This window comes from Marinobacter lacisalsi (assembly GCF_042651045.1).
GTDB lineage: Bacteria > Pseudomonadota > Gammaproteobacteria > Pseudomonadales > Oleiphilaceae > Marinobacter > Marinobacter lacisalsi.
This window is the reverse complement of record NZ_JBHSDI010000001.1, coordinates 682,336-740,006: the sequence shown is the minus strand read 5'-3', so window position 1 is coordinate 740,006 and position 57,671 is coordinate 682,336. Positions and strand designations below refer to the sequence as shown.

General features: G+C 61.4%; 41 protein-coding genes (2 of these 41 only partly in view). 9 read left to right on the top strand and 32 right to left on the bottom strand.

The annotated features are described in order from the left end of the window. The 18 genes from ACFOZ5_RS03335 to tagH form a co-directional block, all read right to left on the bottom strand. Positions 1-1,338 carry the 5' portion of a type VI secretion system Vgr family protein gene (locus ACFOZ5_RS03335; protein ID WP_379885395.1) on the bottom strand. 465 nt of this gene lie to the left of the window's left edge, so 1,338 of the gene's 1,803 nt are visible here — the first part of the coding sequence; the start codon lies at positions 1,336-1,338; the stop codon falls past the left edge of the window. Positions 1,339-1,417: 79 nt separating this feature from the next. Continuing rightward, entirely contained in the window at positions 1,418-1,897 is a 480-nt protein-coding gene (locus ACFOZ5_RS03330) for an Hcp family type VI secretion system effector (RefSeq protein WP_379885394.1), read from the bottom strand. Positions 1,898-1,958: 61 nt separating this feature from the next. Beyond that, the gene (gene tssH, locus ACFOZ5_RS03325; protein ID WP_379885428.1) at positions 1,959-4,583 is read right to left on the bottom strand and encodes a type VI secretion system ATPase TssH; all 2,625 of its coding nucleotides are present in this window, start codon (positions 4,581-4,583) and stop codon (positions 1,959-1,961) included. A 14-nt stretch (positions 4,584-4,597) separates the two neighbouring features. Next, positions 4,598-5,566: a type VI secretion system baseplate subunit TssG gene (tssG, locus tag ACFOZ5_RS03320; protein WP_379885393.1), complete on the bottom strand. Its 969-nt coding sequence runs from the start codon at positions 5,564-5,566 to the stop codon at positions 4,598-4,600. Further along, positions 5,563-7,377, bottom strand: coding sequence for a type VI secretion system baseplate subunit TssF (gene tssF, locus ACFOZ5_RS03315; protein ID WP_379885392.1), 1,815 nt, complete (start codon positions 7,375-7,377; stop codon positions 5,563-5,565). Before tssF ends, tssG begins: the two co-directional genes overlap by 4 nt. Continuing rightward, positions 7,377-7,826 carry a type VI secretion system baseplate subunit TssE gene (gene tssE / locus ACFOZ5_RS03310; protein ID WP_379885391.1) on the bottom strand — a complete coding sequence of 150 codons (450 nt, stop codon included), beginning with the start codon at positions 7,824-7,826 and terminating at the stop codon, positions 7,377-7,379. The genes tssF and tssE overlap by 1 nt, the downstream gene beginning before the upstream one ends. Beyond that, positions 7,823-8,647, bottom strand: coding sequence for a type VI secretion system accessory protein TagJ (locus tag ACFOZ5_RS03305; protein WP_379885390.1), 825 nt, complete (start codon positions 8,645-8,647; stop codon positions 7,823-7,825). Before ACFOZ5_RS03305 ends, tssE begins: the two co-directional genes overlap by 4 nt. A gap of 95 nt (positions 8,648-8,742) precedes the next feature. Beyond that, positions 8,743-10,281, bottom strand: a complete 1,539-nt coding sequence (tssC, locus tag ACFOZ5_RS03300; RefSeq protein WP_379885389.1) for a type VI secretion system contractile sheath large subunit — start codon at positions 10,279-10,281, stop codon at positions 8,743-8,745. Between the two features lie 36 nt (positions 10,282-10,317). Then, a complete protein-coding gene (gene tssC, locus ACFOZ5_RS03295) occupies positions 10,318-11,817 on the bottom strand; it encodes a type VI secretion system contractile sheath large subunit (RefSeq protein ID WP_379885388.1) in 1,500 nt (499 codons plus the stop codon). Continuing rightward, positions 11,814-12,323, bottom strand: coding sequence for a type VI secretion system contractile sheath small subunit (gene tssB / locus ACFOZ5_RS03290; RefSeq protein WP_379885387.1), 510 nt, complete (start codon positions 12,321-12,323; stop codon positions 11,814-11,816). The genes tssC (ACFOZ5_RS03295) and tssB overlap by 4 nt, the downstream gene beginning before the upstream one ends. A 111-nt stretch (positions 12,324-12,434) precedes the next feature. After that, positions 12,435-13,580: a type VI secretion system protein TssA gene (gene tssA / locus ACFOZ5_RS03285; protein ID WP_379885386.1), complete on the bottom strand. Its 1,146-nt coding sequence runs from the start codon at positions 13,578-13,580 to the stop codon at positions 12,435-12,437. Between the two features lie 49 nt (positions 13,581-13,629). Then, a complete protein-coding gene (locus tag ACFOZ5_RS03280; protein WP_379885385.1) occupies positions 13,630-14,415 on the bottom strand; it encodes a PP2C family protein-serine/threonine phosphatase in 786 nt (261 codons plus the stop codon). Between the two features lie 7 nt (positions 14,416-14,422). After that, positions 14,423-15,094, bottom strand: a complete 672-nt coding sequence (gene tagF / locus ACFOZ5_RS03275; protein ID WP_379885384.1) for a type VI secretion system-associated protein TagF — start codon at positions 15,092-15,094, stop codon at positions 14,423-14,425. A gap of 20 nt (positions 15,095-15,114) precedes the next feature. Further along, positions 15,115-18,642, bottom strand: a complete 3,528-nt coding sequence (gene tssM, locus ACFOZ5_RS03270) for a type VI secretion system membrane subunit TssM (RefSeq protein WP_379885383.1) — start codon at positions 18,640-18,642, stop codon at positions 15,115-15,117. A 16-nt stretch (positions 18,643-18,658) separates the two neighbouring features. Next, positions 18,659-19,969 carry a type VI secretion system protein TssL, long form gene (tssL, locus tag ACFOZ5_RS03265; RefSeq protein WP_379885382.1) on the bottom strand — a complete coding sequence of 437 codons (1,311 nt, stop codon included), beginning with the start codon at positions 19,967-19,969 and terminating at the stop codon, positions 18,659-18,661. Positions 19,970-20,010: 41 nt separating this feature from the next. Further along, entirely contained in the window at positions 20,011-21,333 is a 1,323-nt protein-coding gene (gene tssK, locus ACFOZ5_RS03260; RefSeq protein WP_379885381.1) for a type VI secretion system baseplate subunit TssK, read from the bottom strand. A 54-nt stretch (positions 21,334-21,387) separates the two neighbouring features. After that, positions 21,388-21,849 carry a type VI secretion system lipoprotein TssJ gene (gene tssJ / locus ACFOZ5_RS03255; RefSeq protein ID WP_379885380.1) on the bottom strand — a complete coding sequence of 154 codons (462 nt, stop codon included), beginning with the start codon at positions 21,847-21,849 and terminating at the stop codon, positions 21,388-21,390. Between the two features lie 7 nt (positions 21,850-21,856). Then, positions 21,857-23,017 carry a type VI secretion system-associated FHA domain protein TagH gene (tagH, locus tag ACFOZ5_RS03250; RefSeq protein ID WP_379885379.1) on the bottom strand — a complete coding sequence of 387 codons (1,161 nt, stop codon included), beginning with the start codon at positions 23,015-23,017 and terminating at the stop codon, positions 21,857-21,859. A 560-nt stretch (positions 23,018-23,577) separates the two neighbouring features. On the opposite strand from tagH, the gene ACFOZ5_RS03245 reads away from it, so the two are divergent. After that, a complete protein-coding gene (locus ACFOZ5_RS03245; protein WP_379885378.1) occupies positions 23,578-25,560 on the top strand; it encodes a serine/threonine-protein kinase in 1,983 nt (660 codons plus the stop codon). A gap of 46 nt (positions 25,561-25,606) precedes the next feature. Here the strand turns inward: ACFOZ5_RS03245 and ACFOZ5_RS03240 are convergent, their stop codons facing one another. Beyond that, entirely contained in the window at positions 25,607-27,712 is a 2,106-nt protein-coding gene (locus ACFOZ5_RS03240) for a tRNA(Met) cytidine acetyltransferase TmcA (protein ID WP_379885377.1), read from the bottom strand. Next, positions 27,712-28,095, bottom strand: a complete 384-nt coding sequence (locus ACFOZ5_RS03235; protein ID WP_449288616.1) for a DUF2237 family protein — start codon at positions 28,093-28,095, stop codon at positions 27,712-27,714. The genes ACFOZ5_RS03240 and ACFOZ5_RS03235 overlap by 1 nt, the downstream gene beginning before the upstream one ends. 79 nt (positions 28,096-28,174) lie before the next feature. Here ACFOZ5_RS03235 and ACFOZ5_RS03230 point away from each other — a divergent pair, with 79 nt between their 5' ends. The 3 genes from ACFOZ5_RS03230 (at position 28,175) to ACFOZ5_RS03220 (ending at position 32,295) form a co-directional block, all read left to right on the top strand. After that, positions 28,175-30,451, top strand: a complete 2,277-nt coding sequence (locus ACFOZ5_RS03230) for an ATP-dependent helicase (protein ID WP_379885425.1) — start codon at positions 28,175-28,177, stop codon at positions 30,449-30,451. A gap of 9 nt (positions 30,452-30,460) precedes the next feature. Next, on the top strand, positions 30,461-30,976 hold the full coding sequence (locus ACFOZ5_RS03225) for a DUF4124 domain-containing protein (protein ID WP_379885376.1): 516 nt from the start codon (positions 30,461-30,463) through the stop codon (positions 30,974-30,976). Between the two features lie 194 nt (positions 30,977-31,170). Then, the gene (locus ACFOZ5_RS03220) at positions 31,171-32,295 is read left to right on the top strand and encodes an OmpA family protein (RefSeq protein ID WP_379885375.1); all 1,125 of its coding nucleotides are present in this window, start codon (positions 31,171-31,173) and stop codon (positions 32,293-32,295) included. A 51-nt stretch (positions 32,296-32,346) separates the two neighbouring features. Here ACFOZ5_RS03220 and ACFOZ5_RS03215 read toward each other — a convergent pair whose 3' ends face one another. Together ACFOZ5_RS03215 and ACFOZ5_RS03210 are read right to left on the bottom strand one after the other, a co-directional pair. After that, positions 32,347-33,558 (bottom strand): methyltransferase, encoded by a 1,212-nt coding sequence (locus tag ACFOZ5_RS03215; protein ID WP_379885374.1) that lies wholly within the window; start codon positions 33,556-33,558, stop codon positions 32,347-32,349. Positions 33,559-33,562: 4 nt separating this feature from the next. Further along, entirely contained in the window at positions 33,563-34,399 is an 837-nt protein-coding gene (locus ACFOZ5_RS03210) for a polyphosphate kinase 2 family protein (protein WP_379885373.1), read from the bottom strand. A 116-nt stretch (positions 34,400-34,515) separates the two neighbouring features. Between ACFOZ5_RS03210 and ACFOZ5_RS03205 the strand changes: the two genes are divergently transcribed. Beyond that, positions 34,516-35,325, top strand: a complete 810-nt coding sequence (locus tag ACFOZ5_RS03205; RefSeq protein ID WP_379885372.1) for a TatD family hydrolase — start codon at positions 34,516-34,518, stop codon at positions 35,323-35,325. A 17-nt stretch (positions 35,326-35,342) separates the two neighbouring features. Beyond that, positions 35,343-36,551 carry an HD-GYP domain-containing protein gene (locus tag ACFOZ5_RS03200; RefSeq protein WP_379885371.1) on the top strand — a complete coding sequence of 403 codons (1,209 nt, stop codon included), beginning with the start codon at positions 35,343-35,345 and terminating at the stop codon, positions 36,549-36,551. Positions 36,552-36,676: 125 nt separating this feature from the next. Here the strand turns inward: ACFOZ5_RS03200 and ACFOZ5_RS03195 are convergent, their stop codons facing one another. The 5 genes from ACFOZ5_RS03195 to ACFOZ5_RS03175 form a co-directional block, all read right to left on the bottom strand. Continuing rightward, on the bottom strand, positions 36,677-38,185 hold the full coding sequence (locus tag ACFOZ5_RS03195) for a methyl-accepting chemotaxis protein (protein ID WP_379885423.1): 1,509 nt from the start codon (positions 38,183-38,185) through the stop codon (positions 36,677-36,679). 162 nt (positions 38,186-38,347) lie between these two features. Continuing rightward, positions 38,348-39,556 (bottom strand): EAL and HDOD domain-containing protein, encoded by a 1,209-nt coding sequence (locus ACFOZ5_RS03190; protein WP_379885370.1) that lies wholly within the window; start codon positions 39,554-39,556, stop codon positions 38,348-38,350. Continuing rightward, positions 39,557-39,958 carry a response regulator gene (locus ACFOZ5_RS03185; RefSeq protein WP_379885369.1) on the bottom strand — a complete coding sequence of 134 codons (402 nt, stop codon included), beginning with the start codon at positions 39,956-39,958 and terminating at the stop codon, positions 39,557-39,559. Positions 39,959-39,962: 4 nt separating this feature from the next. Then, the gene (locus ACFOZ5_RS03180) at positions 39,963-41,093 is read right to left on the bottom strand and encodes a response regulator (RefSeq protein WP_379885368.1); all 1,131 of its coding nucleotides are present in this window, start codon (positions 41,091-41,093) and stop codon (positions 39,963-39,965) included. Then, complete coding sequence (locus tag ACFOZ5_RS03175) at positions 41,090-42,790, bottom strand: diguanylate cyclase (protein WP_379885367.1); 1,701 nt, start codon at positions 42,788-42,790, stop codon at positions 41,090-41,092. The genes ACFOZ5_RS03180 and ACFOZ5_RS03175 overlap by 4 nt, the downstream gene beginning before the upstream one ends. Positions 42,791-42,888: 98 nt before the next feature. Between ACFOZ5_RS03175 and ACFOZ5_RS03170 the strand changes: the two genes are divergently transcribed. Both ACFOZ5_RS03170 and ACFOZ5_RS03165 read left to right on the top strand, forming a co-directional pair. Then, positions 42,889-44,682 carry an ATP-binding protein gene (locus ACFOZ5_RS03170; protein ID WP_379885366.1) on the top strand — a complete coding sequence of 598 codons (1,794 nt, stop codon included), beginning with the start codon at positions 42,889-42,891 and terminating at the stop codon, positions 44,680-44,682. Further along, positions 44,666-47,497 carry a PAS domain-containing protein gene (locus ACFOZ5_RS03165; protein WP_379885365.1) on the top strand — a complete coding sequence of 944 codons (2,832 nt, stop codon included), beginning with the start codon at positions 44,666-44,668 and terminating at the stop codon, positions 47,495-47,497. The genes ACFOZ5_RS03170 and ACFOZ5_RS03165 overlap by 17 nt, the downstream gene beginning before the upstream one ends. Positions 47,498-47,521: 24 nt before the next feature. On the opposite strand, the gene ACFOZ5_RS03160 is transcribed toward ACFOZ5_RS03165, so the two are convergent. The 4 genes from ACFOZ5_RS03160 to acnA form a co-directional block, all read right to left on the bottom strand. Continuing rightward, positions 47,522-48,436 carry a lysine exporter LysO family protein gene (locus tag ACFOZ5_RS03160; protein WP_379885364.1) on the bottom strand — a complete coding sequence of 305 codons (915 nt, stop codon included), beginning with the start codon at positions 48,434-48,436 and terminating at the stop codon, positions 47,522-47,524. 36 nt (positions 48,437-48,472) lie between these two features. Next, positions 48,473-48,844 (bottom strand): PA4575 family protein, encoded by a 372-nt coding sequence (locus ACFOZ5_RS03155; protein WP_379885363.1) that lies wholly within the window; start codon positions 48,842-48,844, stop codon positions 48,473-48,475. A 7-nt stretch (positions 48,845-48,851) separates the two neighbouring features. After that, positions 48,852-49,172: a DUF2288 domain-containing protein gene (locus ACFOZ5_RS03150; protein WP_379885362.1), complete on the bottom strand. Its 321-nt coding sequence runs from the start codon at positions 49,170-49,172 to the stop codon at positions 48,852-48,854. A 105-nt stretch (positions 49,173-49,277) separates the two neighbouring features. After that, positions 49,278-52,040 carry an aconitate hydratase AcnA gene (gene acnA / locus ACFOZ5_RS03145; protein WP_379885361.1) on the bottom strand — a complete coding sequence of 921 codons (2,763 nt, stop codon included), beginning with the start codon at positions 52,038-52,040 and terminating at the stop codon, positions 49,278-49,280. A 294-nt stretch (positions 52,041-52,334) separates the two neighbouring features. On the opposite strand from acnA, the gene ACFOZ5_RS03140 reads away from it, so the two are divergent. Further along, entirely contained in the window at positions 52,335-57,320 is a 4,986-nt protein-coding gene (locus ACFOZ5_RS03140; protein ID WP_379885360.1) for a diguanylate cyclase, read from the top strand. A 252-nt stretch (positions 57,321-57,572) separates the two neighbouring features. Here the strand turns inward: ACFOZ5_RS03140 and ACFOZ5_RS03135 are convergent, their stop codons facing one another. Beyond that, positions 57,573-57,671, bottom strand: the final stretch of a protein-coding gene (locus tag ACFOZ5_RS03135) for a TonB-dependent receptor family protein (RefSeq protein ID WP_379885359.1). 1,977 nt of this gene lie beyond the right edge of the window; only the last 99 of its 2,076 coding nucleotides appear in the window; its start codon lies off the right edge, out of view; the stop codon is at positions 57,573-57,575.

Sequence of the window (57,671 nt, the reverse complement as noted above, 5' to 3'; positions counted from 1 at the left end):
CGGGTCGCCGTTGACGAACTCCACCAGCACTTCCTGCCCTTCCCGGGGGATAAACTGGGCGCCCCAGCGCTCACCCGCCCAGGACTGGGCCACGCGGATCCAGCAGGAGCTCTTCTGGTCTCTCTTACCTTCCCGATCCCAGTGGAACTGCACCTTGACCCGGCCGTGTTCGTCCACATGGATCTCTTCACCCGCGGCACAGGTAACGGTGGCGGTCTGCAGGCCAGGCATGACCGGCTTGGCTATGCGCGCCGGTACATAGGGCTGGTTGGCGGGGCGGCACAGGAATTCGTTGTGGTAGGCCACCGAGTCCATCGCCGGCTGGTTGTCGGCATTCAGGGGCACTTCCGCCTTGATGAGGATGTCGGTAATCAGGAACTCATTGGGGTCCTGGGGACCATCCTCGTGGGACTGGAAGCCGAAGGTCAGGCCGGCACCGAAGGACCGGTAGGTTGAGATGGCGTCCAGGGTTTCCGCCTCCATGGCCAGGGCCTGCAGATGTTTCTTGGTGAAGTTGGCCTTGTCCTTCAGGGGGCGGTCTTCGCCGTGGTATTCAAACAGCTCCCGCTGACCGAAGAGATCCCCGGGTACCTTCTCCTGGCTGGTGGTCGTAATCCGGTCATCGGGGCGGGTAAAGTCAAAGCCATGCTCCATCATCTGGTCGGACATGGCGCGGTACCCCCGCTCCCAGCGGGAGATACGGGCGGCACCGATATTGCGCGAGGTAAACACCACCTGGTTCTCCAGTGTCGGCTGGAACGCCGTGTCACTGTCGGTAATGACCATGGTGTGAGCGCTGTCGGTGTGCTCGAAAAAGAAGGTCAGGCCTTCGTTGGCAAGCACACGACTGATAAATTCCCAGTCAGTCTCGTTGTACTGAACGTAGTAACGGTGCGTATAGAGTGCGCCGTTGAGTACCTTGCGGTGGGCAACGTCGTGTTCACCCAGCAGGATTTCGACAATGTCCAGGGCAGTCTTGTCCTGGAATATGCGGCAGTTGGTGCGGCTGGTGGCGGACCAGGCACGGGGGACAATCCGCGCTTTGTAGCGCTGTCCGTCCTTGTTGTGCATGGGCTTGCCAAGCTCGCTGATGTCGAGAAAATGGCCGTGGAAATAGCGTTCCCGGGATCCCAGCTTGTCGGTCATGGCGAGACTGATAACCACTTCTTCGCCGATGTGTTGCTTCATGTTTCTGATCCGCTGATTGGCGGTGAAACCAACCTCTATCTGGAACAGTCGTGACATGCCCTCGCTGACCGTTAGCCTCTCGAGGATCAGCTCATCCTCGCCCAGCGAACTGTGAATCTTGAGAAAATGATGCTGAGTTTCCTTGCTCATGAACGTCCACGCCATCCTGAATGAATCGGGGGAAGGAGGGCACCCGAAGGTGCCCTCCCGGAGACAGTAAACCCTGTGATCAGAGCTTCTGACCCTTGACACCACTGTAGCCGTATACCTTCGGCTGAGTAACGTCGTTCTTGTCGTTGGCCGGGTTGGCCGTCATGGTCAGCTCGGTGTAGGAAATGGTGATGCACTCGGTGGGGCGATCACCCTGTACAGACAGGCTGTAGTTGGAAATCATGGCATCGGTCAGTTCGATCTTCATGATCTCTTCAATCTCATCACCCTGCTTGGTGATGTAGAAAACTGCCTTACGGCCCTTACCGATGGTGGCTTCACGGAACAGGTCAGGAGACGCGTTGTCCTGCAGCTTGGTGATAGTGATATCGCCCAGGCGGGTTGCAGAGGCTTCGCGGTCCATCGCGGTACCAGTGTAGGCCGTGATTTCACGATGAACGTTAAAGTCCATGGAAAGCACGGTGATCATGTCTTTGTACTGGCTAGCAGTGGCTTCGCCTTTAACGCCGTCATAATCCAGATAGGTATTCGCTTGCATGTGTATCTCCTTAGGTTTTTTGTACGTCCTGTAACAAGGACATGGTCATCCTGGCCGTCGCTCAAGCGCCGTCCATGGATTCTGTCTGGCGTTCGGATTCCGCCTGTGTACTGACAACAACCTGAAGGTCGCCATCGGTCACAGTGATATCCACCGCCGAAATCGGTGTTTCATCCGCCAGGCATTCCAGGATTTTCCTGGACGCGGCGGGCAGCACATCCCGGTGCAGGATCTGCTGGATATTGCGGGCGCCGGAACTGGCCTCGGTGCAGCGTTCCACCACGGCATCCACCACGCCATCGTCGTAGCCCAGTGCGACATCGTGATGACGCAGCAGGCGCTGATTGATGCGCTCCAGCTGCAGGCGGGTAATCTCCGCCAGCTGTCCACGCCCCAGGGGCCGGTAAGGCAACACAGTGGTGCGCCCCAGGAAGGCCGGCTTGAAGATGTCCAGCAGCTGGTCCCAGATGGCCACTTTCAGGGTCTTGGGATCTTCCGGCGCGGTCATTTCGTCGGCGTACAGGTCGGCAATCTGCTCGGACCCAGCGTTGGAGGTCATCAGGATCACGGTGTTGCGGAAGTCCACGTCCTGGCCCTCGCCGTCCCGCAGGGACCCCTTGTCGAACACCTGGTAGAAGATGTCCTGCACGCCCGGGTGGGCCTTTTCCATCTCGTCCAGCAGGATCACGCTGTACGGCTTGCGGCGGACCGCCTCGGTGAGCACACCGCCCTCGCCGTAACCGACATAACCGGGGGGCGAGCCCACCAGTTGGGAGACCTTGTGCTCCTCCTTGAACTCGGACATGTTGATGACCGTGAGGTTGGACTCACTGCCATAGACCTGCTCGGCCAGGGCCAGGGCGGTCTCGGTCTTGCCTACGCCACTGGGGCCCACCAGCAGGAACACGCCCAGGGGCTTCTTCTCGTCGGCCAGGTCGGCCCGGGCCACGCGAATGGTTTCAGCGATATCGTCCAGGGCATGGTCCTGGCCCTTCACCCGGGTTTTCAGGTTCTGGTCGAGCTGCAGGATGCCGGCCACTTCATCCGCCTGCATGCGCCCCATCGGGATACCGGTCCAGTCGGACAGCACCTCGGACACCAGCTGGCTGTCCACCTGCCAATGCACCATGGGCTGCTCGCGCTCGGCCAGCTGGGAGCGCAGTTCGTTCAGTTCGGCACACAGCTCGTCGTTCGCTTCCTCGCTGAGCCTTTCCCCCAGCTCGGAGGCCGAGGCCACCAGGGTCTGTTCGGTCTGCCAGATTTTCTCCAGGCGCTCGACCTTTTCCTCGGCCTGCTGGCGGCGGTTGGCCAGTTCTTCCAGGCGGCGGCTGTGGTCGGCACCGGTGCGGCTTTCCCGGGCGAGGATCTCGTCCTCCAGCTCCAGGGCCGCCAGTTCGGCACGGGCCTTCTCCAGCAGTGTCGGCATGCTGGCCTGACTCATGGCCACGCGGGCACAACAGGTATCCAGCAAGGCCACGGCCTTGTCCGGTAGCTGGCGACCAGCCAGGAAGCGCATGGACATGCGTACCGCGGTGCCCACCGCCTCGTCGGTGATAATGACACCGTGGTGCTTCTCCAGGGTGGGGGCCAGGCCCCGCAGGATCTGGATGGCAATGTCCTCGGAGGGCTCGTCCACCTTGACGACCTGGAAGCGACGGGTCAGGGCAGCGTCCTTTTCGAAGAACTTCTTGTACTCGGCCCAGGTGGTGGCGGCAATAGTGCGCAACTCACCACGGGCCAGGGCCGGCTTGAGCAGGTTGGCGGCATCGTTCTGTCCGGCCTGGCCGCCGGCGCCGACCATGTTGTGGGCCTCGTCGATAAACAGGATAACCGGATCAATGGAGTTCTTTACTTCTTCGATCACGCCCTTGAGCCGGTTCTCAAACTCACCTTTCACGCCTGCGCCGGCTTGCAGCAGGGCCAGGTCGAGGGTCAGCAGCCGGGCCTTCTTCAGGGCCTCGGGCACGGAACCATCGGCGATGCGCTGGGCCAGGCCCTCGACCACCGCGGTCTTGCCGACACCGGCTTCACCGGTGAGGATCGGATTGTTCTGGCGGCGACGGGTGAGGATGTCGATCATCTGCCGGATTTCATCGTCACGACCCAGCACCGGATCCAGCTTGCCCTCACGGGCCTGGGCAGTGAGATCGATGGTAAACTGGGACAGATGCTCTTCCTTGCCCCGGCCTGCCGGACGGCGGGGTTCGGGCGCCTCACTGCCACCGAGTTGCTCCCGCAGCTGGGCCCAGCTGGACAGCAGTTGCTGTGGGTCCAGGCGCTCCAGTTCGCGGGCGTGGCGGGTTGCCAGGGCGGCCATGGCCGGGTCGTTCAGCAGGGTGTATAGCAGGGTGGCGCCGCGCATCGCGGGTTCACCAAATTCGATGGAGGTATCCAGCCAGCACTGGCGCAGCAGGTCCACCAGTCGTGGCGACAGACTCGGGGTGGCGCCACTGCCCGTGCGGAAGCTCTCCAGGCCCTCGTTCAATTCGTCTTCCAGGCGATCCAGGCTCAGGCCGAAATGCTCCAGAACCACCACCAGGTCCTGATCCCGCGACTTCAGCAGGGCCTTCAGCAGGTGTTCGGTTTCCACGGTGTGGTGGGTCCGCTGGAAACATTGCCCGACAGCGCCTTCCAGGGCCTGACGGGTGCTGTCATTCATTTTCTCTACCAGTGACTTCAGAGTCATTGAGGACATCGCGCTTATTCCTTTCCTTGGCTTGGCTTGAAGCTGACTTCCACCTGCTGGTCAGAGGTCGGCCCTGCGGCTATGAAACTGTCGGCCCCCAGGCGGCCATGCTGGCCGAGGCAGGCGCCGGTCAGGTCCCGGGCCCTGGCTACCAGCAGGTAGCGCACCCGGGTCTGGCCACCCACCAGACGGTGAGCCATGCGGGCGATCGCGGCACTGCAACGCCCTTTGGGTAATACATCCTTTACCTGCTGACGGTTGCCGGGGTAGAACACCACGTCGGCGCCCCGGTCCGCCATCCAGGCGCGGCTGCCCAGCATGGCATCCCCGAGCCGGGCGTACTGCCCTTCCGGATCCCGCCGCGTTGGCAACCGGCTCTGGTCTTCCGATGCCACCCGTACCCAGCCGCCCTGCAGCGTACGAACCGCTACCGGCATGCCCGATACGTCCGACAGCACCGACCGCAGGGTGGCCGCGGAACGGGCCCCCCGCGACATGGCACCTCCGTACCAGATTTCCCACTGCTGTTCACTGCCGGTCAGGGCCTTGAGAATGTTGGTGAAGTCATCCTCACCCTGGCGCTCCTGATGGACCGCCGGCTGGGTCTTTTCCCAACTGCGGTAGTACAGCGACAGCAACCGGTGGTTGAACAGGTCAAAAAAGTCCCGCATCGCCGGTGACTTCTGCTTCAGTTGTGCCAGCACCATTTCCGAGTAATGGGCGGGCATGGCACCACGGGCACCGGTCAACCCCATGGTGTCTACGGTCAACTCCGCCTGCTGCAGGCCATTGGACAGGCGGTTCACCTTGCGCTCCACCACGTCCTGGCCGGCAAAGCCCATGTGCTGGCTTGACCGGAACCGTACCAGCTCCCGCTCTGGCCAGCCGTCGTGGCCCACACGATGGTAGCTGGCCTTCTCACCCGGCAACTGGCGCTCAGTACGCCAGACCTCGCGAAAGAAGGTTCCCAGGGGCCGCTTCATACCAGCTCCCTTTCGCCGGCCCGTGCCGGCCAGGTGTGGTAGTCACGGCTGTGGCCGCTGAGGCGGATGCGCAGCCGGGTAAAGCTGTTGAGCTGGGCGAACTGGGCCAGGAACCGGTCCAGTACCGCGGAGAACAGATAGATGCTGGTGCCAGCGTAACGGGGCCGGGAGAAGGTAACCCGGAACTCGGTGCCCTGGGTCAGCCCGCTGCGCACGCCCTTGCCTACCCTTGCAGCCACCCGGCGTACCTCGACCTTTTCGATGCCTTCCACCATGGCCCGGGATTCCGGGGTCTGGCGGAAGTCGTACAGCTGCAGTACGGCCTTCAGGCGCTCGCAGGCATCGTCACCGGTGAAGTACTCCAGGTTCAGGTGACGGATAAACTGCCACCGGCTCGCGCCCTCCAGTTCCGGTCGCACGGTGGAGGTGGGGGCCAGCAGGGCTACCGCCTTGTCGATCAGGGGTTCGGACACCGCCTTGAAGGTCGGGTCGCCACCACCGAAGGGCAGACGGTCCGGCACGTTGCGGTTGCAGCACTGGGCCTTGATAACCAGGGCCTCGTCATCGGGAATCGCGTCCAGGTCGCGGTTCTCGTAACGGTTGTCCACCAGGCTGAGGATGGTTTCCGTGCCTGGTTCCATCTGGCCGCCAACCCAGTCCGCCGGGCGCCGCTGCAGATGCCAGAACAGGTCCAGGTCCGTCTGCCAGCGGGGATGCCCCAGGCCATAGTAGGGGGCCATTTCGCGTATCTTGCCGCTGTTCACCAGGGACACGGAGGCCACGTTGACTACTTCAAAGGCATCCGCCTTGCGGTAGCGGGAGACCAGTCGGTGCTCGTGGCGGGTATCGTCCAGTGGCGAGGGTTCCAGGGTTTCCTCGAACAGGTTGACCACCGGCACACACCACAGCCGCATGTGCTCGGCCTGGAAGCTCTTCTCCAGCTCGGAGGAGGTTTCCGACAGGTAGAAGGTAACGTCGATTTCCTTCGACTCCGGCCAGCAACCGGTCATCTGGTCAAGCTGGGTGAACAGGAACTTTTCCGGGAACAGGAAGAATTCCGTCAGCAGCCGGTAACCTTCCATGCTGCGCTTGCTGTAGGGCACCAGGGCTTCGCACTCGTCAAAGCCCACCGGGCGAATGCGGTTGGCCGGCAGGAAGGTCAGCTGCCGCCGATCGCTCACCGGCGAAACGGCAACGCCCAGCCCGGTGCGATGGATCAGGTCGTAGAGTTCATTGCTCAGGTGGGCCTGACCGTGGAGGAAGAACCTCAGCCACGGCAGGTCGATTTCGCTGAACGGCGTCGGGGCCGACAGGCGCAGAGTGATCACGCTCTGGGCGCCTTCCGTGCCCAACGGTCGGGGCGCATCAAAGGGCGCGTTCTGGAAGTCGGCACTTTCTACCGTAACAGGCGCAATGTAGTGCTCGCCGGGGGCACGGAACTCGCAGTCCGGCATCTTTTCCACCCGGGTTTCGAACGCCTGGCCTTCGGTGAGCGGCGAACAGTGGGTCTGGGCCCGGGAGGCCGTCAGCTGCAATACCGTCATCGACGGGATAGGCGCCTGGTAATCCGGGTACAGGCTGCCCATCAGGATATCGGTCAGTTCCGGAAAGTGTCCGTCCAGACGCTGGCGAATCTGGGACGTCAGGAAAGCCACGCCCTCAAGCAGTCGTGACACATGGGGATCTTCAACGGCTTCATCACTCACCCGCAACCGGCCTGCCACTTTCGGGTAGGCACGGGCAAACTCGGCTCCCTGACGGCGCAGGTAGGCCAGTTCGCGGTTGTAATACTGAAGAAGCTCTTCACTCATCAGGCACACTCCTGAAGGGTCACCGCCAGGGTGACCGGCTCCACTTCCGAATCAAATGACACCGGCTCGGGCACCGGGTCCACCAGCAGCACGGCATCGATACGCAGCCGTAACTGTCGGTCCAGCGGGGCATCCGCGTCCGGCATGGTGACCTGTATCCGGGTCAGCCGTGGCTCGAACCGGCTGATGGTGTCGCGAACCTCGTCGCAGAGCCACTGGCGCCCGTCGTCCGTGCCCAGATCCATCACTGTGAAATCCGGCAGGCCATAGCCCAGCACCGAGGTCTGCAATTCCCTGCCCCCCTGCTCCAGCGGCAGCCAGGAGCGGCGGGCATTGAGCAGGCACTCCAGATCCCGCCGCACGGCCTGACGGATACGGGCAAGGGTCGGACGGCTGTCGTCCCCTTCCGCCAGCCGGTCAAGCAGACTCATCTGGAGTTTGGTGTTCATCCGTTGGCCTCTGCGTCGGCGGTTTCAGTGGCTGCCGGCTCGTCGCAGCATTCCAGCCGCCTGACACTTTCCAGGGTGACGGCGTCATCACCCAGCAGGAACATCTTCAGACCAAGGCCGGTAACCAGGCCGCCCTCGTGTTCCTCCCAGTCGGTTTCCCGACCCAGTTTCTGGCCCGACGTCTGACTGCGCAGGTAGGTCAGGGGTACGAAGACTTCGCCCTGGCGGCCATCCTTGAGTGTGACGCTGGCGCGACGCCAGATCAGCTCAACGGGGGAGGAGGCGGCGTGGAATTCCACTTCCTGGATATCGCTCCACAACCACAGATAGTAGTGACCGTCGGTACCCAGCCCCTCGAAGAAACCGGCGAGGCTGTCATCACAATCGCGGAAGTCCCCTTCCTGCTCACCAACGCGGTAGCGGGTATCGGTGCGGCCTGCCTCGAGCGTACTGGCTGCCTCGGACGCCGCCTGGGGGTTGCCCTCCAACAGGTTCAGGTTGACCGCCAGCAGGGCTTCCAGTTGTTCACCCTCGGTGGCCACCACGTCGTCAGCCAGCTTGCCTTCGGCCAGGGCCAGACGGGCGTGCTGAGCCCGCATCAGCTGGCGCATGTTGGCGGCACCGGCAAGCCAGTCGGGCTGGTGTTTGGCTAGTGACATCAGCATGTCGTCGGCGCGCTCGAGCTGGCCATCCAGGCACAGCAGTTCGATCAGGCAGGCACGCACGTCAGTGGCTGAAGGATCTTTGCGGAGTGTGTTCTGGGCGTGGGTAATGGCCTCTTCCAGTTGGCCTGAAGACAGCAGTTCCCTGATCGCATCCATTCTCTGTTTCCTTCTTCCGTGGCCGGTTGCCGGCCAGTAGGTTGTCCTTTCATCCAGCGTCCTGGCTGCATGGCTTGCCGGAGCAAGCCAACGCATTATATTCGATTAACAGGTGTTAACTCGGTGATCAGTTTCATACCTGTGACCAGCTGATCAATCTGGAAATGAGGCTGCAGGCGAATCACCGAATAGAACTTGCCCGGATCGCCCACACGGGCCTTGACCGAGACCTGGGCATCCCGCAACGGGAAGCGTGCCCGCATCTCATCCGAAGCCCCTTCGCTGGCCATGGTGTAGGAACGCAGCCACTTGCGCAGCTGCTCTTCGCAATCCTCCGGCGATCGGTATCCGCCGACCCGATCACGCCCCATCACCTTCAGGTAATGGGCAAAACGGGACACGCACAAGGTGTAGTGCAACATTGCGGAAAGCCGTGCGCTCATATCCGCTGCTGGCTTGCCATAGGTGGCCGGCTCCTGCACCGAAGGCACCGAGTGGAACGTCAGCATCTCGGTGTTGGCCAATGGCGCCAGGGGCACGAAACCCTCGTCCGCCAGGGCCCGCTCCATCCGGTCAGTGATCTGCCAGTCCACCGCGTTACGGCTGGGGAAAAGCGCCCCGGTTTCCGTGCTTTTCTGTATCGACGGCAGATTGTCCACCACGCCGTGGGCCACCCGTTCCGGGCGGTAGCCACGAATATGGGCAAACCACCCGGATTCACAGAACGCACGGATAGCCACGGTGCCAAAGCCGAAACAGGCCGGCCCCCAGAGGTAGTCCCGGGCCACGTTGCTGCCGGATTCCCGGAAACGGAAACCCTCGATGCCCTGCCCCGGACCCAGATGCGGTGGCCGCATCATCATCCGTGGCATGGTGATCCCCAGGAAACGGGCGTCTTCCTCCTGCCGGAGCGCCCGCCACTTCACCAGTTCCGGCTGGCTGAAATGACTTTCCAGCTCGCTGACGGCGGTCAGATCGGCGAAGTGATCGACACCGAAGAAGCTGGGGTCGGCATTGACGATCACCGGGGCAAAAGCAGCAGCCCCCACCCGTGACAGCTCCTTGAGGATATCCATGTTGGACTGGCCACCTTCGGTACGGTGGCTGATGGTGTAGGCACCCAGCAAGAGCCCGAAGGGCTCGCCACCGGGATTGCCGAATTCCTCGGAATAGATCTTGGCAAACAGCCGGGAATGATCAAATTCGATGGACCGGGTCAGGTCCTTGCGCAGCAGTTTCCAGCTCAGGTCCAGAAAGCGGACCTTCACCAGGCCTTCGTTATCGCTTTCCAGTGCCTGGTCGGTCAGCAGCAGCAAACCGCGCCAGTTGGCCTCCAGGGCCTGAAACTCCGGGTGGTGCAGGATGGCGTTGAGCTGTTCGTTGAGCAGCCGGTCCAGACGAACCAGCATGCCGGCCAGCAGTGCGGTGATATCCGACCGCCCCCACTGCTTTTCCGGGTCTGTGCGGCCCAGCAACAGCAACAGCGCCTGCAGGTCGTCAGCCTCGGCCACCAGCCGCTCGGCAAAGCCGCGGTCGGGTATGACCGTGGCCTTCGCCGGGGGCTGGCGATCGAGGTAGTCCTTGTCAACGAAGCTCAGCGCTGCGCCCATAAAGCATCCCTGCTTATCGTTCATTCCTGATCCTCTGGACGGGTTTCATCCCGCGTGGGATCAGCTGCCCATTTCCGGAATCTTGGCCACGAGGCGAAGCGACGTGGTCAGCTCTTCCATCTGCAGCCAGGGCCGCAGCCAGGCAATGGCATTGTAGGCACCGGGACGACCCGGGATCTCCCGTACCTGCACCCGGGCATCCGCCAGCGGGAACTTGGCACGGATTTCCTGGCCACCGCCTTCGGAGGCATTCACGTAGTTCAGGATCCAGCGGTTCAGCCAGTTCTCCACGTCTTCCGCCTCCATGAAGGAGCCGATCTTGTCCCGGGCCATAACCTTCAGGTAATGCGCAAAACGGGACGTGGCCATCATGTACGGCAGACGCGCGGAGATAGCCGCGTTGGCGGTGGCATCCGGGTTGTCATAGATTTTCGGACGCTGGCAGGACTGGGCACCGAAGAACACCGCATAGTCCGTGTTCTTGTAGTGACACAAGGGCAGGAAGCCCATCTTGCTCAGTTCCGCCTCACGACGATCGGTAATGCCGATCTCGGTGGGGCACTTCAGGTCCGGGTCGCCATCGTCACTCTGGAAGATGTGGGCCGGCAGGCCTTCCACCTTGCCACCACCCTCGGCACCACGGATCGCCGTGCAGAAGCCGTACTTGGCGAAGGCATTGGTCATGCGACTGCCCATGACATAGGCCGCATTCATCCAGCAGTAATCTTCATGATCCGGTGTGACCGCCATGCCGCTTTCCGGATCCAGCTCGAACTCCTCATAACCGAATTCTTCGACCGGACGGGTGGCCTCACCGTATGGCAGGCGCGCCAGCACGCGGGGCATGGTCAGGGTCACGAAGCGGGAATCCTCGCTCTCGCGGAAGGAGCGCCACTTGGTGTATTCCAGGGACTCGAAGACCTTTTCCAGGTCCCGGGGCTTGGACAGTTCGGTCCAGTCGTCGAAGCCGAACAGGCCAGAGCCGCCGGCGGACACGAACGGACAGAAGCCGGCTGCCGCCACGTTGGACATCAGGCTCAGGGTCTCGATGTCGTTGGGATGGTTGGTGAACTGGTAGTCACCGATCATGGCGCCGTATGGCTCGCCACCAGCGGTACCAAACTCGGATTCGTAGATTTTCTTGAAGACCTGACTCTGGTCGAATTCCACCGCCTTGGACAGATCCTTATGCAGCTCTTTCTTGCTCATGTTGAGCATGCGGATCTTCAGGGTGGCGCTGGTTTCGGAGTTGGACACCAGATGGTGCAGGCCACGCCAGGAACCTTCCAGTTGCTGGAACTCCTCCTGGTGCATGATCTCGGACAGCTGCGTGGAAATCAGCCGGTCAATCTGGGCAATGGCCTGACGGAAGGTGATGGTCAGGTTCTTGTTCCAGGTCACCGTGCCTTTCATGGCTTCGTCAGCCAGGGTACGGATCAGCTCACGGGCACGGTCGCTTTCGGTCTGTTTGGTGGCGCCAATGGCCTGGTCAAGCAGGCTCAGTGACGCTTCTTCGGCTAACGCGGCTTCGTTTTCCGCCGCCTGGGTTTCGGCACTCATTCCCTGTCCCCTTCTGTCTCACCAAGATCGGCATTCAGCTTCTGCAGATCATCGGAGTTGTTCAGAACGCGCTCCAGCAGCTCTTCCAGCTCTTCGGAGCGATCTACCTTGGTCATCAGGTCCCGCAGCTTGTTACGGGTTTCCATCAGCTCCCGCAGCGGCTCCACCTGGTTGACTACCGCCGCAGGCTGGAAGTCATCCATGGAGTTGAACGCCAGCTCTACGGCCATCTGGGAGTCGTCGTCTGACAGCTTGTTGTCCACCTTCAGCCTCAGCTTGGGGCTCATCCGGCGCATGACATCATCGAAGTTATCACGGTCAATCTGGATAAACCGACGGTCTTTCAGCGGCTTGGGACTGTCACTGTTGTTGCCCGAGAAATCCCCCATGACGCCAACGACAAAGGGCAGCTCTTTCTTGACCATTGCCCCTTCGGTTTCAACATCATAGGTAATGTGTACCCGGGGCTTCCGGACCCTGGATAGTTTGTCGTGAATGCTGTCCATGTCTCTGTCTCCTGTAGCGCTTCACTGGTTGGGGAGCGTCTGAATAGATCCTGCCTGTTTCTGATCCCAGAGCCTGTCAGGATCTATTCAGAGGCTCCTGAGGTGCCGCTTTTACTCCCGCGGCTCGGGGGCCGGCACACCGGTTAGACGGTAGAAGCCACTACGGGCACCACCATCGTCAATCAATTCCTGCATCAGTTCCGGCAACGACAGTTCGCTCCAGCGCACGGCCTGGCGAATGGCATAAGACACCGGGGAATGGGGTTCCGTCTTGAGAAAAAAGTCCGACAGCCGGCGAAGGTCAGCCAGGGCCTCGGCCCGACTGTCGATAGCCACCTGCACCGGATCCACCTTCTGACGTGGTGCTGTATCGGCACCTGCTTCCTCACCGGTTTCGGCATCATCGATCGGGCCAGGTTCCACGATGGCCTCGGGGGCATGCTTCCGGGTCCATTCATCAATGCGCGCGCCGGCGTGATGGGAGAGCACCGCAAGGCAGCGGTCCAGGGCCTGGCGGATATTGGTGGTGGGCTGGGGCTCGCCCATGACCTCGTCCATAACGTCCGACAACTCGCTGAACGCCTGCTGGGCCCGATGGATGGCTTCCCGGGTGGAGGCCAGCTCGTCGACCGGCGTGCTGGCGACCGCTGCCTGCAGATCCTCCGGCGAAGCGGCACCACCTTTGATACGGTTGCGGGCACGATCCTCGTCCAGACGACCGACTTCGGCGGCCTGCTCGGCGTGCCAGGCGGCGTAGGAACCGCCATTATCGGACTGAAACAGGGGAACCGACAGAATAGGCTGGATCAGGGTGCCCTCGGCTTCCAGGCCGTTCAGCCCCACAAGTGGCGCAATCCGGGTGTCCGGGCCTTCCTCGTCCGGGGTCGGATAGAGGTTGTCCCAGTGATTCAGCAGCAGCTCCCGGGCCAGCATGAAGCCATCGGCCAGACCCACAAATCCGTGCTCACGGCACAGAGCCTCGGTCAGCCAGGCCACGTACTCCAGATCCTTGGTGCGCTCGGTCAGCAGAACCGGGATTTCCCGCGCCATCTCTCGCCATTGGGGGACCTGAACGACTTCATCATCCGCCAGTACCTGACGCTCGAGCGCGCGGGCCTGACTGCGAAGGTCCTTCAGGGCGAAATAGGGCGATGTGGGAGACGCATCCTCGCGGGTGTCATCGCCACAGGGAAGGTCCTGGGAGATGTCTGCCAGCAATGCGGGTATGTCCAGGAGATGGGCGGTCTGATCCGTCATGAGGCTTCCTGCCGTCGTACTGTTGGTCCATCAATCGTATTCCATCACGTTACAGTAACCGGAGTCTCATCGGGATCGTCTCATCGTCCCCTCCGGTCACGTCGCTTGGACTATAGCAACGTTCAGGCACTTTAACAATAATACAGGTGATGTTGTCATTGCATTTCTTTATCAGCAGTGAATGCATCATCGCCAGGCTGACATCATGGATCGGGCCGCCGTTCAGGAACTCCCTGATTTCAGCGCTTCCCAGCTCCTTGCTGACACCATCACTGCAGAGCATGAATTGGTCGCCCGGCTCCACCTGGCCGCAACGGTAATCCAGGGTCAGGGCGTCATCGACCCCCAGGGCCCGGGTAATGACATGGGCCAGCGGGTGTCGTTCCGCTTCATGCTCGTCCAGCACACCCTGCTCCACCATATCCGCCACCTGACTGTGGTCTCGTGAAAGCTGGGTTACTTCATTACCCCTAGACCGGTAACAACGACTGTCTCCGGCCCAGAACAGGTGGTACATATCCCCTTCGATCAACAGGGCCACTACCGTGGACCCCAGGGTCTGGCCTGCCAGCTCTTCGCGACCGAATTGCCGGATACGCTGGTTGGCCTGCTGGATTGCCTGCTCCAGCTCAACTTTGCCCAGCATACCGTCATGTCGCCGCCGGGCACTGGTAACCGTGTCACAGATTAGCTGACTGGCCACGTCACCGGCGCGATAGCCACCCATGCCGTCTGCCACCAGCCAGAGACCGCTGTCGGTGAACTCAACGAAGGCATCTTCGTTATGTTCACGGACCGCTCCCCGATGGGTAAACGCCACGGATTCCGTCTGCATGCTGTCGCTACTCCTCAAGTTCTGCCTGTTGCCAACCATGATTCTGCCATTTTCCCACCATCATCGCTGCAAACTGGCCCACTTTGGGCAACCCGTCGGTCAGTAGCGTCGCCGGCTCTACAAACGCCGACCCCTGAGTCCACCAGACGGCCTGCCCGTTCTGGCGCCGCAGCAGGGCGTCCAGCCATTCGGATTCCCGTGCCGCCCCTGGAATCATCACGTTGCCCTCTGTCATGGGCCAGGCCAGACGGGTACTGTCGGACGTGGGCAGGGGCACATCGGCCAGCTTCTGACGCCAGGGGTCTTCTTCCCAGTTGTCATCCAGTACCGCCAGAATACTGTCTTCCATGGCCGCAGCCCAGTCCGGGTGGCGCCAGGCATCCATGGCTATGCCGCTATAGTCCGCCACGGCAATAAAGGGAAAATGGCGACCCACCCGATCCACGGAGGGGATCATGGTGCCCACCACGCCGGTTTCCGCCATGCCTCCGGGGCCGGCACAGAAATGCCAGATCGGCGCGGTCAGATAGGCATCCATCCAGTCATCCCCCAACTGATCGCGGCTGACAGCCAGACTGGCCTGACACCACTCGAAAAACAGGTCGCGGATTTCCGGGTGCACGTTATGGGTGAGGAAGTCTCCCCGCCCCGGCACCTTTCCCATATATCCCCAACTCATGATGGCTTTCCTCTTCTGGTTCAGAGCCGCGACGGCAGACGGAAGTCGTGCAGCACCGACAGGTCGAACGGATGCTTGACCGAATCCGGCGTCATTTCCAGCGTGGCCAGATAACCATCGGACAGGATATCGACATTACGGGTACGGCCGGAACCCGATAGCCCGCCATAGGCCCCCAGGAAACGGAACAGCGCCCAATCACCGTCGAAGTTCGCCTGGATGGCGGTATCCGTGCCCGTGCCCCGGGTCATGGTGACCCTGACGCCGGCCCCCGAGGACAAAGGCCAGTCAAAGGCCATGGTGCGGGGTGGCCCGTGCCGGTAGTTGAGGGTGCGGTCGCCGATTCGCAGCTGCAGGGAGGCCACCCGGCCGTCCAGGTAGGCGGGCTTCAGGGTGAAGGACGCTTTCAGCTCCTGGGTACCGCTGATGAAGAAAGCCTCCCGGATGCGACGGGCCTGCAGGAACACCTGAAGACTGGACTGACGGATACCCGCCGCCGGCGACAGGGTCCATGGCGAGGTACTGGTATCCACATGTTCCGCCACGTGTTCCTGGAAGTAGGAGTCCAGCACGCCACCATAGCCAAAGAAGGCCGCAAAGTCGGCCAGGGCCACTTCCGAGTCGGCCTCCCGGGCCAACGGATACTGGCCGGCAATCGCCTGCTGGTATTCCCGATACACATTGCTGCGCCAGACATCGTTGACCCGGCGGGTGGATGACACCTTCACCAGGCGGCGAGCATCGCCGGGAACCTCACCCAGCCAGGTCTGCAGCTGAGGTGACTGGCTATTGCCCACAGCGGCGTGGAGGGTTTTGACCGCATTTTCGAAATCGGAACGGGACACGGTAGCAAAGGCATCCGACATGCCCTGGTCCTGTTCGGCCAGGTAGCGTGCCATGGTTCTAGCGCGATCCTTGATCGTGCCCAGGGTTTCCTCGCTAACCTCGTGAAGCGGTCGGAAGGCGCGATCCACCGGCGTCAGTTCATGCTCGGCCATCATGCTTTCCGGCATGATCCGGCTCATGCGATCGAACGCCCGGCTACGACGGCGCATCCCCTCCTGTGCCATCTCACTGGCGTTATCCAACGCTTCGCCGGCGGCTGGATCCTGCGAATCTTCCACAGACAGCCGCGTATTGAAGCGGATGGCTTCCACCAGACGGCCCACTGGATCTTCCGGCCCGGCCAGCAGGCTCATCAGGTAACGTCCCTCACGGGTACTATCAAAACGCCGTACCTGCAGGTCTGACAGCAGTTGCTCCCAGACATGGATGTAGTCGCGAAAATAACGGTCCTCAACCAGCTGCTTGATACGACCTTCATTGAGGTTCCGGAAATCCTCCGTTTCCTCGCCGTATACCCAGGAGTCCTCCAGCAGGTGGCCGACGATCTGGTCACGCTCCGGCTCGAACACACCGCGGTAGCCATTGGTGGTGTACAGGCCCGGCACGCCATCGCGCATGGGGGCGCCGGAGCGGCGTTCGAAGACTTCCTCGGCGACCGTACCGAGCACCTTGTTCACCGTGAATTCGGGCAGGCCGGCACTCAGGGCATCCGCACGGATACGCTGGTAAGCCCGCTCATCCAAGGGCATGGCGGTCAGCTCACCCCGGGCCCGGGATACCAGTTCACGGTCTGCCGGAATGTTGTGGTTCAGGGCCAGGTACTGCCCCAGGTGTTTATCCAGAGCCTCCCGGGACGGCCGGTTGACCTCGCCGGGAATCTGCCGCGCAAGCATGAAATCAAACCAGGCCGCCACCTGCTCCTGCTCGAAATGTTCACGATTACTGACCATGAGATAGGTTTTCAGGCTTTCGTACAGGTATTCCAGATTGCCCAGGTTGCCGGAAATCTCGCTTTCCATGGACTCCCGGAAGATCTCGGCAAAGCGATACTGAAGCAGGCGCCCGTAGGCCCCTTCTGCCGCCTGTGCCAGGGAGCCGTTCTGGAAGAAGCCCAGCGGATAGTTGCCGCCCTCCGGCAATGGTGTCCCCATCACCCCGGGCATGCCGGCGGCGGTATTCAGGGTATCGTTGAGTACCAGCCAGTTGCCGTCACTGGTCCTGAGGCGGCCCATGTCATCCTGAAGCTGACTCATGTCATCCCGGTAACTGGCGATCAGGTCCCGGTTCCACTGGTACTCCATGTACCAGGACGCGCCGATACCGGCGGTAACCAGCACCATGGCAGCCACGGCCACCTGGCGCAGGCGACGGTAGCGCCGGTCCTTGGCACCGTCTGCCATGGCCAGGCCGTATTCCGAGAAGATGATGCTGTCGAACAGACGATGCAGGAAGAACCCGTCGCTGGGCAGCCCACTGCCGGGTCGGGCATTGCCGGGCACGTTCAGCCTCAGCTGCCGGTCCACCAGTGAGGACACCTTGTCGCTGGTGCGACCGTCCTGTTCCGAGGATACCAGGTAGATACCCCTCAGCAGGGGCACCTCTTCGTAGGCCGACGGGAAAAACACTTCCTTCATCAGGTTCCATAACGGTGCTTTCAGCAATGCCACCTGCTTGGGGAACTGGTAGATACGACGGCGGGTTTCCGGCGTGCGTTCCTGCTGCAAACGGTGCAGCAGGAAGTGACTCAGGCGCTCCAGCAGGCCGTCAAACTCCTGCTCGAATATGGCCGGAAGCTGCTCGGCATCCCGCACCGAATGCAGGTCGAAGGTAATGCCGAAAACCTCCTCCCGCTCCTGCTCCGAGAGCATGGCGAAGGTATCCGAAAAGCCTTCCAGCAGATCGAACTTGGTAAGCAGCACATAGACCGGGAACACCACCCCCAGACGGTTACGAAGTTCCTGCACCCGCTGCTTCAGGGCCCGGGCATGAAGCTGGCGCTCGGTGGGCGTCTGCTCCAGCAAGTCGGCTACACTGACCGACAGGATCACCCCGTTGATGGGCTGGCGGGACCGATACTTGCGCAGCAGCCCCAGGAAGGACTTCCAGCCCTTGGCGTCGCGCTTGTCACCGGATTCCTGGGTGGTGTAGCGACCGGCGGTGTCGATGATCACGGCGCGGTTGGTGAACCACCAGTCACAGTACCGGGTGCCACCAACACCCTTCACCGAATCCAGCCCCATTTCGCTTTTCAGGGGGAATTCCAGGCCGGAGTTGAGCAGCGCTGTGGACTTGCCAGAGCCGGGCGCGCCGATAATCATGTACCAGGGCAGCTCGTAGACGGAACGGAAACGGCCCGGCTTCCACTGCTTCATCAGGGCCAGGGCCTTGCGCAGGTTGTTGCGCTGGGTTTCCATTTCCTCCTTGAGCAGCTCGTCCTGGTCGTTGCCAGCCATCATCTCGGTGACAACCTTTTCGTTGTCCTTGCGCTGACGACGGGCCCGCCACAGGCTTACTGCCAGGAAGACAATCACCAGGCTCAACAGGAACACCAGCCGCGCAGCGACCGAGGCCAGCGGCTTGTAGTCAGCGATGGCCAGTAGCGGGCCGCCGAACCAGATCAGCAGCACCAGGGCCAGCAGGCCAAGAAACAGGAATACCCTGCGCCAGGTAAAAAAACCGGTTATCCGGCGAATCCATGCCATAACTCAGACCTCTTCCTTAAGTTTCCGGTACCAGGAGGATTTCCACGCGACGATTGCGGGCGCGGTTCTCAGCGGTATCGTTCTTGAACAGGGGCTCGGCTTCGCCCCTGCCCTCCGGCCATAACCGCCCCTTGAGGTTGCCGTTGCGCCCCAGCATATCGGACACCGAGGTGGCCCGCGCCAGCGACAGGTGCCAGTTGGAGGGGTACCGCGTGGTGGCAATCGGCCGGTTATCCGTATGGCCGGTCACCAGTATGGAACCACTGGTGGATTCCAGGGCCCGGGCAATCTTGCTGATCACCGGGACCATGTCCTCGCTGACGTCGACACCGCCGGAGACGAACAGCGCCTCATTGCCGATACGCAGCCGGGTGCCGGCGCCTTCCCCGTCCAGCTCCACCAGCCCCATGTCGATCTCGGTCTGCAGCATCTGCTTCAGGTAGCGCAGGTCGTCCGGGTTGCCTGGACCTTCCTGGGCCGGGCGCTCGGGCACGCCGACACTGTTGAGGTCCGCCAGTACCGGCTCCGCAAACGAATCGAGCAGATGGGTCGACCACAGGTAACCCAGCAAAAGCGCCACCGCACAGACAGCAGCTCCCACCCACAGGGGGATGCCATGGGTCAGCCCGGCACCCGGGGTAACCCGGTCTTCCCAGCTGCGATCAAAGGGTGTGGAAAAACGCCCCTGATCAGCGCAGATCTCGTGGTACAGGCAGTCCCGCAGGATATCCAGCTGCTCCTCACCGCGCTCCTCGACCCGGTAACGCCCCTTGAAACCCAGCGACAGGCACAGGTACTGCAGCATCATCACCGGCACATTGGAGGTGCGCCGTGCCTTGTCCACCAGTTCGAAGAAATGGGTGCCGGACCAGGTCTGGGAGTGGAACTCCGACAGCAGGGAGGCCGCCGCCCACTGGCCGCTCTGCCCCCAGCTACTGTTGAGTACGATCTCGTCCAGCAGGGCACAGACACAGTAGGAGGCTACATCAACGGTTTCCGGGCTCTGGTCCGCCGCCTTCAGCGCCGCCCGGTATTCACGCACCAGGTCCATGCACTGGCGCCGCAGGTGGGTCATGTCTTCCACGCTTTCCGCCCGGGACAGGCGGTTGGCCACGGACAGTAGCCGTGAGGCCTCATCACAAACCGGCCCCAGCTGGGTGGATGGCAGGCGGAAACGGCCTGTGGAGTCAGTTGGAAAACCACCGTCGGTGCTACCCCCACCCGGGGATGACAGCAGGGTGCGGTCATCGTCAGGTGATGGCCGATCGGGCCTCGGATCTACCTGCCGGGCACCCGGCCTGGGCTTGATTACGGTACTGTCGTTCATGTCGTCGTCCCTGTCTGATCCTCAACGTCCCTGAGTCTGGATTACTGCCTGATGGCCCAGAGTTCCAGCTTGAGACCGGGGTAGTTACCGGACACATGCAGGGCGAGGCCACCGCTCTGCTTGAGCTGCTCCCAGCGGTCACTCTTGTTGTCCAGCAGGAAGTAGTGATAGCCGGCGTGGAACGGAATCTGCCGTGGCGCCACCGGCAGGGCACTGATACCGATACCCGGCAGGTGGTTGTTGACCAGATCGCGAATGTGCTCCACCGGTCCCAGCTTGATCTGGGCCGGCAGGCGACGGCGGATGTCCTCGGTGGTGAGGTCTGCCTGCACCGCCAGCACAAACTGGGCGGTTTCCAGCATGGACTTGTCGGTCAGCGGGGCCACCTTGATGCCGAACTGGGCCTCTTCCAGCTTCAGCGCGACCGCAGTCTGCTCCAGCACCGTGCTCAGCGACTGGCTGAGGGCCGCAGCCAGGTCACCGAAGGTTTCCGTGAGCCGGTCATGGCGATATTCCGGCAACTTCGGTGGTACTTTCTCGGCGCGGGTAAAGGTGGCTAGTTCACCGATCAGGGTGACCACCAGCTCATAGAAGCGTTCCGGATGCACCAGCGGGCTGTCCTTGAGATGCTCCAGGGTCGGCTGCCAGCGGTTCAGGGTTTGCAGCATGAGCACATCAAACAGCGTTGTGGACTGCTCGGCGCCTTTCTGCATGCGCCCGGCCAAGGCCTTGCCCCGCTGCTTGACCATGGCCAGGGATTCGCGCACCAGTGAGGACAGTGGCGCAATACGGTCAATATCCAGGCAGGGCGGCATGAAATTACGGTCGAGGCGTACTTCCTTGTCGGCAATCACTTCCACCACCCGGGCTACGGGGATGGCCGCGTAGCCGGCCAAATCCTCGCGCCCCATACGCAGGGACGGGTTCAGTCGGGCCAGGCCAAGGGTTTCTTCCTCGCCGCTTTCGTCGGAATCATCCTGGACACTGCTCTCCTGGAACAGGTACCGGGCCACCTGCCCCTGGTCCGGCACCGCAATATTGATACCGGCCTGGCGCTCGGTAGGCACCGCCAGCCAGATCAGCTCATCCCGGGCATCGCCAGGCACGTCAAGCTCCAGGCCATCGCTCTGGTCGAAGGAGAACGGCATGCCATCCGGGAAAATACCGGTCACCCTGACCAGGCTGATCTGACCGAGGGCCGGAGCCTGCTGGTCCATGACCAGCTCCCGCACACCGTAACCATGCGGGTTCATCAGGTTGTGGCGCTGGCAGGCGGAGTGGTACAGGAAGCGGTCCTGTTGCTGGAAATGCTGAGGTCTGAGCAACATGCCCTCAGACCAGGCGACTTTGGCCAATCGTTCCATGATGTGCTGTCCTTTTTAATCTGTTGCGTTCCGGGCTCTGGTCAGCAAGCCCGGTTAGTCGCGAATCCGCTCTAGCCCGAGGCCGTCCACGGCGATCCTGATGTCCTGATAGCCCTTCGGCTTGGCATCCAGGATCATTTTCCACTCGGCCTCATCAATATTCTGGAAAGCCGCCACAATCCCCAGGTAGCGAGTGTTTTCGTGCAAGGTCATGGTGGGCAGCTTTTCCACCAGCTCCGGACGCAGCAACACTTCCTGCATCGACAGCAGATCCTCGTTCAGCACACTGTCTGGCTCGTCGTACAGGTCGAAGAACCCGGCGCTGCGGAAAGTGTCCACGGACCGCAGCTCATACACCCGGATCACCAGCGGCGAGGCCCGTCCGGACGCATCGGGGTTGATGTCGTCACTGGCCTCGAAACTGAGGTTGGTATAAGGGTCCACCACGTAATTGGCCACGGCGCAGCCGTTCAGCAGCACTACACTTACCAGGAACAAACACTGAAACCATCGCATTGTCTGACTACTCCCTTTCACTACGACTGACCGCCACTTCATAGGCGTCCACAAAAGTATCGCTGCGCAGCATACGGTCGACATCGCCGTACTCCTGCAGATGCTGCTGGCGCTGCTCATGCATTGCTGCCAGCGCTTTACGCGTCCGGAGCAACCCGCCGCCGGCCTCACCGGACGGGGGCTGCAGGATATCCCGGATAACCTCCTCCACACCCTGTAACAGCGCGCGCTCATGGCTGACCACATCACTGAACGCCTGGGAAACCGCTTCCTCCGGCCCCAGGAAGGAGGGGTGCCGGCGGAACAGCAGACTTTCCAGGGCATCGCTGGAGGTGGCGGAGAATTTCAGCGGATTGTTTTCACTGCGCTGGAAGAGGGTCTGCTTTACCCGCAGCTGCTGCTTCTGTCGGGCTCGCATATGCAGCAGGTCCAGCAGCCGGTCCAGCAGGGTTCTGGTCAGGTCGCCCAGGGCGCGACACTGGCCGGCGGTGAGCGACGCCGGGTCCATCCCCCGCAGACCGAGCCCCTCCAGCAGTGCCTGGAGCTGATCAGCCTGCTGCTTCGTTGCCCGTTCGGTTTCTTCCTCCGGCCCGGACACCGACCCCCAGTCCCATTGATCGGGAATGCCCGATTTCGGCATCTCAACGTGGCTGTCACCCAGGAAGCGTTCATTGAGCCCGGATGCCAGCACTGAATTCATGTCACTGCTGCCCTGCCCCCGGGGCACAGGCTCCGGATCAGGCGTGGGCATGGCGCTGGCGAGGGCAGAAGATGAAGCAGCAGGCTGCTCCGGGGCAGCCATGGCCGCTGCCTTGTGACCGGCATTGGCAGCTGTTTCCGCCCCCACCAGACTCACAGACAGCTCATAATCGCCGAAACGCAGGCGGTCGCCATTGTTGAGGGGCGACTCGGCATCAGAACCCAGCGGGTCCGGACTATCGTTGATAAACACACCGTTGGTTGAGATATCACGGATCAGAAAACGGCCGTTGCCGTCGCAACGGATCTCCGCGTGGCGGGAAGAGACCACCTTGCCGGGGTCAGGCAGGTGCCAGTCACAGGCTTCCGAACGACCGACCACCCAAGTCTGACCGGGCGCGAATCGTCTGGTGGAGGTGACGGCGGGCGATAACCGCTGATAGCTGGTGATGGCGAGCTCGATTTCCATGAGCCAATCCTTCCTTTGACATCTGTCCTGGCCCGGCAGCCTGGCGGCTGACGCGCATTCCCGACCTGCCGGGGCAGGTACATCCTGGGTTGGAGGCAAGCGGCGCCGCCTCTATTACGGTGGACGCCCGATTACCGACCGGACAGAGATTATGCACAGTGCCAGGTAATGTCAATCACGGTTATCCCGGCCTGCGATCGCCTGACCATACATAACCGGAGACGCGTCACATTACCGACCTTTAAGGAAAACAGGCCGCTTGACTTGATGCATCCTACCTGACTAGCATTCCAGTCTCAGGAATTCTGACGCGCCCTGACTCCGTTCCGAACCAGAACGATGTCAGCCAGCCGTTAATCCTCAGGGAGCAAGAGGAACGGGCAACCGACCAACACCGTCGGCTCTGCCGGACCGGTCTGACTCATGGCACCGGCCATTACCCCTTACGCACTCTCCCTGACCCTGACAGTGAAACGCCTGACGGCCATACCGAGCCCCTGAATTCCGGCCCGGACAGGCGCATGCGCACCCATGGACGAACAGCGGTAAGGATATTCCGGATGGACGCCAACGACACCATTCTTGACGACAGCACCCAAACCCACACACCGGGTTTGCAGGCGCCTGCGGACAGAGGGCATGACGCGCCTGAAGGCCCCCGCCACAAGCGCCTGGGCATGTTGCTGAATGGCCGCTACCGGATTGTTTCCCTGATCGCCTCAGGCGGCATGAGCGATGTCTACAAGGCCGTGGACCAGAACCTGGAGAAGGCCGGTTCCCGGGACTGCATGGTGGCCCTGAAAATCCTGCGCACCAGCCTGACCCGCGACCCGGGCGCCCGCAGCCTGCTGGCCCGGGAAGCCGCCAAGTCCAAGCGCCTGTCCCACCCCAACATCATCCGTATCCACGACCTGAACCACGACGGCGATACCTGGTTTCTGGTCATGGAACTGCTGGAAGGCGAGCCGCTGTCACGGATTATCCAGCGGGCCAAACCCAACGGCCTGAAGTGGAAAGGCTGCGTCGCGGTTCTGCGGCAGGTGGCCAGCGCCCTGGAGTATTCCCACAGCCAGGGCATTGTTCACGCCGACCTGAAGCCGTCCAATATCTTCTTTACCCGGGAAGGCCGCATCAAACTACTGGATTTTGGTGTGTCCCGGGCGCTCCAGGCCCAACAGCCGGAAGACTACCTGAACCCCCGTGGCGAGGATGAAACCTCCATCTACGGCTATACCCCGGCCTACGCGTCGCCGGAACTGATCGAGGGCAAGGACCCATCGCCCCAGGATGACCTGTATGCCCTGGCCTGTATCAGCTATGAACTGCTGTCTTCCCGGCACCCCTTCGATCGCCAGAAGCTGACCCTGGAAGAGCTGGGCACCTACAAGCTGAAAAAGCCCAAAAGCATGCCCCGCCGCTTCTGGCGGGTGGTCAAGCGCAACCTCCGCTACGACCCCCGCTACAGCTCCCTGGAACTGATCCAGCGGCGCATGACGCCGTTGCGCTGGCAGCCATGGGCCGCCTCGGCGGTAGTGGTTGTGGCAGCAGCGGCAGGAAGCTTCCTCTGGTATCAGCAATACACACGGGCCATGGCCGCCGAACAGACCCTCGCGGAAAAGGAACAACACGAGGCGGAGATCAGCCGGGTGATGGCGCTGCCCCCGGAACAGCTATTGACGGAAGTGGACGCGTTACCGTCACTGGAACGAAACGGCATCCTGCGCCAGCAGTCCGATCAGCTGCTGGACTGGTACCTGACACGGATTGAGGGCATCCTGGTCGGTGGTCGCAGTGACCAGGAGCTACCGGACATTCCCGCCGCCCTCGACCTGCTGGCGGAGGCCGGCACCATCTACCCGCGGGATCGCCAGCTGGCCGAACTGGAGGATCAGATCATTCGCCGTCGCCAGTCCCTGGAGGCCGCACTCGGTGATGAGCTGGCGGCACGACTGGTCGAGGGTGACTATCGCAGCCAGCAAGCCTGGGAAGACGTAACGGAACTCACCCGTGACCTCCAGTTGATTGGCGCCAGGACATTCACGCCCTCCGAAGAAGCGGTCCAGCAATTCGACCAGCAACTGTCTGAAGCCCTGGACTCCGACAACGACGCGGCCCTGGCCCGCCTGCTGATCCTTGGTGAACGGCTGTTCGCCGACCAGCCTGGCGTGTCCGAGAAACTGGCCCGGGCAGCCACCATGGAAACCTCCATCAAGGAGCTTGGGGAATACTACGCCGAAATCGCCAACGGCAATGATCAGGCCGTGTTCCCGGCCGAGGCGGCCGAGGACTTCTACGCCGACCGCTTCGAACGCTGGCGCAATGAAATCGCCAATGCCGGCAGCCGCGACCAGTTGGACAAGGTCTACGAGGAGATGATCTCTGTACTGAACCGACTGCCGTCCAATTTCGAGCCCCTGGCCAACGTCCGCCAGCAACTGTCAGACGCTTACCTGGCCATGGCCGACAGCATGCTGGCCCGCAACCGGACCCGGCAGGCCCAGCCGCTGCTGTCACGGGCGAGGGAGTTGATGAGGACGCCTTGAGGGTCACGAAACCCGCTGGGTGTCGCAGGAGACCTCGACCACCACCTCAATCGGATGCGAGCAACCCGACGACCAGCCGCCTCAATCGAGCCTCGCCATCACGACGCCCGGTGCAGAGGCTTGTCGACCGGACGGCGTCCCAGCTCTGGTTCTGAACCACGCATTTGACCCACAGATCAGCCTCCCTGGAAGGCTGTAATCTGCTGGCGACACAAGCCTGAACAGTGAGCCGCTTCAACGCCGGCAAGGTCAACTCAAAACCCCGATGCCCGTGAGCAAAAGCGTCCAACTCAATAAGCTCCTGCTCCGTGAGGGGCACCGCAGCCGGAAGATCAGCCGTGATTGCGAGAACCAGCGACGGCGCCAGGGCGGGCCAGACCACCGGCAGCAACACCGGCCATTGCTCGGCGAATCGTGCGGACAGGCGTTGTTGAGCCGCGACACCCCGGTGACTTAACCCCTTCAACATCTGTACCGCGTATTCGCCGGAACTGGCCTCGCGGCTGATGCCAAGGCGAACCGTGGCAAAGCCGGAGGATTGCCAGAACGGCAATAGCTCTTCCGCAGCGCCATAGCTGGTGCCGATGGCATCCAGCCCCATCTCCGAGGCCCTCTGGATGGTGTGACCCAGCAGTGTTCGGCCAATGCCCTGGCGACGGCACTGGTGGTGGACCGCCACCCGCACCACGCGCAACATCCGCAACGTGGCCGCCTCCACATCACCGCCGTGATTGGCCAGGGACTGGGGCAGCAGGTGGCCTTTCAGCCTGCGCTCGCCCCGCAGGACGCTATGCGCGAGGGCCGGCTCCAGGCCACCTTCGACCGTTGCCCATAGCACACCGACGATGTCCGCCCCCTGCCTTGCCACGACGGTGACCGCTTCGGGGTCGTCCATCCACTGGCGCAGGTCGCCGGGGGTGGTGCGATAGTGAGCATCCACCAGCAGGCCAAAGGCCCGGGAAAGTTCAGCCTCACTGGCCTGGCCCGGTTGCCAGTCTTCAATAGTGATGTTGCCGGTTAGCTCCGCGCCCTTCGCATCCGCATCCAACAGGAAAAGCCGGTTGACCAGCGGCTCCAGGGGGTCCTGTGGGGACCAGCGTACCGGCTGATCCAGAGTCAACGATTGCCAGTGGGGCGTCTCCCGGTCCAGGACTGACCGGAAACGAAGGTTAAACCCCCGCCCGGAGCCCTCATAGCCGTGCACTGTCGACGCAAAGACGACCCTGGGCCAGCCAAGCAGGATCTGCTTCAGCAGGGGCGACGGGAGGGCGGCGGCCTCATCCACCAGGACCAGTTCCGCCTCCGGGCGAGTGGCCAGCAGCTCGTCCGCCGGGAGCCACTCCAGTCTGGCGCCGGCCTCAAGCTGCAACCTTGTCTGGCCGTGATAGTCGATGCCCATCTGATCCGCCGCGTGTCGAAACAGACTCGCAACATTGTCCTTGCGCGGCGACACCACCACGATGCGGTTTCGCCCGCCCTGCAGTAACCGGACTGCGGCGATACCCAGCGCCGCCGACTTGCCCCGGCCCCGGTCGGCGGTCATCACCAGTGGGCGCCGGCGTCGGCCCTGACCAGCGCGAACGATGGCATTGATGGCCTGTTCCTGATCCGGGGTGCCCGCCACCTGGAATGGCGGCTGTCCGGAATCTGAGTGGGACAAAACTGGCAGCGAATCGGGATTGTCTGCGGATAACCGGATAACGGCCCCATCGTCCGAGATGGTGCGGGCCATTCGCGCCAGGAAGGGGTGGTGACCGCCAGCCGGCAGCCCCATCCGGGCATAATCCGGATCCGGAAAAGCCGACCAGTCCGCCAGCGGCGGCACCAGCCAGAGCCACAGTCCTCCGGCCTGGATGGTGCCGGCCATGGCCGCCAGGGCATCTGGCGGGTTACCCTGCCAGCCATCCCAGACCACCAACGGGGTTTCCGTGCCAAGCCGTTGCCGGGCCTTGGCGGTCGCGAGTGGCTGGAGTGCGGAGTGGGGGTTACATTGGCTCTCCCCCACCCAAAAACCATGCTCCGGCGCCAGCTTCTCGAGAACACCACGCGCACAGGAAAGCACCTGATCACGCTCGCCCTCGATCAGCACCAGTCGCCGCTCACCCCGCACCGCCAGTTGCTCCGTCAGGGCCTGCCACTCGTTGCCCGCCACTAGCTCAGATCCACCCCATGGCGTTTCAGGTCCGCCAGGTCACAGACCTCCAGTGCCGCTTTGTGGGTGGCCCGTAACCGGACCCGGGGGGCACAACCTGCCTCCAGGGCTTCGTTCCAGCGGGCCGCACACAGGCACCAGCCGTCGCCGGCCCGCAGACCGGGAAAATCGAATTCCGGCCGTGGTGTGCTCAGGTCATTGCCCTTGCTGCGGGAAAAGGCCAGGAACTCGTCGGTGACCACGGTGCAGACGGTATGGCTGCCGAGATCGTCCGGGCCGGTATTGCAACAGCCATCCCGATAGAAGCCGGTGAGCGGATCGTTGCCGCAGGCCTCCAGGGTCTCGCCCAGTACGTTGACCGACTCTTCCAGTACCATTGCCATGCTGTCGCTCCTTGTCTGAAATGAGCCGCCATTATGGGGGAAGGATGACCGGGTGTCAGGGGCCCTTTACAATGGTGCCATGACCAGCCAACTCCCCGACTTTCTTACCTCCGAACAGCGCGACATTATCACCGCCGGCCACGAGCATGCGCTGATTACCGCCGTGGCCGGCAGTGGCAAGACCACCACCCTGGCCTGGCGCCTGCGCTGGCTGCTGCAACAGGGCCACGACCCGCGGCGCATGCTGGTGCTGATGTTCAACCGCAGCGCCCGCGTCGACTTTGAACGCAAGCTGCGGGATGTCACCCGTGACCTGGGGCTGACGCTGCCGGAGGTGCGTACCTACCACGCCATGGGCCTGCGGCTGTACAAGCGTTTTGTGCAGGAGGGCTACCTGCCCGCCTTCTCCGACAGGATTCTCACCGAGCAGGAGATCAGCTACCAGGCCTGGCTGCTGACCCGGCAGCTGGCCCCGGAAGATCTGGCGGACGAGATACGCCGCAACAAGAAGGATTATGTGGAGACCGCCACCAACTTCATCGACCTGGTGAAGACCACCCTCACGCCGGTGGAAGTGGTGTTCGAGGAGCTGGGCTACAGCGACCGCCACCGTTACCTGATCGACCTGTTCCATGCCTTCGAGCAATGGCGCAAGGAGCGCAGCCAGATCACCTTCGCCGATATGCTCTACGAGCCGGTGATGGCCATTCACCAGAACACGGCCCTGCAGCGGCTGGTGGGTAACAAGATGGACCTGGTGCTGGTGGACGAGTACCAGGACACCAACGAGATCCAGCACCTGCTGCTGCGCTACGTGGCCGGTGACCGGGCCCGGGTCACGGTGGTGGGCGACCCGGACCAGACCATCTACGAGTTCCGTGGCGCCAGGCCGGAATTCATCCTGCGACGCTTCCGGGAGGAATTCGACGAGCCACTGCAGCACACCCTGAGCTACAGCTTCCGCTACGGCCATCGGGTGGCGCTGCTGGCCAATCACCTGATCACCCACAACCAGGGCCGTCACGACGTGCTGTGCCACGCCCACCCTTCCACGCCGGCCAGCCGCATCCAGCTCCATGAGAGCGAGCAGGATGGGGGCGTGGTGGTCAAGCTGCTGGAAGGGCTGCCCGAAGCCGAACAACAGCAGACCGCCATCCTGTTCCGGGTCTGGAGCCAGAGTGTTCCCATTGAACTGCGACTGCTGGCGCGGCAGATCCCCTATCGCATTGATGCCGGCAAGGGGGCCCTGTTCAGCCGTGAGGTGGAGGCCATCACGAGCCTGTTGAAGGTGGTCACCGGACAACTTCCCCACCTGACCGCCCAGGACCGGCTGGACACAGCCCGCAACCTGCTGCGCTTCCCCCACGTAGGCCTGAAGGAGCAGGAGCTGGGCCATATGGCACAGATGCTCGCGGGTTTCGAATCCGACTGGGGTAACTGCCTGCTCAGCCTGGACGAGTCCGCCCTCGGCCCCATGCCGGCCCGCAAGTTACGGCGCCTGGGCGAGGCGCTGGTGTCGCTCAGCGGCTTCTCCGGCTCCGTGGCCACCCTGCTGGGCCGGTACGCGGAACAGACCGAACTGTTCGAGGGCATTCGCGGCCTCGCCCTTACCCATGAAACCGCCAATGAACGTATTGATACCGTGCAGGGCTTCCGGGCCTATCTGGCGTCACTGGACGTGCCGCCGGCCGAGGCCCTCCAGCACCTGCAGACGCTGAGACGTCAGGCCCTGGAGCGGCAGGACCACAACAGCGAGGACAACCGTGGTGTACTGCTGTCCACCATCCACCGCACCAAGGGGCTGGAGTGGTCACGGGTAATCATCCCCGGGCTGCAGGAAAAATACCTGCCCTACAGCCCGCGTCAGCAGGATGACCTGCAGGCTTTCATGGAAAGCGAGCGTCGCCTGCTGTACGTCGCCATAACCCGTACCCGGAATGAATTGCACCTGATCACCCGCCCCGGGGGCACACGTCCCGCGGTGGATGCGGACCAGGCCCCCAGCCGATTTGTGGGTGAACTCTGCCATGACCTGAGCGAACGATTTGGCCGCTGGCTGGACCAACGTAAACAGGGCCATGAAGACAGCGACCAGTTCGAGGTAGACCTGCCGCTGACCCCGGTAGGCCAGCGCTATGCCAGCCGTGAGACTGTCAGCCTGAAGGGCGAGGCCCCCAGCCCGGTGACCGACAACCAGCCCCTGTGGGCCTGTCAGCGACTGAACCACGCCATTTTCGGGCCAGGGACTGTGCTTGCCGAGGAGGAATCGTCGTTTGATGTGCGTTTCGATGAGGGGCGACTACTCACCTTCAGCAAGAAAAGCGCGCACCTGTATTTCCGGGCCATCACCCAATGAGGCTTGCCAATGTTCAGGTTCAGGAAAACCGCTCAGCAATCAGGCCTCTGGCTATGGCTGGGGCTGATCACACTGCTGTTTAGCGTGACCGCATCAGCAGCCGGTGAGTCAGTGTACCGGTGCGAGGGGCCGGACGGGGTCCAGTTCTCCGACCAGCCCTGTGGCCCGGATCCCGAAACCGTCATCCTACGGGACAACCGGGTTGGCGGCAGCGTCGGTGACAACCTGCCTGACTTTGACAGCTACCCGGATGACAGCGCCGACGACGAGCCCGGGGTAGCGGAAGATGACACCTGCCGCTTTATCAGTTCCACCGACCTGCGCACCTACCTGGCCCGGGAACAGGTGGTGCGTGGTATGACCCGCGAGCACGTGAAAAGGGCGTTCGGTCCTACCTCGGAAGTCTACACAACCCCCCAGGAAACCTGGGTTTACCAGACCCGATACTACGGTGCCCTTTACGAGCTAACTTACGTTTATTTCAGAAACGGCTGCGTGGAACGCGTGGAGTACAGCAAACCCTGAGCCAGTTTTCCGATTCATTTCAATAAATTGAGAACCCGTCCACAAATTGCCTTCTGGTCATCTATCCCACTGACCTCTGCGTAGATACCGAACCTTCGTTAATTGTCACTTGTATACAGAGGGTTACAAAACTTAACTTAGTGCAAAGCGCCCGGAACAAGATGTCTTAAACTCGCAAGGAAAAAGGAATCGACATGAACACACTACGCCCCCTGTCCGCGGCCATACTTGCCGCTGCAGTCACTACCCCGACCCTGGCAAACGACGATATCGAGACGATCTATATCAACCCGTTTGCCGGTTATCAGTATTTTGACGACAAACGTGACCTGGACGAAGAAGCCACCTACGGCTTTGGCCTGGAATACCGGTTCCTGCCCCAGTGGGCTGTCGAGGCGGTCTACTCCACCGCCAACCCGGATATCAAGGGCAGCAGTGGCGACGTGGATTTCGATGAGGTTCGTGTCGACGGCCTGTACTATTTCGGAAGCCAGAGCGAAAAGGTCAACCCTTACCTGGCCGCCGGTGTGGGCCATGCCGACTTTGATGGCGGCACCACAACCACACCGGGCACCGAGCATGACGAAACCCGGGTCAACCTTGGTGGCGGTGTCCGCTACAACGTGACCGACCTTGTGTCACTGCGTGCTGACCTGCGTGCACTGCACGGCATTGACGAAAGCACCTTCGATGCCCAGGCGTCGCTGGGTCTGAGCCTCGCCTTCAGCCGCAACACCAGTGAGCCCGAGCCCCCCGCTCCCGCACCGGCTCCTGCGCCGGAACCGGATAGCGACGGCGACGGCGTACCCAACAACCGTGACCAATGCCCGGGCACGGTAGCCGGAGCCTCCGTTGACCGGAATGGTTGTGAGCTGGACAGCGACGGTGACGGCGTGGTTGATCGCCTGGACGATTGCCCCGGAACCCGGGCGGGCGCCGAAGTGGGCGAACGCGGGTGTGAGCTGGTCACCCTGGAGACCATCACTCTGTACATCACCTTCCCGCTGAACAGTGCAGAGATCGGTAACCAGTATGACGATGACATCCGTGAGATTGCCGATGCCCTGAAAGCCGACCCGGATGTGACCACGGAAATCGCCGGTCATACCGACAGCACTGGCGCCGCCGAGTACAACCAGGACCTGTCCCAGCGTCGTGCCGAAGCAGTGGCCGATCGTCTGATTCAGCTCTATGACATCGACAGCGACCGGGTAACACCGGTGGGCTACGGCGAGTCTGACCCGGTAGCCACCAACGAGACCGATGAAGGCCGTGCCCAGAATCGCCGGGTTGAAGCCCGCATTCAGGTTCGTCGCTGATCCGACGACGGTTCTTCACAACCGCTTAAAGGCGCCTCCGGGCGCCTTTTTTCATGCTCGTTTGAGAACCGCGTCCACCAACAGGTTACGGGGTGTCAGCACCCGATCGCAGAAGGTCCCCAGTCGCACCTCGTAACCGGACTCCTCCAGAAACAGCGTATAGTCCAGCACCACCCATAGCTCCAGGGGGCGGCGGAACAGATGGCGTAGCAGCTCGAATCGACGCACTGTGGCGGTTCTTGTCTCACCATGGTCCAGCCAATGGTCGAAATCCACGCCGTCAGGCAGGGCGAGCCCCTTCTGAACGGTGGCCCAGTGGCAGAAGGCCTCAAAACCCTCCTTCTCCAATCGCTTCGGATGCGGCGGCAGGGGCAGGTACTCATCCACACCTCTCAGCCAACGCTGCAGCCCATCAAACCCCAACCGCCACTGGCTGGCGCGGGCGGTCTGTAGCCTAACCCGGGTGGGTGCTGTGACCGTCTCCCGTACGGCCAGCCGCAGTTCGTCCCGACTCAATGCCAGGCTCGCATTGTTTGCACGGGCCCGGGAAGACAGGGGGCTGTACTGGTGGGTGCCGGTGAGATGATAGCAACAGGGGGAAAAACTGAGCCGGGGCTGGCGTCTCTCAACGCCATCGCGGATCAGCTTGCGGTGCAGGTCTCCACAGGCATGCAATGCCACACCATGGGCCTGTGGCGGCCAGGGCAGATCTTCAGCCATCACATCATGGCAGAGCAGAGTCACCGGGTCGCCATAGCGGGCCGCCAGGCGGTTGCCGTCCTCCACCAGATCAGCACTCCACTCGTAGCCGGTAACCGGCACCTTGCCACGCCGGGCGAGCGTGCGGGACAGGTGTCCCTTGCCACAACACCAGTCCAGTGGCGACTGGCCCAACGGCAACAGGGCGGCGGTGAAGGCCCCGGCCTGTTGCCGCTTGCGGCCGGGCATATCCACGGCATCCCGTTCCGCCAGGGTGGCCGCCTCCACTTCCGAGGGGCCGGGGTTCAGGTCCGGCAGCGATATCAACGCCGGATAATCCGTCAGCCCGGGTAGCCAATGCTTAATGTCCTCGACCAGTCGTTCCGGTTGTTCCTCGTAGCGTTCGCACCGGGCGTCATCAAGTTGCTCGAGCCACGCCGCCAGTGCCGGCCACTGGTGCGTCCATGACGGGGCCGGCTCCGCGAACGGCACCGGTTGCCAGAGCCCAAGATGTCGACGCAGCCAGTCATTGAGCTGCTGCCAGCGCTGGTCAAAGGATGTCATCGCCCTATTTGCCTTTCCCGCCTTCCTCGTCTTTCAGCAAGGCGCGGTACTGTTCGAGCACACCCTCATCGTATTCCGGATAGTCCGGCGCCAGATGCATCAGTTGCTCGGCGACAATGCGGGCGACCAGCGCCCGGGCCACCGGTTTGCGGTCGCCCGGAATAATCAGCCATGGAGCCTCTGGCGTATGGGTTGCGGCAATACCCTCTTCCACAGCCGCCAGGTACTCTTCGCGGCGACGCCAGGCTTCAATGTCGGAACGGTCGAATTTCCAGCGCTTGCGTGGCTTGTCCAGCCGCTTGAGCAGGCGCCGGCGATGCTCCCCGGGGGAGAGTTCCAGCCACACCTTGATCACGGTGGTACCCTCCTGCACCAGGTGCTGCTCAAAGGCCCGGATGGCGGCGTAGCGTGCCTGCCAGTTGTAGTGGTCCTCGTCGCGGACCGGCCACAGGCGTTCGGCCATGACGGCTTCGTGATGACTACGATTGAAGGCCGTCAGCTCCCCCAGCGCGGGCAGGTAGGAGACCACGCGCCATAGAAAATCATGGGCCCGCTCCAACTCATTTGGCCGGCTGAAGGACCAGGCATGAAAGCCGGCGGGATCCATGTAGGTTGCCAGTGTGCGAATCAGGCTGTCCTTGCCGCTGGCGTCCAGGCCGTGGAATACCAGCAGGCAGGCGTTGCGACCATTCGCCCACAATCGCCGCTGGTGCTCTCCGATCTGCTCCAGCTCGGGCTCAAGGTCGGGCACCAGATCGTCGTCTATATCCGAGGCATAATCACTCAACCGGGGCTGGCGGGGATCGTAGAGCCAGGGTTCGTTGAACCGTGTCGTTATCATGGGGATGGCAGGACTCCGGAAATGGCAACTTGATAGATTCAGGCTATGGCGACGATGGTTCGGTAACGACCGCCGGGGTGATAAACTGCTCACCTTTTACCATCAGGTTAGCAGCTATGAGCCGCAAGAGACGAGACATCCCTGTTTTCGACCAGCCCCTGATCGAGACCCATTGCCACCTTGACTACCTCAAGGACCGGCCCCTGGAGGAGACACTCGAGAAAACCCGGGGCGTGAACATTGAGCGGGTTATCACCATTGCCGTGTCTCCGGACAACCTGGCCAGGGTCCGTGAACTCAGTGGCCGCCAGCCGTGGCTGTACGGCACCCAGGGCATCCACCCCCACGACGCGGAATCCTACTCCGATGCCTGCGAGGAGGAAATCCGCCGTCATGGCAAGGACGACAAGATCGTCGCCATCGGTGAAATCGGTCTCGACTATTTCTACGACAACGCCGACCGCGAGGTCCAGAAACAGGTCTTCCGCCGTCAGTTGCAGATTGCCGCCGAACTGGACCAGCCGGTGGTGATCCATAGCCGGGAAGCGGACGAAGATACTATCCGTATCCTGTCCGAATTCGAGGATACACTGAAGCGCCGGGGCGTGATCCACAGCTTCACCTCCGGCCCCGGGCTGGCCCGCTATGCCCTGGACCAGGGCTGGTGCCTCGGCTTCAACGGTATCACCACCTTCAACAAGGCGGAAAACGTCAGGGACATTGTGCGCATGGCTCCCATCGAGCAGATCCTGCTGGAAACCGATTCCCCGTTCCTGACTCCGGTCCCGTATCGCGGTCGCGAGAACGCCCCGTTCTACCTGCCGTTCGTTGCCGAGAAGATCGCTGAGGTCAAAGAGCTGGATCTCAGCGAGGTGCTGGCCCAGACTTACCGGAACAGCCTGCGTACCTTCTTCCCGGCCGGCTGATTCAGGCGACTGCCAACATGATAAAACGCATTCCGCTGTCCGCCCTGCGCGTGGGGATGTACCTGACCGACCTCAACAACGACTGGGTACCCCACAACAACCAGCGGCGGAAGGGGTTTATCCGCAACGAGGCCACCATCGAAAAGATCGGGAGGCTGGGCGTCAAGTACATCTATATCGATACCGGACGGGGCCTGGACTCCCCCGATGGCGAGCCAGCCCATGAGGTGGACCAGGCCAATCAGGCCACACTTGACCGGGTAGCGGAAGAACCACCGGTGGCCTTCCGCCGGGCCGACATCGCCGATGAGATGGTCTCGGCCCTGGCCATTCACCAGCAGGCACAGGGCCTGGTGGGAAACCTGATGCAGAATGTGAAGCTGGGCAAGGCCATCGACCTGTCGCCAGTCCACGAACTGGCGGAAAACCTGCAGGGCTCTGTCTTCCGTAACCATAACGCCCTGGCCTGCCTGGGCCGCATCCGCGAGAAAGACAACTACCTGCTGGAACACTCAGTGAACCTGAGTGTGCTGATGTCCATCTTCGGCAAGTCGGTCGGGCATAGCAGCGATGTGCTGCACCAGACCATTGTTGGCGCCCTGCTCCATGATATTGGCAAGATTCTCACGCCGGACGAGATCCTTCACAAGCCCGGGCGCCTGACGCCTGAGGAGTTCGAAATCATGAAGGAGCATGCCGCCCATTCCCACCAGATCCTGGCCGGGACCGAGGGTATCGGCGAACTGTCTGTGCTGACCGCCGCCGAGCACCACGAGCGCCTGGATGGCAGCGGTTACCCGAAAGGACTGCGTGACGACGAGATTTCCGTCTACGGGCGAATGGCCGCCATTGCCGATGTGTACGACGCCATTACCAGTGACCGGGTCTACCACAAGGGCATGACGCCAACCCAGGGTCTGAAGAAGCTGCTTGAATGGAGCGGTGACCACCTGGACCCGACCCTGGTCCGCCACTTTATCCGTTGCCTGGGCCTCTACCCCGTGGGATCCATGGTGCTGCTGGAAAGTGGCCGCCTGGGCGTGGTGATTGAAGGCAACGAGGACGACCAGCGCCAGCCGGTGGTTCGGCTGATGTATCACACCCGGTTCCGCATGCCGATTCCGCTGGAGGTACTGGACCTGGCCCGGCCAGGCGTGCAGGACCATATCCTGCGGGCGGTCGAGCCGGACGACTACAAGCTGGACGTGCGCAAGTTTCTTCAATAACACACCGGGCCCGGCCCGAAGACCTCAGACCGGGGACCTGGTGCGTTCTGCGTTCATGCTCAGGCCTGCTGGGAGACGCGCCCTTCCCCGCTTTGGTATACGCGCGCAATCCAACAGGCAGGCACCTATGACACCCGATAACCGCTCACCAGCCCATTCATCTGACTGACCACCGTTTCCAGCCCGACCGCAAGCTGACGGACCTCATCGGCCTGCTCCAGCACTTCCCGGTTCCGGCCCGCGACACCCTGGACACTGGCGTTCATCTGGGCGGACGCAGTGGCCTGTTGCTCCGCTGCGGAAGCAATCTGGTAGTTGCGATTGGACACTTCGCCCAGTTGGCGACCTACGTTGTCCATGGCCTCGCCCGCTTGCCGGATAGCAGTGGTGGTTTCCCGGGACCGGGCCTGCCCACCGTCAATCGATTGCAGGGCGGCCGTGGCACCACGGGACAAGGTGTCGATGGTCTCGCGGATCTCGCTGGTGAAGGCCTGGGTGCGGCGGGAGAGATTTCTCACCTCATCGGCCACCACGGCGAACCCACGACCATGGTCTCCGGCACGGGCCGCCTCGATAGCTGCATTCAGTGCCAGCAGGTTGGTCTGCTCCGAGATATCATCAATGGAACCGATCACCTGGCTGATGGAGGCCACGTTATCGGCCAGCGAGCGGACTGCGCCGGCGGACACCTCCAGGGCGGAATCCGTGGTCTCGGTCAGGCTGATCGCCTCAGCGACACGGGCCTTGCCGTGATCTGCGGAGCGCTCCGCAGACTCGGAGGCTTCCGACGTCTGCTGGGCGCTCTGTGCCACTTCGTGGACCGTTGCCGACATCTGTTCCGTCGCCGAGGCAGCCTGGTCCAGGTCGGAGCTCTGGCGGTCTATAATGCTCTTGGCGCGGTCGCTGCTTCTGGTCAGCGCGCTGGCACTGTTCTCAAGCTGACCCGCCAGGCCGGCAGCCTGCCGCACCAGCGCCGAAAACTGCTCCAGCAGGCTGTTGAAGGCGCCGGCAGAAGCCTCGCCGTTATCGTCCAGGCGGCCGGACAGGTCCTGTTCACCGTTAAAGCTGGCCACCAGATCCATCATGCCGTCCGCCACCTTTCTCTCCTGCCCCAGGCGCAGTGCAAAGAACGTCAGGATCGAGGCTTCGAACACCACAAAGGCCGCATGCAGGAAGGCAATGCCCCAACTGCAATTGTGACTGAAGACCATCACCCGCATATCCCCAATACCCGCATCAGTCATCTGCAGGCCGGTCAGCGCCATGTGATGCACGGCAATAAACGCAGCCCCCACCAACACCGGCAGCCAATCCCGGTAGATTATGACCAGCGCCAGTGCCGCGAAGATATGGAAGTGCATCTCGATCTGGCCCAGCCGGGCCTGGATCATGATCGCTGAGAAGGCCATCAGCGCCACCGCAACCACTACTGAAAAGCTACGACTGCCACGCAGTGCTGCGTAGCCGAACAGCACCAGAGCACCAAGCAGCACGCTGGCGGTCAATGCAAAGCCATGACTATCGAAACCCAGGGGTATGAGCAACCCCACCACCGGCACATGGGCCAGCAGAATCCACAGCATCTGACGATCTGTCTTGAGGGTTTGCAGGTGGGTGTAGTTGTTTTCCAGCATCAAGCGACGACTCCGACTTGGCATGCCAGACTGGCAAACCTGTTTCTGGACGTTTTACACGGGCTGGACCTTGCGGTCTGTAGGCATATTACGAAAAAGAAAGGTTTGTGGATCCACGTCGGAGGGCGGGCGTATTCCACAGCGGTCGAAAGCCGGGCGGGGTCAGAACCGGTCCAGTTCCCGGATGATTCGCTGGACCCGGTTAGCAGCCTGCCGATATAACTTCAGCAGGCGCGGATCCCAGCTATCCAGATCCCGCCCCATGGCCACGTCGTGCTCCATGGTCACCGCCAGTTTCAGCAGTCGCCCCAGGCTTCCCTTGCGATGCAATACAGCCTTGCGAACGTCATGCTCCAGATCCAGATGAGTAATGAATTCCTGCACCGGCACCCCGAGCATGACTTCCGTGCCTGACAGCAACCCGGTGAGAAAGGCCTTGTCCGGTGCCGGACCATTGACCCTGACCCGCTCGGCCAGGCCTTCGCACACGTGAGCGCGCACCAGCACCACCCGTGCCTGCTCGGTATTAACCATCTGCAGGGAGCTGAGCAGCGTCGCCCAGTGCCTGAGGTTGGTAATGCCCAGCCGGATAACCACCTCGCGAATCGAGGAGATCTTGCCCTGACCACGGTAAAGGGGGCTGTTCACAATGCGGATCAGATTCAGTGACAACTCCGGATCGGCCGACAGGATGGCCGTCAGCTCGCTCACCTCCGGGTCAGGCCGGTAGAGCACCGCCAGCAGCTGAGTCAGACGCAGGCCGGAGGGCGACAGCTTCTGGCCCGATATGAGCCGGGGTCGCGCCATGAAGTAGCCCTGAAACAGATCAAAGCCCATGTCCATGTAGCGGTCACGGGTGACCTGATCCTCCACCCGTTCCGCCAGCCAGAGCACGTTCAGGTGAGCCAGCGACTGCTGGTGCCCGGCCACCTCCTCCGGCGTAAACTGGGTGACATCCACCTTGATAACCGAAGCCATCGGCAACAGCGGTGCCCAGCTGGGCTGGAAGGCAAAATCGTCCAGGGCAAAGCGGAAGCCCTGGTCATACCAGTGCTCAACCGCTGCCACCAGGTCCGGGGTGGGGTCGATGCGCTCGACCAGCTCAATCATGACCATGTCCGGGTCCACCGGCAGGACCAGCCCCGACAGCAGCAGATCGGAAGAAACGTTGATGTACGCCAGGGCATTGTAATGAGCGGCGTGATCAGTGATGCCGGCGCAGAAGTTGAACAGCACCTCGCTGGTGGCCCGGTGTTCGCCCACGGCAAGCGCACTCTCACCGGCATCGTTGCGGAAGAGTAGCTCTACCCCCTGCATCTGGCTGTCACGGTCGTAGATTGGCTGGGCTGCGAGAAGTGTCTGGGAAGCCATTCAGCCTCCCGGCTGCGTGGCCAGAATGTCCCGTATCTGCCCGGCCAGTGTCATCGGGTCGAAGGGCTTGGGGATCACACCGATAACTCCCAGGGACAGGTATTCCTCTATCTCGTCGGGTTGCAGGCGGGCGGTCATGAAAATCACCGGAGTACCGTCCATGCACGGGTGCTGTTTCAGTGCCTGGAAGGTTTCCGGCCCGTTCATGCCCGGCATCATGACATCCAGCAACACCAGCTCCGGCCTGAGGTCGCCCACAATCGCCAGGGCATCGGAACCACCGGCGCAGAGCTCCACCTCGAAGCCACCGACATCCCTCAGCGCTAGTTCCGCGATGGCGCGAATGTCCGGGTCATCCTCGATGCAAAGAACCTTCAAGCCTGACAGCGTGCTGTTGTCCAACGTGTCACTCCCCGTTTACATCCAGACCGATTCGCCTCAGCAACCGGTGGTACTCTTCGTCTTCCGCCGGTATATCTTTTGGCACGAGGGTGGCAGCGCGCATGATCAGCAAATCCTCACGCACGGTGCCCGGCGGCAACATATGCACCGCCCCAATCATTTCGCGCAAGCCCAGAGGCAACCGCCACTGTACCTTCAGCGCATTGCCATATCGCTGCGCCCATTCAGCCAGTGCACGCCCGGCCTCCCCCTCGCCCAGCTCGCCGCCACGAAGACGGAACTGGTTCAACACACTCAGTACCGACAACTCGCCTATCCGACTCAAAAGACCCGCCTTATAGAACTGCGCAGGAGACTTTCCAAGCCGTTTGGCAAACGACTCGGCGTGCCCGGCCACATCCAGCGACTGGTCCCGGTAGTGTGTCATCAACTGCTTGAGCCCTGCATCCGACGTCTGGCCTGACACGTCAAGTGAAAGCGCGAGGGCCTGCTGGAGGGCCAGGTGTACCCCCATCAGGTTGATCGCCTCCTGTAATGTGTCCATCGGCTTGCCCGTACGCCGGAATGCGCTGCTGTTGGCGATTTCTGTCAATCGTATGGTTAACGCGGTTTCCTTGCGCCACTCAGCCGCCAGCTCGGCAGACGAGAGCTCGTCCTCGCTATTCATCAGGGCCAGTATCTTCGCCGGATCAACGTCCGAGGCCAGTTGCAGCCCGCCCTGGCTGAGGGACGTTGCCAGCAGGTCACCGATCGCAGGGGGACCTTCATCAGCCCCCGGTTTCAGAAGCCCCTTAAGACGCTGATGGACGGTTTCAACATCAAAGGGTTTGGTTATGTATCCACTGATGCCATGGTGGGCGGCATTGAGAACCGAGTTACGGTCGGCCCGCGCGGATACGATGACGATGGGTACCTTGCTGTCGGCCAGACGGACCTTGCGAACCAGGGTCAGGCCGGAGCCGTCCGGAAGATTCCAGTCCACAAGGAACAGGTCAAAACGGGAGCGATATGCATAGTCCTCGGCATCAGCCAGCCGGCCGGCGACACACACCATGGCCCCCGGATAGAGGCCCACAACAATGGTCTGTAACAGCTCAGCAACAAGCTCATCGTCTTCCAGCACCAACGCTCTCACGGCTCCTCCTGGCCCGCACCCTGTTGAGGTGAGAAAACGGTCACACCGTTACGTCCTGCCCGTTTCTGCTGGTACAGCGCCTGGTCCGCCGCTTCCAGCGCCTCGTCACCGTGGGTGAAGTCATTCAGACTGGCCACCCCCGCGCTCAGCGTTACACTGAAGGACTCATCGTTAGTACCGAAGAAGGAGAGTTCCGCAAAACTGCGGCCAATATCCTCGATGACACGCCGTGCCTGTCCGGCATCGCATCCCGGGAGCACCACCAGGAACTCCTCGCCACCATAACGTCCTATGACGTCTGTTTCCCGGAGGCGGTTCTTCAGCAGGTTCGACAGGGCTTTAATCACCTTGTCGCCGCAGCCATGCCCCCAGGTATCGTTTACCTGTTTGAAATGATCAAGATCGATCATGGCGACGCTGGAGCTGTGCCCCAGCCGCCGGCAATTGGCCAGCTCCATCTGCGCCTGCTGTTTAATCAGGGCGTGCTTGAACAAGCCGGTCAGACTGTCACGGTTCATTAACTCGGACAGCTGGCGGGCACGACGGCATCGAAGCAGGACAGAGCGCACCAGGTAACCATCAGACACCGGCTTTACCAGAAATTCGTCGGCGCCCTCGGACATGGCCGCCAGCTGGTTTTCCGGATCGTCCTCGGACGAGAGGTAAACGATGGGCAGGCTCAGCCACCGGGGTTCGAAGCGAATCAGCCTTGCCAGGGTGATACCGGACATCCCTTCAAGCTGGACATCCATAAGGACGATATCCGGCCGGAAGTCCGCAAGTTCCCCGATCAGGTTCCGGAAGCTTTGAACAAGGCGTACCACGACCCCCGCCGACTCAAGTACCAGCCGATAGTGCTCGGCCAGGTCAGGATCATCTTCCACCATAAGTACACGGCCGGACGCCGGTTGTTTGCGCTCCGAGACAAGACGTTCCACTGAGTCCGCCAGGCGTGGGAAATCCAGCGGCTCGGCAAAGAAACCCTCGGCCCCCGTCGCCGCCGCCCAGTAACGCTTTTCAAAGGAATCGTCCCGCGACAGGCACAGCAGAGGCAGTTGCCGACCTGTCACACCGAGACGACGGCATTCAGCGGCAACCTGCTCCAATTGTTCATCGTCAACGACACACACACTGGCTACCCGGGACGACTCCTTTATCCATCTTTCCAGCGAAGAGGATGCCACCGATACCTGAATGCACTGGAAACCATACAACGCCAGTCCGTCCACCAGATCCCGTGAGACTCTGGCCTGTTCCTGGCACACCAGGACTCTCACCTGCATGCCCTGCGAGACGATTCCCGCGTCCGCTGACGGTTGATCGAGTGGTGCAGCTGGAGTCTGCTGATCCCTGAGAAGCTCCGAAAGCGCCATGACGCCACTCACAAACATCGGTTCGAGGGCTTCTCTGACAGAGCCGGCACAACCACCTTGCTCATCATCTTCCAGGTAAGGCTTCAACGACTTTTCGAGCGACCTGGCCGCTTCACCCAGATCCGCCAGACCAAAGGTACCGGCGGAGCCCGCCAGACGGTGCAACAGACTGTAGGCCTCCGACAACTCCGCTTCGGTGAGCCCCACCCGGCGCATCTTCTCCGCCTGTTGCGACAGATAAAGGACCTCCTCCCTGGCCCGAACCAGAAACCTGTCTCTTAACGCAGCCAGACTGGCCTGTATATCAGTGGCACTCAATCTCATGCCCTCGACTGTACAATTTCAAACAAACACTGACGGTTTCCGTCCGCTATCATGAAACCACGTTTAGTTGTAACTCGCCACAGCCGAGAGGTTGCCCTTTGAAAAAACTGACCCTGGGCGGTCGTATTGCCCTGATTACCGTGGGAACCAGCCTGCTATCCCTTGCCATCATCCTGGTCATCGCCTATCAACAACTGGTTTCAGATTTTGAAGATGTGCTGACCGAACGGCAGCGGGTGGAAGCTGAACGTTACGCTATTGAGGTGAATCAGGCCCTTGAACTGCGGCTGCAGTCGCTGGAAGGACTGGCTTTCCAGATGACGGACGGCAAGCGGCTGCTGCCCAAAGAGGAACTGCAGGCAGTTCTTGAGCGCCAGTCATCGCTTGCTCCCTATTTCAGGGCCGGCCTGCTGGTGTTTGATGAGAACGCGGTTGCGGTGGCTGAGAACCGTTTTGTGCCCGGTCGTCTGGGCACCGGTTACTCCGATCGACAGCACTTTCGCAAAGCAATGAAACAGAAGACAGCGGTCATCAGCCGGCCGATTGTCGGAAGAACGACAGGACTGCCCCTGCTGTCGTTTCTGTCGCCCATCTGGAGTGAAGACGACCGTGTGGTGGGCTACGTCGGCGGCATCGTCAACCTGCAGGACTCCAGCATCCTGCCTCAGCCGTCGATCGACAATGCCGGTGTCATCTTCAATGTACTGGATACCGAGTCGTTCATACTGGTGGATTCCCTGGAATCCGACCCTCCAATGCCGCCGTTGCCACCCCCCGGAGAAAGCCCGCTGATCGATGCCGCCCTGTCCGGCATAAAATCCGGCGTGGTCAAGGATCGTTCCGGCAAACGCTGGGTTTACGCCACCGAGGACCTCCAGCGCGTGGGCTGGAAGTTTCTTCGGGCCGTGCCCTACGAGGATGTGACCCAGCCGGCCAGGGCATCATTTACTCAATTCCTCACCATCAGCATGGCCAGCATGCTGCTGATCACCTTTCTGGCCGTGGCTCTCTCCCGTGCCACTACCGAGCCCCTCAGGAAAATCGCCGCCCGCATGCGGGAGATGACCGAAGCCCCTTCCAGCAAAGGTCGTCTGCCAGAATTCGGGGCTCCTGAAATCCGTGATGTTGTGCTGGCGTTCAACCGCCTGACTGAAGAGCGGGAAGCGCTTGATAATATGAAGGATCAGTTCGTATCCACGGTCAGCCATGAGCTGAGAACGCCTTTGACGTCCATCAGCGGTTCACTGAAGCTCCTGCAGGGAGGTGTTACCGGCGAACTGCCTGCAAAGGCCCGTTCCCTGATCGATGTCGCCATGCGTAACAGCGACCAGCTCCAGCAGTTGATCTCCGACCTGCTTGACTTCAACAAGGCCATTGCTGGCCAGATGGCACTCAACATTCAGACCGTTAACGCGAAAAACATCCTTGAGCAGGCGTGTCAGGCCAACCGGACGACGGCCAAAACCCGCTCCATCGATCTGTTTGTCGAGGCCAAGCCTTCGCTGGCACTGCGGGCGGATCCCCACCGGCTGCGACAGATTCTGGACAACCTTATCAGCAACGCCCTGAAGTTCTCGCCGGAGATGTCCCGGGTCAGGGTGACCGCCACAAGGTCACCCCATCACACCGTTCGCCTCACGGTGTCCGATCAGGGCGAAGGTGTGCCTGAATGGTTCCTGCCACGGCTGTTTCAGCGTTTTGCCCAGGCCGAGCATCATTCGGAACGGGCCTATGCCGGCACGGGCCTGGGGCTTGCCATCTGCCGGGAGCTGGCCACCCTGATGAGGGGCAAAGTCGGCTACCATTACGACAAAGGCGCCCAATTCTGGGTGGAGTTGCCTGAAGCAACCGCAAGCACTGCAAACGGAGAGGGTGATGAAAGCGCCCGATAACCCTGTCCACGAACAGGCCCGGCTTACCGCACTGAAGGCAACCGGATTACTGGACACCGAGCCAGAGGAACGCTTTGACCGGCTGACCCGTATGGCAGTCCGGTTTTTCGATGTCCCCATCGCCCTGGTCACACTGGTGGACTCGAATCGACAGTGGTTCAAATCCTGTCAGGGCCTGGACGTGAGTGAAACCCCCAGGGAGATATCATTCTGCGGCCATGCCATTCTCAAGACGGGGCTGTTCATCATAGAAGATGCCACTCTGGATGACAGGTTCAATGATAACCCCCTGGTCACGGGTGCCCCCTATATCCGGTTCTACGCCGGGGCGCCGCTGCTGTCCTCGGACGGCCACCGGCTCGGCACGCTATGCCTCATTGATTCCAGGCCCCGGCAACTGGACCCGATGCAACAGGAATTTCTCCGGGATCTGGCCAATAGCGTGTCCCACGAAATTCAGCTACACCGGAATCAGGACGTTTTTGATGATCTGGTGAAACGGGAGCGCCGCGCCCAGGCCATCATTGAGGGGACGCAGGTGGGCACCTGGGAATGGGACGTTCAGACCGGCGAAACGGTCTTCAATGAACGCTGGGCCAACATCTGCGGCTACACCCTGGCGGAGCTGCAGCCCGTGGACATTCAGACCTGGCTCGACCTGGCCCATCCTGATGATCTTGCCGAATCGGAACAACGTCTGGATGCACACTTCGCGGGGGCAGCCGCGGAATACGACTACCGCTGCAGAATGCGCCACAAGGATGGCCACTGGGTCTGGGTCCACGATCGTGGAAAGGTACTGGAATGGACCACTGAAGGCCTGCCTCGGAAGATGTATGGTACCCATGCGGACATAACCCGTGAAATGGACAACGTTCATCGCATGGAGCAACAGAACCAGGCCCTTGCCACACTCAACGACCTGGCCCTGGACCAGGTCTCACCGGCAGAAGAGAAACTCGGCAAGGCACTGAAACTCGGTGCAGGATTTCTCAGGATGCCAACCGCGATCCTGAGCGAAATCCTGGGCGGAACCTATACCATCAAGGGCTTTCACGCACCCGACAACTCGGGGCTGTTCGTTGGCCAGACCTTCCCGTTTGAAGAAACCTACTGCAACCTGATGCTTCAGGGAAGAGGCTACCTGGCGATCGAGCACATGGCCCGGTCTTCCTATCGTGACCACGCCTGCTACCAAGCCTTCGGCCTGGAAAGCTATATCGCCGCACCGATACGTACCCGAAACGGCCCGTACGGCACCATCAACTTTTCATCCACCACGCCGCGGGCCGAAGGGTTCACCGAAACCGAGATCACCTTTGTAACCCTGCTCGCCGAATGGGTGGCCGGTGTACTGGACGAACAGCTGACCACCCAGACCCTGAGCAAGCTGGTCGAGAACATCCCTGGCACCCTGTATCAATATCGTCGCTGGCAGGGCGGCACCTCTGCTTTCCCCTACGCCAGTCCCGGGATAGCGAATATTTTTGGCGTCAGCCCGCAAGACGTTGAAAGCGATGCTTCAGCAGCCTTCGATGCCATACACCCGCAAGACCTGGAGCCAGTCAGCGAGTCCATAGAACTCTCCGCCAACCAGTTGACGCTATGGTTTCAGCAGTACCGAGTCAGAAGCGGCGATGGCTGGCGCTGGATAGAGGGAAGAGCCACTCCGGAAAGGCTGGCGGATGGCAGTACCATGTGGCATGGCTACATCACCGATATCGATGACCGCAAAAGGGCGCAGCTGCTCATTCAGGACAGCGAGGAGCAGCTGCGCAGACTGTTTGAGCTATCTCCCATCGGCATTGCATTGACGGATTTCGAATCGGGGAGAATCCTGGACGTGAATGACGCGCTTCTGCAACCCACAGGATTCAGCCGCTCGGAATTTATGGCCCTCTCCACGGAAGACCTGCTTCCTGATCGGCATCGTCAATTACGCAAAACTTCGATTCAGGAACTGAAAACAAACTGGCGTTTTGGTCCCTACGAATGCGAAATCGCTGGGGCAAAAGGAAGCCACTTCCCTGCGGTTGTCCAGGGCATGTTGATTTCCAGCGCCTCTGATCGACCCCTTGTTTGGACACTGGTGGAGGATATATCGGAGCGCAAGAAAGTCGACCGCATGAAGAGCGAATTCATTTCCACCGTGAGCCATGAACTTCGCACACCGCTGACGTCGATCTCAGGCTCTCTGTCCCTGGTTGCCAACGAGGTCCTGGGGGAACTTCCGGACCGCGTCCGGGAACTGGTGAGCATTGCTGCGCGCAACAGTGATCAGTTGCGACGCCTGATTGATGACCTTCTGGATATGGAAAAGCTGCTCTCGGGGCAAATGACGTTTGTGCCCCGGCCCCACTGCATTGAAACACTCACCAGGGAGACCCTGGAGCAGCTGGAAACCTATGCACTGGACAAGCAGGTTGCGGTTACCCTGATGGTGTCTGATCCCGATATCGAGGCGACGGTTGACGGCCAGCGTTTACAGCAGGCCCTGAGCAATCTGTTCTCCAACGCCATCAAATTCTCGCCGACAGAGGGCGAGGTGGCAGTCACCATCACCGCCACCTCGACGGCGGTCACGGTTGACGTGTCCGATCAGGGGCCGGGCATCCCCGATGAATTCCGTTCGCGGATCTTCCAGAAATTCGCCCAGGCCGACGGGTCAATGAACCGGAGCCAGGGGGGTACCGGCCTGGGGCTGGCCATCACCCGGGAGATCATGCTGCAGATGGGCGGCGAGGTCGGTTTCGAATCTACCCCCGGTCATGGTGCCCGCTTCTGGCTGACCTTTCCCAGAGTACCAGTTGCCTGATTCGCCGACCTTCGGCAACCGGGCTCAGTGACCGCCGAGTGACAGAAAGACGCCCATCAGGACGGGGGATATAAACGACAGGATAAATCCGGATGCAATAGCGACGGGCACGCAATCCAGTCCGCCGCTGCTGCGGATCACCGGCAGAGTGAAATCCATGGCCGTGGCGCCACCATAACCGATGGCCACGGCCGGACGGCGGAGTATGACTACCGGTATCAGCGCCAGGGCGATAATTTCACGAATCACATCATTGAGGAAGGCCACACCGCCCCAGGCCGGCCCCAGGGCATCGCCGATCACGATACCGGACAATGAGTACCAGCCGAATCCGGAGCTCAGCGCCAGCGACTGGAACAGCGGCACCTGCAGCAGGGGCGCCAGCAGCAGGCCGGCCAACAATGAGCTTGCCGCCAGGGTAACGGCAACGCCCAACCCCTGGCGGTTCAGCAGCAACCGGCGCAGCGACAGGCCGGCGTTTCGCAGTTGCAGGCCAATCAGGAACAGCAACAGCATCAGCGACCAGGTGGCCAGATCCTCCACCCAGGGCATTGCCGGCAGCAGAAACCAGCCGGCCAGCAGGCCCACCAGCACCGACGCCAGGGGCTTGACCGCCGCCAGGAACAGGCGGCGGTAACTGGTGACGCCCCCCTGTCCCCCAGTGTCGATTACCATGGGTTGCCAACGGTGCCAGAGCCAGAGCCCGGCCGCATTCAGAATCAGCAGGCCCACCACCAGCACCCCGACCTGAATCGCCATGGCCGACAGTTGCTGCCCAAGCCCTTCCATCTGCCCCAGCCCCACTCCCAGCAGGGCGAGAATAAAATAGACCAGCGCGTCAACGCCGTGATGGACCAGGGTCAGCAGGGAACGGTGAGTCAGCGTGATGGCAAAACCCAGAAACAATGGCACCAGGATCAGCAGGGCATCAGCCAGCACAACTACCTCTCAGGGAATGAAACTAATGGAAAGGGATCAGAGCGTCGGTTCGAACCGCTCCGGGTCGAACACATACTTGCCTTCATTGGCCTCCGCCCTCTGGCGAAGGTCCCGGGCCAGCCGCTGGGCCCGTACCGTCCACTGGGCAGGCTCATCCCGGTGGGGCTCATAACCCCGTTCCAGCAGATTGCCGGTCAGTACCCGCAGGGCAGAGGCGGCACGGTCCTGGTCCCGGTAGGGACCCTGACAGCGGGTGATGTCCGGATGACCTTCCAGTTCCCCGGCCAGGGCGACCAGCGACCACACCCCGCTATCAACTTTCTTGATATGCAACTCCACGCGACGTCCGGCCCGCCAGAGAACCAGCGTATGCAGGGGCGCGCGACCATGGAAGTAATGGAGTTTCATGGCAGGCTCAGTGCAGTTTCTGGTCGTCGCGGTCCTGGACCAGCACCCAGGGAGCCACCACCACCGCCCAGAGCTCGGCCTCGCGGTCATACCAGGCACGGGCAACATCGGGACTGACATCACCCACCAGATCCTGACTCATCCACTCCTGGAAAGAGGCCTTGTTGTCGGCGGTCAGTTCAGCGGCTACGTCCAGCAGATCCAGATCCGGTGACACACGTACTACATGGCCGCGGGCATAGTAGGTCTGCAGTTCACGCCAGGCAATACGGGAGGTTTCCAGGTTGAGCCTGGCCTTGATTTCATCGCGGGATTGGGGGGATGACATGCACGTCCTCGGGAACACATTCGGTTTCAGCCAAGAGCGTCGCATGAAAGCCCGCCGGCGGCAAGTGCACCGCCGGCGGTTGCTGGATTACAGCAGGCACCAGTCCTATGATGCCTGCCTGATCATTTCCCGCACCACATAGTGCAGGATACCGCCGTGGCGGAAGTACACCGCCTCGTTGGCCGTATCGATGCGGGACTTGAGGTCGCAGGTTTCGGTGGAGCCGTCCTTGTAGGTGACCGTCATCTTCAGGGTCTGGCCGGGTTCGATATCGCCCGCCAGCCCCTCGATGCTGATGGTTTCCTCACCGGTCAGCTTCAGGCTCTTGCGGTCCACCCCTTCCGCGAACTGCAGGGGCATCACGCCCATACCGATCAGGTTGGAGCGGTGGATGCGCTCGTAGGACTCAGCCACCACGGCCCTTACACCCAGCAGGCGGGTACCCTTGGCGGCCCAGTCACGGCTCGAGCCGGTACCGTATTCCTTGCCGGCGATGACCACCAGAGGCGTGCCCTTTTCCTGGTACTTCATGGCCGCATCGTAAATGGCCATCTGCTCACCGGTGGGCACGAATTTGGTGAAGCCGCCTTCCACACCGTCCAGCATCTCGTTGCGGATACGGACGTTGGCGAAGGTGCCGCGCATCATCACTTCGTGGTTGCCCCGGCGGGAACCGTAGGAATTGAAGTCTTTCGGATCCACCCCGCGTTCCTGCAGGTACTTGCCGGCAGGGCTGTCAGCCTTGAAGGACCCGGCGGGAGAGATATGGTCGGTGGTTACCGAATCCCCCAGCAGGGCGAGGATATTGGCGTCACGGACGTCCTCAATGGCATCAGGCTCCGGGCCAAGGCCTTCGAAGAAGGGCGGATGCTGGATGTAGGTGGACTTGTCTGACCACTCATACACCTTGCTCTCCGGTACTTTGATGGACCGCCAGGTTTCGTCGCCGTCGAACACTTCCGCGTATTCCTTGCGGAACATGTCGGTTTTCACTTTTTCCACGGCTTCGGCGATTTCCTGCTGGCTGGGCCACAGGTCCTTCAGATAAACCGGGTTGCCATCTTTATCGGTGCCCAGAGGATCCTTGGTGAGATCCACCCGCACGTTGCCCGCCAGGGCATAGGCAACCACCAGCGGCGGTGATGCCAGCCAGTTGGTCCTGACCAGTGGATGTACCCGGCCCTCGAAGTTCCGGTTGCCCGAGAGTACCGACGCCACGGTCAGGTCACCATCGCTGACGGCCTTTTCGACGGCCTCCGGCAGAGGGCCGGAGTTCCCGATACAGGTGGTACAACCGTAACCCACCAGGTTGAAGCCCAGCTTGTCCAGATCCTCCTGGAAACCACCCACCTTGAGGTAGTCAGTCACCACCTTGGAACCCGGTGCCAGGGAGGTCTTCACCCAGGGTTTGGTGTTCAACCCTTTTGCCACCGCTTTCTGGGCGATCAGGCCAGCGGCCATCATCACACTGGGGTTGGAGGTATTGGTACAGGAGGTAATGGCCGCAATAACCACGGCCCCCGGATCAAGACGAGCCGTTTCGCCGTTCAGGGTCAGGGGCTGGCTGGCGTGGTGCTCGTAGCTGTCTTCCACACCCACGGCGGTCTGTCCGCCTTCCGATTCCAGTTTTTCCTCACGGAGCTGATTGGGGCCCTCGGCGGTTTCCATGACCAGCTCGAAAGCGGACTTCATATCGGTCAGGGGCACCCGGTCCTGGGGCCGCTTGGGGCCCGCCAGGCTGGCGACCACGTCGCCCATGTCCAGCTCCAGGGTGTCGCTGTAGATCGGCTCGTGGCCAGGCTCACACCACAACCCCTGGGCCTTGGCATAGGCCTTGACCAGCTCCAGCTGGTGATCGTCGCGACCGGTGAGCTTCATGTAGGTCAGGGTCTGCTCGTCCACCGGGAAGAAGCCGCAGGTGGCGCCGTATTCCGGTGCCATGTTGGCAATGGTAGCCCGGTCGGCCACTGGCATGTCCTTGAGGCCATCGCCGTAGAACTCGACGAACTTGCCCACCACGCCCTTCTTGCGCAGCATTTCAGTAACCGTCAGCACCAGATCGGTGGCGGTAATGCCTTCACGCAGCTTGCCGGTAACCTTGAAGCCGACCACTTCCGGAATCAGCATCGACACTGGCTGCCCCAGCATGGCGGCTTCCGCCTCGATACCACCAACACCCCAGCCGAGGATGCCCAGGCCGTTGATCATGGTGGTGTGGGAGTCGGTGCCCACCAGGGTGTCCGGATAGGCAAAGGTCTTGCCGCCCTGCTCTTTCTGCCACACGGTCTTGCCCAGGTATTCCAGGTTCACCTGGTGACAGATACCGGTACCCGGCGGCACCACGCGGAAATTATCGAACGCCTGCTGGCCCCAGCGCAGGAACTCATAGCGCTCCTGGTTGCGCTCCATCTCGATGGTGACGTTGTCCTTGAAGGACGAGGCGTCGCCGAAGTTGTCCACCATCACCGAGTGGTCGATGACCAGGTCCACCGGCGACAGGGGGTTGATCAGGGCGGGATCCTTGCCTGCCTTCTTGACCGCCTCCCGCATCGCTGCCAGGTCCACCACGCCGGGCACACCGGTAAAGTCCTGCATCAGCACCCGTGCGGGGCGGAACTGGATCTCGGTGTCGGAGCGGCGGTCTTTCAGCCATTGCGCCATGGCGTCCAGATGCTTCTTCTCAACGGTGACCCCGTCTTCGAACCGAAGCAGGTTCTCGGTCAGCACCTTGAGGGAAAAGGGCATCCGGTCGATGTCACCCAGTGCTTTCCCGGCCTTGGGTAGGCTGTAGTAGTGGTAGGTCTTGCCGTCCACATCCAGGGTGGAGAGGGTGTTGAAACTGTCGTCGCTGATACCGTCGTTCGACATTGACTGCCTCCTGATTGGTAATCTTCAGATGCGTGAAGGCTTGCTAAGGTATCCGGAAACCCCCGATACCCTCAGAATTGACTATTATTCTCGGGAGTGTGCCCGGAAATTATCGTATGGAGAAATCTCTATTAACTATTGCACCAATTGACAGGACTTCAACCCCGATACCCAAGAGGCCATTTTTGTGTCGGGGTAGACATTACAGGCGCATAACAATACGTTACCTTTGTATACATGTTTGGGTGCGGAATAAGCATATAATAATCAAGCCCTAACAGGAGTCTTTCCACAATGGCGGCTACCAGCAACGCCCCTGTTCAGTCAGCCGAAGCGCCGGCAGGTTATCGGCTGCTCGAAAAAATCGCCGAAGGCGGCGCTACGTTGATCTACCGGGGCATCCGGGAGAGCGACCAGCAAAGCGTTGTCATCAAGACCCTCAGGGCCGACCAGGCGACCCGCGAAAACATCGCCATGCTCCAGCATGAGGCAGACATCCTGTCGGGCCTTACCGGCAACAACATCATTGGTCTTATCGAGCAAAGCAGCATACGTGACCTCCCCTCACTGGTGCTGGAAGACACCGGAGGCCAGTCGCTGGATCAGCTGACCACCCACCGCCGTATTCCCCTGAAGGCCTGCGTGGGCATCGGCATTGCCGTGGCCAAGGCGCTGAAAGATGTGCATAACGGCGGGGTCGTCCACAAGGACGTCAATCCGGCCAATATTGTTGTCAACCCCAAGACCAACACGATTCGCCTGGTGGACTTTGGCATTGCCTCGAAGTACAGCACTGAACAGGCGACCATGATGTCGCCCAGCACCGTGCCAGGCACACCGGGGTATATGTCGCCGGAACAAACGGGACGAATGAATCGGCTGGTGGACTACCGCTCTGATTTCTACTCCCTGGGAGCCACCCTCTATGAACTGGTGACCGGGCGGCCCCTGTTTTCGGCGAAAGAGCCCATCGAGTGGTTCCACTGCCACATTGCCCGGACGCCGACGGCGCCGGCCGACGTCAACAGCAGCATTCCACGGGTGTTGTCCGACCTGATCATGAAGCTTCTGGCCAAGACTGCGGAACAGCGCTACCAGAGCGCCACCGGTCTGCTCCATGACCTGCGGGAATGTTACGCCCAGCTCAATACCAGTGCCGCCATCCAGGACTTCCAACTGGGCACCCGGGACGTGCCGGACCACTTCCGGATTCCACAGAAGCTGTATGGGCGGGAGAAGGAGGTCGGTCAGTTGCTGCAGGCCTTTGAGGCCGCCTATGACCAGGTATCCCTGGCGCTGGTAGCCGGGCGTTCCGGCATTGGCAAGAGTAGCCTGATCAACGAACTGCACAAACCCGTGACCGCCCGTCGCGGCTACTTTATCGTCGGCAAGTTCGACCTGGTTCACCGTGATATTCCCTACAGTGGCCTGGCGGTGGCCCTGCGCGACCTGGTTCAGCAGATTCTTACCGAGAGCAACGAGCGGCTGGCCGAGTGGAAGCTCAAGCTGGAGCAGGCCCTGGGGCCCAACGGCGCCCTGATGACCGAGATGCTGCCGGAACTCAAGCTGATCATGGGTGAGCAGCCAAGCGTGGCCGCCGTGGCCCCCATGGAGTCCGAGCAACGTTTTCGGCTGACGCTGTTCAACTTCATCCGGGTTTTCAGCTGTGCGGATCATCCCCTGGTGCTGGTGCTGGACGATTTGCAGTGGGCTGACAGCAGCACCATGCGCCTGGCCGACCTGCTGGTGGACCAGGTGGAGGGTGACCGGCTGATGGTGGTGGGCGCTTACCGGGACAATGAGATCACGCCCGACCACCCGCTGATCCAGACCCTGCAGCAGATGCAGGGCACCGACGTTTTCCTGACCCATATCACCCTGAAACCGCTGGAAATACCCGATATCTGCCGGTTGCTGGCCGACACCCTGCTGAGCACCAGCTCGGAAGTGGAGCCGCTGGCCAGGGTCATCCACCAGAAGACCGAGGGCAACCCTTTCTTTGTGGAGGAGTTCCTCAAGGATCAGCACGTCCGGGGCCATATCAAGGCCGACCCCGACACCGGCAAGTGGGTCTGGGACATCGCGCAACTGACCCAACAGCAGATGACCGACAATGTGGCGGGGCTGATGACCCGTAAGCTGGACAGGCTGCCGGAAGAAAGCCTGAGGTTGTTGCGCCTCGCCTCATGTGCCGGCAACCAGTTTTCCCTGTCGGTCCTGTCAATGATTGCGGAAATGTCACCGGCCAAGGTGGCGAAAGCCCTGCGCATACCCGTTGAGGAGGGGCTGATCACCCCGATCAGCGATACCTACCAGCTGACCGAACTGCAACAGGACACCGACCCCGGCAGGCTGACGGTTCGCTTTGCGTTCAACCATGACCGTATCCAGGAAACCGCCTACAACCTGGTGGACCAGGATACCCGGCAGGCCGCACACCTGGAGATTGGCCGGCAACTCCTGCGCAATCTGAACGCGGTGGAGCGCAAGGAGGGTCTGTTCGCCATCGTTACCCACCTGAACCTGGCCGTCAATCTGATTACCGACGATCAGGAAAAGCGCGAGCTGTGCCGTCTGAACCTGGAAGCCGGCCATCGGGCCCGCCAGGCGGCCTCCTACCCGATTGCCTACAGCCATTTCCAGCGAGCTATCCTGCTACTGGGTGACCAGCCGTGGGATAACGACTATGCGCTGGCCCTGAGCGCCTTCTCCGCCGCAGCGGAAGCCGCTGCCTTCGTTGGTGACCAACGGGCCCTGAAAACTTTCCTGGCATCCGGCCTGACCAACGCCCGGGATCTGCTGAGCCGGGTGGCCTTCCATGAGATTGAAATCGGACACCTGATTACGCAGGGAGAACTGCCAAAAGCCATCGATACCGCGCTACCACTGTTGAAGGAGCTGGGGCACCCCTATCCGCGGCACCCCCGCAAGTGGTATGTCACGATGCGTTTCCTGCGTCTGCGCAGCCAGCTCAAATCCATGAACCTTGACACCATCAAGGAAATACCGGACATGACGTCACCCGAGCACCGGGCCGCGATGCGGATCGGCGCCAGTATCGGCAGCGCGAGCATGTTTGCCGAGCCTCTGCTAATGCCGCTGATGTGCATCAACGGGGCGGAGATCGCCCTTCGTCATGGACACACACCTGAGACCACCACCACGTTCTCGATCCTCGGGATGATGTTTGCCCAGTTAATGAACGAACCCGACACCGGCATTGCCCTGGGTCGGCTGAGCCTGGAACTGAGCGAACGCTTCAACAGCCGGCGGGGACGCGCCCACCATCTCTACGGTTCGCTCATACAGCACTGGAAGGAGCCTGTGCAGAATACTTACGACAATCTTCGCCTGGCAGCCCGTTACTGCATGGAAAACGGCGATTTCGAATACGCCGGCCATGCCTCCAATATTCTCGAAGACAATATGTTCAGTGGCGGGGAGGAGCTATCAAAGGTCGAGCACCTCTGCCGTCATCACCTCGCCGAGTTCCGCGCCCTGCATATGGGAGCTTTGTTGCATCATCATGAGGTCCGCCTGCAGATGATCTGTAATCTGCGGGGTCAAAGCAAACATCCTGCACGGCTGGTGGGAGAGCACTACGATATCGAGAAAATGCTGCCACAGCATCAAGCCGCCAGAGATCTGTCCCTGGTCGATCACGTGACAGCCAGGGCGGTATTACTCAGCTACCTGTTTAACGGCGATGGCAATCCGCATGGCATCCAGGCTGCCGGCAGACACGAACTGAGTGCCGAATCCGGCGCCGATGGTTTCTTTGGCAGCAGGGCGACACAAGTCACCTATATTCTGGTGTCGCTACGATCCTCCGGCAAGGCCCGGACCAGAACGGAGCGCAGGCAGATGCTGGCGCGGGCACGAAAGGGCATACGACGCCTGGAGAAGCGTCTAAAAACAGACACCTATAACGTTCCCAACAAGTACTTTCTGTGTAAGGCTGAACTGCTTCGGGTCCAGGGCAGAGAATTCGACGCCCACGACGCGTTCGACAGGGCCATCGAGCTGGCCAGTGAACATGGTTTCCCGGGTGAACAGGCCCTGGCCTGTGAACTGTGCGGCACCATGCACATGCAGTCCGGGCGTACCACCATCGCCATGCCCTACCTCGCCAGGGCCAGAGACCTGTATCGTCGCTGGGGGGCCAACGCCAAGGTCGACCAACTGGAGCAGCTGTATCCTGACCTCGCCCGAGAGCAGCAATCGACCACGATGGCCGGCACCCGCGCGATGGTCATGCAGGAAGTGGACATGACGTCACTGATGAAAGCCCTGCGGGCCATCGCGGACGAGCAGATTCACAGCCGTATGGTGGAAGCCATCATCAATATCGCCATTGAATTTGCCGGTGCCCAGCGCGGCATCCTGGCCCTGCGGGATGCTGATGGAAAACTGCGTATTGAAGCGGAGGCTTCAGTGGATGCGGATGAAACGGTGATCCTGCAGTCGGTGCCCCTGGACCAGTGTGAGACGGTCTCCCAAACGACGGTGAATTACGTCAGCCGCACCCAGGAGAGCGTGGTCGTGGCTGATGCCCTGGCGGTCAACAGTTCGGTACCGGGGCTGGATCACGAGGAGTACATTCTGCGGGAACGGGTGCGGTCCATCCTTTGCCTGCCCATCGCTATCGGCAAGGGCAACGACCGGGCACTGACAGGTCTTTTGTACCTGGAAAACAATCATATCAGCAACTGTTTCACCGAAGCCCGGATCGGTGCGCTGGAGATCATTTCCGTGGCAGCGGCGGGGCGGTTGGAGCTGTCCCGTAAGGCCACAGTGGATGGCCTCACCAATCTGTTCAACCACGACTATTTCCAGAACATGCTGCGCCAGGAGCTGGCCGGCGTGGTGCGTTATGGTCGGGAGATGTCGCTGTTGCTGATTGATATCGACCACTTCAAGCACTTCAACGACACCTGGGGCCACCAGCTCGGGGACCAGGTACTGCGGGAAGTATCGGATCTGATCCGGGAGAACTCCCGCGAGAACGATACCGCCGCCCGCTATGGGGGTGAGGAGATGGTGGTGATCCTGCCCGGAGCGGGTCAGGATGAGGCCGCTGTGGTGGCAGAGCGTATCCGTATCGCGATTGCGAAGCATCAGGTGCGGATGGACGATGAGGTACTGAGTGTGACCGTCAGCATGGGCTTATCGACCGCCGGGCCTGCTGATGCGGATCCGGAGAAGCTGGTCAAGCGGGCGGATACGGCACTTTACAAGTCCAAGGCCAATGGGCGGAATCAGCTTACTTTGGCTGATTGATCTGCGTTTCAGACGTCAGACTTGGCGGGCTGGCTTGAGGGATGGTGGGGTCTTTCTTCGCCGCAATTCAGGGGCCGTCCCTGGCGCCCGCCTTGCTCCGGGCCGGTCCGGCCAACCATCATAGATGGTCGGCGTTCGCCTGCGCACGAAGCTGCGCTTCGTATACGCTTGTCTCACCCCTGGCCCTGCTACGAAAACACGCCCCACCCCAGATACCGTCAGACTTGGTTGCCGCTTTCCTGTCGCCGGACACTAGAATCCAACTTTAACGCCGGCATAAAACGTTCGTCCCGGAGCCGGTTCATAGTAACGATCATAGCTGGCGTTAATGCGTACGTTCTCGTAGTAATC

Excerpts from the sequence above, each read along its gene's own strand:
- tssC (WP_379885388.1), bottom strand. The coding sequence starts at position 11,817 with ATGAGTGCCGAAACCCAGGCGGCGGAAAACGAAGCCGCGTTAGCCGAA.
- tssB (WP_379885387.1), bottom strand. The coding sequence starts at position 12,323 with ATGGACAGCATTCACGACAAACTATCCAGGGTCCGGAAGCCCCGGGTA.
- tssH (WP_379885428.1), bottom strand. The coding sequence starts at position 4,583 with ATGACTCTGAAGTCACTGGTAGAGAAAATGAATGACAGCACCCGTCAG.
- tssK (WP_379885381.1), bottom strand. The coding sequence starts at position 21,333 with ATGGAACGATTGGCCAAAGTCGCCTGGTCTGAGGGCATGTTGCTCAGA.
- tssE (WP_379885391.1), bottom strand. The coding sequence starts at position 7,826 with ATGAACACCAAACTCCAGATGAGTCTGCTTGACCGGCTGGCGGAAGGG.
- ACFOZ5_RS03205 (WP_379885372.1), top strand. The coding sequence starts at position 34,516 with ATGAGCCGCAAGAGACGAGACATCCCTGTTTTCGACCAGCCCCTGATC.
- tssG (WP_379885393.1), bottom strand. The coding sequence starts at position 5,566 with ATGAAGCGGCCCCTGGGAACCTTCTTTCGCGAGGTCTGGCGTACTGAG.
- ACFOZ5_RS03190 (WP_379885370.1), bottom strand. The coding sequence starts at position 39,556 with ATGGCTTCCCAGACACTTCTCGCAGCCCAGCCAATCTACGACCGTGAC.
- tssA (WP_379885386.1), bottom strand. The coding sequence starts at position 13,580 with ATGACGGATCAGACCGCCCATCTCCTGGACATACCCGCATTGCTGGCA.
- ACFOZ5_RS03305 (WP_379885390.1), bottom strand. The coding sequence starts at position 8,647 with ATGGATGCGATCAGGGAACTGCTGTCTTCAGGCCAACTGGAAGAGGCC.
- tssL (WP_379885382.1), bottom strand. The coding sequence starts at position 19,969 with ATGAACGACAGTACCGTAATCAAGCCCAGGCCGGGTGCCCGGCAGGTA.
- ACFOZ5_RS03230 (WP_379885425.1), top strand. The coding sequence starts at position 28,175 with ATGACCAGCCAACTCCCCGACTTTCTTACCTCCGAACAGCGCGACATT.
- ACFOZ5_RS03165 (WP_379885365.1), top strand. The coding sequence starts at position 44,666 with ATGAAAGCGCCCGATAACCCTGTCCACGAACAGGCCCGGCTTACCGCA.
- ACFOZ5_RS03235 (WP_449288616.1), bottom strand. The coding sequence starts at position 28,095 with ATGGCAATGGTACTGGAAGAGTCGGTCAACGTACTGGGCGAGACCCTG.
- tssF (WP_379885392.1), bottom strand. The coding sequence starts at position 7,377 with ATGAGTGAAGAGCTTCTTCAGTATTACAACCGCGAACTGGCCTACCTG.
- acnA (WP_379885361.1), bottom strand. The coding sequence starts at position 52,040 with ATGTCGAACGACGGTATCAGCGACGACAGTTTCAACACCCTCTCCACC.
- ACFOZ5_RS03330 (WP_379885394.1), bottom strand. The coding sequence starts at position 1,897 with ATGCAAGCGAATACCTATCTGGATTATGACGGCGTTAAAGGCGAAGCC.
- ACFOZ5_RS03175 (WP_379885367.1), bottom strand. The coding sequence starts at position 42,790 with ATGAGATTGAGTGCCACTGATATACAGGCCAGTCTGGCTGCGTTAAGA.
- ACFOZ5_RS03245 (WP_379885378.1), top strand. The coding sequence starts at position 23,578 with ATGGACGCCAACGACACCATTCTTGACGACAGCACCCAAACCCACACA.
- ACFOZ5_RS03155 (WP_379885363.1), bottom strand. The coding sequence starts at position 48,844 with ATGAAACTCCATTACTTCCATGGTCGCGCGCCCCTGCATACGCTGGTT.
- tssC (WP_379885389.1), bottom strand. The coding sequence starts at position 10,281 with ATGAACGATAAGCAGGGATGCTTTATGGGCGCAGCGCTGAGCTTCGTT.
- ACFOZ5_RS03200 (WP_379885371.1), top strand. The coding sequence starts at position 35,343 with ATGATAAAACGCATTCCGCTGTCCGCCCTGCGCGTGGGGATGTACCTG.
- ACFOZ5_RS03210 (WP_379885373.1), bottom strand. The coding sequence starts at position 34,399 with ATGATAACGACACGGTTCAACGAACCCTGGCTCTACGATCCCCGCCAG.
- tagF (WP_379885384.1), bottom strand. The coding sequence starts at position 15,094 with ATGAGTTGGGGATATATGGGAAAGGTGCCGGGGCGGGGAGACTTCCTC.
- ACFOZ5_RS03140 (WP_379885360.1), top strand. The coding sequence starts at position 52,335 with ATGGCGGCTACCAGCAACGCCCCTGTTCAGTCAGCCGAAGCGCCGGCA.
- tagH (WP_379885379.1), bottom strand. The coding sequence starts at position 23,017 with ATGGAAATCGAGCTCGCCATCACCAGCTATCAGCGGTTATCGCCCGCC.
- ACFOZ5_RS03220 (WP_379885375.1), top strand. The coding sequence starts at position 31,171 with ATGAACACACTACGCCCCCTGTCCGCGGCCATACTTGCCGCTGCAGTC.
- ACFOZ5_RS03150 (WP_379885362.1), bottom strand. The coding sequence starts at position 49,172 with ATGTCATCCCCCCAATCCCGCGATGAAATCAAGGCCAGGCTCAACCTG.
- ACFOZ5_RS03195 (WP_379885423.1), bottom strand. The coding sequence starts at position 38,185 with ATGCTGGAAAACAACTACACCCACCTGCAAACCCTCAAGACAGATCGT.
- ACFOZ5_RS03280 (WP_379885385.1), bottom strand. The coding sequence starts at position 14,415 with ATGCAGACGGAATCCGTGGCGTTTACCCATCGGGGAGCGGTCCGTGAA.
- tssM (WP_379885383.1), bottom strand. The coding sequence starts at position 18,642 with ATGGCATGGATTCGCCGGATAACCGGTTTTTTTACCTGGCGCAGGGTA.
- ACFOZ5_RS03215 (WP_379885374.1), bottom strand. The coding sequence starts at position 33,558 with ATGACATCCTTTGACCAGCGCTGGCAGCAGCTCAATGACTGGCTGCGT.
- ACFOZ5_RS03225 (WP_379885376.1), top strand. The coding sequence starts at position 30,461 with ATGTTCAGGTTCAGGAAAACCGCTCAGCAATCAGGCCTCTGGCTATGG.
- tssJ (WP_379885380.1), bottom strand. The coding sequence starts at position 21,849 with ATGCGATGGTTTCAGTGTTTGTTCCTGGTAAGTGTAGTGCTGCTGAAC.